This window comes from Mycobacterium sp. IS-3022 (assembly GCF_001500065.1).
Classification (GTDB): domain Bacteria; phylum Actinomycetota; class Actinomycetes; order Mycobacteriales; family Mycobacteriaceae; genus Mycobacterium.
In genome coordinates, this window is record NZ_LQIN01000004.1 from 1 (window position 1) to 57,281 (window position 57,281).

The window sequence follows — 57,281 nt, forward strand, 5'->3', positions numbered from 1 at the left end:
GCGCCGCCACCGCCGATCTTGACGCCGCCGCTTTCACCGGATGAGACCGGGGTGCCGTCGGGCAGGGTGGCTGCGGTGTGGCCGCTGTTCCAGCCGACCACCAACGCACCGGGCTGGGTGCCGTACTGGAATCCACGTTCGAGCAGCTCTTGCTCGATGTTTCCCGTGTTGAACCGGTCGCCGTAGACGGGCCGCCCGGTCGCCGCATTCGTCACCCAGGACACGAGACCGGAGCAGTCCGTACCGGCCGGAGAGTCACCGCCCGAGACGTACGGCGTGCCCGACACCTGGTTCACCAGCGTCAAGAGCGTCGCAAGAGCAAACATGCGCCGGGACGTTACAAGTGGCGTTGCAGTGTCACCAAATTCTGTGACAGCGTTCACAACCTGAGCGTTCTATTGCGTACTTCACGAATGTCATTGCAGATCGAGGCTTTTCGCATCCATTCAGCAACTTCGGTTACGAGACGCGAATCATGCGCTGCAACAGCCGAATTGATTTGCTCCGCGTATCGCTGCTGACGAAAACAATTGGAGTTGAGCGCTTTTCGTGCCCAACTCAACCGTATGCCAGCAGCAACGGAACAGTCTGCTCAGCGAAGGTGAGAGAGCCGTGGTGCCCGATCAGCGACGATTCCAGCGGTTCGACAGCGCGTCGGACCACCGCCGCCGCGCCCCGGGCGGCCGCCACCACGTCGCCGATGCGGGGCCACACCGCGTTGCTGACGCGCTCGCCGAACCACCCCGCCTCGACGGCCTCCTCGCGTGAGAGCACCCATGCCCGCTCACCCAGCGTGGCGCGCCACGTGGCGAGCACGTCGCTTCGTGAGCCGTCCTCTATATAGATGTGTCGAGCCCGCGGCTCTCCGCCGATCGCCTGCACACCGTCGAGCAGGGCGGGGTTGGCGTCGACGTCCACGGTCTCGGCTTCCCGGACTTCGACCATGCCGTGGTCGGCGACCACGGCCAGCAGCCCGCCGGGCGGCAGCGCCTCGACCACCGACTCGACGAGCCGGTCGATCTGGCGCAACTGCATGCGCCACGGTGGTGACCCGGGGCCGTGCAGGTGGCCGAGCAAGTCGAGTTCGCTGTGGTAGCCGTAGCAGAACCCGTTGTCCGCCAGCGTATCCCGCACCGCGGCGGCGAGGTCGCCGAGCGCGTGCACGCCCACGTAACGCCCGCCGCGCAGCACGGCGCGGGTGAGCCCGGAGCCGGTGAATTCGGCGCCCGAGATGACGTTGACCGCGACGCCCACCGACGCGGCGCGCTCGAACGTGGTCGGCCGCGGTTGGACCTGTTCGGGCAGCACCCTGCCGCGAAGGTCCTCGCCCCAGGGGTGTGGCCGCCAGCGCAGGGCATTTACCACGCCGGCCTCCGGCACCCGGAACGAGTAGCCGACGAACCCATGCTCGCCGGATCGGCAACCGGTGCCGATCGCCGCGAGGCCGGCGGCGGTGGTCGAGGGGAACCCGACGGTCAGTCGTCGTCCGCGTAGCCCCGCCAGAACGGGCGCGTCGCCGGCGTAGGTGTCGAGCAGTTCGGCGCCGAGTCCGTCGATCAGCAGGACGCACGCCCCGGCGATGTCGTCGCCTGGGAGGCCGATGCGGTTGTCGAAGCCGTCCGCGCCCATCGCCGACAAGACCGACGGCACCACATCGGCCAGGTGCGCGAGCTCGGGATCCGGCGTCGGCAGGTCCACACCGGCGAGCCTGCCACACGGCCCGCAGCGGACGCCATCAACAGCCCTGCCGCAGGAACGGGCGATGGCTTCACTGCAGCGGCTACCTTTACTCGTTCTTGACCGGGTGTTGATTCCCCATCGAGACGATGGCCGATGTGGCTACGCTTCAACACGTGGAGCTGGGGGTTTTAGGTCCTCTCCAGGTCCGACAGGGTGGTCTGCCGGTCGCCATTCCGGGTGCCAAACCGCGTGCCGTTCTCACGATGCTCGGCCTGCACGGCGATTCGGTCGTATCGGCCGAAACGCTCGTCGAACTCCTGTGGGGTGACGATCCACCGCGCACCGTCGCCAAGGCTCTGCAGACCCACATCTCCTCGCTGCGCCACACCCTTGGCGACGGCTTCGTCTTGACGCAGGGCACGGGTTGGATTCTCAGCACCACCGAAGTCGACGCCACCCGCTACACGGCGGCCACGAAGCTAGGACGCGACGCACTGGCTGTCGGTGACGCCGGCCAGGCGGTCGCCCACTTCGACGAGGCATTGGCGCTCTGGCGTGGTGTCCCCGAGCTGCCGGACGGCGCACGCGGGTCATCGGAGAAGACTCGTTGGATCGAAAGCCACGCCGCTCTGGTGGAGGACCGAGCCGACGCATTGCTTGCGACCGGCCGCGCCGCGGAGATCATCGGTGAGCTCGAAGCCGCGGTCGCCGACGCGCCCCTTCGTGAGAGGCGTTGGGGCCATTTGATGCTCGCCCTTTACCGCGCCGGCAGGCAAGGCGAAGCTCTCGGCGCCTATCAGCGTGCCCGGTCGGTGCTCGCCGAACAGCTGGGTGTTGACCCCGGACCCGACCTTCGTCGACTCCACACCGCTGTCGTCGCCCAAGACCGTGCGCTGGAAATCCCTTCTGCACAACATGTTCAGACCGTGACCCGTGCGGTCACGTTCCTACTCACCGACATCGAGGGATCCACCGCGGCGTGGGAGGCCGATGCCGACGCGATGGCGATCGCCCTGGCCCGACACGACGAGCTCGTAGAGCAGGTTGTGACATCTCGCGGAGGTCGGCTCGTAAAGACGCGCGGCGAGGGCGATGCCACGTTCTCGGTTTTCGACCGGCCATCAGCAGCGTCCGCCGCCGCCATCGAACTTCAAGAGGCGATCCGTCACGAGCCGTGGGCGCTGCAAGCACCCATGCGCGTCCGCGTGGCATTGCACACCGGCGAAGTGGAATTTCGCGACGGCGACTACTTCGGTAGGGCGGTGAATCGCGCCGCCAGGCTTCGGTCTCTGGCCGTCGGCGGGCAGATCCTGTGCTCGGGAGCGACAGCCGAACTCGTCATCGACTCATTGTCCGACGATGTGGTGTTGACCGATCTCGGAATGCGCCAGTTGCGCAATTTGGCGCGGCCCGAGCACGTCTTCGAGCTGCGATTGATGACCGTCGAAGAGGATGCGGCGGCGCCGTCGAGCGTTCCGCCGATGGAACGGCCGCCCATGCCTTCGGTGCTCAGCGGTCCCGGTCCGTTCGTCGGACGCGACCGTGAACTGGAAGGGTTGTTCTCGGCTTGGCAGACCTCCGTCACCGCCGGTACGCGCGCCGTCCTGATCGCCGGTGAACCCGGCGTGGGGAAGACGCGCCTGGCGGCCGAATGGTCGGGGCGGGCGTATGACCAAGGTGCCGTGGTCCTTTACGGCCGCTGCGACGAGGACCTCGGGGCGCCGTACCAGCCGTTCGCCGAAGCACTGCGGTCGCTCGTGCCGTGTCTCGGTACGAGCCGGCTGCGAGGCCTGCGCGGCGTCGAAGCATTGCTTCCGTTGGTTCCGGGCCTGACCGACGTGCTATCCGACCTCGCCGCACCCACCCGCGCCGACCCGGACACCGAACGCTACGCACTTTTCGATGCCGTCGTTGCGCTGCTGGCAATGGCTTCCACGACCGCACCTCTCGTCGTGATTCTCGACGACCTTCATTGGGCGGCCAAGCCCACCCTGTTGCTCCTGCGCCATCTTCTGCGCTTCGGCGAGCACGCTCGTCTGCAGATCATCGGCACATACCGCAGCACCGATCTCGATCGGTCGCACCCGTTGGCGGCGATGCTCGCGGATCTTCACCGCGACGGCTCCGCCAGCCGCCTTCAACTCAGCGGCCTCGAGGAGGTCGACGTGAGTGCGTATGTCGCCGAGGCGGGTTACGACGACGAAGAACTCGCGCGAGCTTTGGCGTCGGTCACAGGTGGCAACCCGTTCTTCCTCATCGAGGCTCTGCGCCATGTCGATGAGAGCGGGGGACGGTGGGATCCGAATACGCTTCCGCAGGGTGTTCGGGAAGCGGTGAGCCGCAGACTTTCTCGGCTCCCCGCGGAGACCAACAAGGCGCTCGCAGCGGCGGCGGTGGTCGGTAGCCGGTTCGCTCTGGATCTGGTCGAGCGGGTGCTCGACCAGGACCTTGTCGACGCGTTCGACGATGCGTGTAAGGCCGGAATCGTCATTGAGGAACAGGGCGGTTGGTACCGCTTCAACCACGCGCTCGTGCGGCAGTCCCTGTTGGCGGAGTTGGCATCTGTGCGTCGCATGCGGCTGCACCAGCGCATCGCCGCGACACTGGAGAGCGATTCTGGCGACGACGACGAACTGTTGGCCGAACTGGCACACCATTATTTCGAATGTGCGTGGGCGGGAAATGCCGCCAAGGCGGTCGACTACTGCCGGCGTGCAGCGAATCAGGCGATGGCGCGGTTGGCCTACGAGGGCGCGGCCGACCTCTACGACAAGGCGCTGCATGCGCTCGAGGAACTCGATGACGAGTTGCCGGACCGCGATGACCTGCAAACCGAACTGCTGATCGCGCGCTGCGAGGCCCTGCTTGCTGCCGGCGAGGTGGTTTCGGCAACGGGCGCGGTGTCGCAATTGCAGCACGCTGCGGGCGATTCCGCGCGTCTGGCCGCCTGGGGTACGTGTTTCGACGGCCAGTTGTCGATGCTCACCGATCCCGAGCGTTTGGACGATGTCGAATCCGCCGTCGCGGCGGCGGCAGAGAGGCTCGCCGAATTGGACGATGCGGCAGGGGAGGCGAAGGCGCACACGGTGCGGGCCGGGTGCCTGGGCCGGCTCGGGCGAGTCGGTGATTGCGAGACCGCCCTGGATCAGGCTCTCACCGCAGCGCGGCGAGCAGGCGAACACCGCCTGGTCAATGCCGTGCTGGCGAACGCCCCCCTTGCGGCGTTGTGGGGCCCCAATCCGGTACCGCGAGCAGGCGGGCGGTGTCTCGATGTCGTTCGCCTGCTTCGCATCACGACCGGTTCACCGGTGGTGGAGGCGACGTCGACGAGGTGCCAGGGGGTGCTGGACGCGTTTCGCGGTCGTGCCGCCGCGGGTCGTCAGTTGATCGATTCTGCGAGGCGGTCGCTGACAGAACTCGGAATGCGGCACGCATTGCTCGAGGTTGACCAGTTCGCGGGAATCGTCGAGTTGGTCGCCGACGACCCTGCGGCCGCCGAAGCGCATTTGCGGCGGGCCTACAACGGTTTTCGTCGGATGGGGCTCGATGCGGACACGGCCGAGACGGCGGCGTTGTTGGCGCGAGCGTATCTGGCGTTGAATCGGGACGCCGATGCCGACGAATTGTGCGTGGAGAGTGAGCGTCTCGCTGGCCATGCGTTAAAGGCCTCTATCACGTGGCGGACGGTGCGGGCGCAGCTGTTGGCGCGCCATGGTGAGCACGATGAGGCTCGGCGGGTGGCCGAGGAGGCGGTCGCTTTGGCGGGGCGGACGGACGCGTTGGTCGATCACGGCGACGCATGTCTCGCACTAGCCATGGTGCTCGACGCGGCGGGCGACGTTGTCAGCGCGAAAGCCGCCGCTGACAAGGCGGTTGACCTGTACGAGCAAAAAGGCGCTGCGGCACTTGCCGAAAAGGCGCGAAAGATGGCAGGCAAGCGCGTCGAGCCGAGTGCCCCTGCAGCGCCTCAGGTTCCCGTTGCCGACCTCGAGAATGCCTGTGCACGAGCGGGTGAGCGCGTGATAGCTGCCATCGACCGCAGGGACTGGGACGAGGTCGAGCGGATGTTTGCGCTCGACGCCTCCATCGAGAGTCGTCGAAAGATTGTCGGTTTCACGCATATCGACCTGGCAACGGAGAACTGGCGACATGAGAATCGGCGCATCCTGGAGACAAGCGCAGCGAAGGTAGAGCAGGCTGTCATCGCCGTGCGAGGCGAGCGCTTGGCTCTCGCCCGATTGATGGTGGGCACCGCCGACTTGACTCCCGGTGCGCCGCGGGACGACTTCCTTCAGTTGTACGGCATCGACGAGCATGGCCGAATAGGGCTGCAGGTGTTCTTCGACCTGGACGACATGGACGCGGCTATGGCGGAACTCGATGCCGCACATGCTCGGCTCCAAGAACCACAGCCTCGAGCGCCCGTCGAAAACACCGCGACTCGAGCCGACGATCGACTGATCGCGCTGTTTGGCGGCGATCGCTTGGACGAGATCAGTGCACTGTTCTCGGAGGACACCAAGGTCGATGACCGCCGTCACGGACTTCGCCGCGAGAGCGATGACCGAGCGACAGCGATCGCCAATATTCGTGCAATCGCGGCCTTGGAGGTTGCTGTCACAAAGAGAACTCTTGCCGTGAGGGGCGATCGCCTCTGCCTTAGCCGCATCCGATTCGAACAGCAATCGACGCAGCCCACAGCGTTCTGCGTTGAGGCGCTGGAGATCACCGAGGTCAATGCTGAGGGGTTGATGACGGCGAAGGTTGGTTTCGACCTCGATGACTTCGACGCGGCCATCACTGAAATCGACGCCCGCTACCTTGTTGGCGAGGCGGCGGCGCACGCGCAGATGTGGTCCAAGGTCGCTCGGGCTTACGCAACGCTCAATCAGCAAGAGCTCCCTGCGACAACACCAGACTGGATCAACATCGATCATCGGCGGCTCGCGCCGGTCGAGGCGGGACATCTGGCCGCGTACGTCCGCGATGCGCAGAGCCAGTGGGGAATCATCTTCATCGAGGCTGTACATCGGCTCAGCGATGTTGGAGCCGTCGTTAGTCGGGCGATTGATTCCACCTCGAGCGATGGCTTCGAAGCAGAATGGCGCGAGATCGACCTTCTGACGTTCGACGGCGACCGAATTAGTCGCCTTGAACTCTTCGATGAGTCCGACCTCGATGTCGCGCTCGCCAGCTTCGACGAGCTTAGTTGCCCAGTACCAATTCTAGAAAACGCGGCAAGCCGTGCGTACCGACGATTCGAAAAGTTCTTCGCGTCGCGTGACTGGGATGCCATGCGGGAGATCGCGACACACGGCGTTTCCGTTGACGATCGTCGTCGAACCGTGAACGCCGGGCTACGACACGGTGTAGGTAGTGACATCGAGGATCTGCGGGCCGCGGCCGGCGCTGGGTTCGCAAGCATCACCGCCTCCATCATCGCAACGCGTGGCGAACACCTCGCCCTCGGTCTGGCCCGTGCCAGCGCTTCGGGTAGTGACCAGCCCGACTCATTTCACGGCGATGCCTTCTGCGTGATTGAGGTCGACGCCGACGAAAGATTCGCAGCTGTCGTCGTGTTCGATGCCGACGACATCGACGCCGCCTTCGTTGAGCTCGACGCCCGCTTCGTCGCCGGCGAGGCCGCAGCCCATGTTCGGACATGGTCGGCTATCACCCGGAATGCCGCGGCTTTCAACCAGCGTGAGCCCTTGTCGACGGCGCAGGACTGGGTAACCATCGACCACCGACGTGCGACAGCGTTCGAACCTGGCGACATGACTCCATACATCCATGCGACGTGGGACGTCGCGCCGGACATCAACCTCTACATCGAGGACGTGCATCGGCTGAATGATCTGGGAGCGGTCTTCACCCAGGTGTTGAAAGGCGCCTCGAAAGAAGGCTTCGATGCGGAGTGGCGGGACGTCATCATTCTCACGGTCGATGGCGAGCAGCTCACACGGTGCGAAATCTTCGACGAGGCAGATCTCGACGCCGCGATTGACCGCTTCGAAGAACTGCAACCGCGGACGCCAAAGCTAGAGAATGCGGCAAGCCGGGTAGGTGAGCGCTTCGACGCGTCCTTCGCGATCCGCGACTGGGACGGGATCGCGGAGATACTGATGAACGACACTTACGTCGACGATCGTCGGCGAGTCGTAAATTCAGGGCCCCATTACGGCCGGGACGCCGAAATCGCGAGTATTAAGGCAATCGCCGAAGTCGGCGCCAAGAACATTACGGCGACCACCATTGCAACTCGTGGAGAGCGCCTCACCCTTCGCGGTGTTCGCTACGTGGGCCGCGACCCGCGTCCTCACGCATTCCACACTGACGTCCTCGACATCGTCGACATCGAGACCAACGGATTGATTGCGGCCCGTATTGTGTTCGACCACGACGATATTGAGGCCGCATTCGAGGAGCTCGAGAGCCGCTACTTCGCCGGCGAGGCCGCCGCACATGCGAACACATGGTCGGCCATAGTTCGTATAACCGCAGAGTTCAATCGGCGTGAAGTGCCCGCGACGACACCGAACTTCGTAAGTCTGGACCGCCGCCACGGAGGCGCATTCGCGCCGGGCGAGCTAACAGCGTATCTGTTTGGGACATGGGATCTTTCCTCGCAGGCCGCCCTTTGTATAGAAGCAGTGCATCGGCTGGACGACCTCGGGGCCGTCGTTACCCACGTTGGACGCGCGACGTCACACAACGACTTCGCCGCCGAATGGCGGGTGATCAATGTGGTGACCGTCGATGGCGAACAGCTCACCCGGTGCGAAATCTTCGACGAATCCGACCTCGACACCGCGCTCGCGAGGTTCGACGAGCTCAACCGTCCGACGCCGCAGCTCGAAAATGCGGCAACCAAAGTGATCGAACGCTTCCTGGCATCTTTCACTGCCCGCGACTGGGACGCTCTGGCGGACCTTCACGCCGACGGCTTTATCTACGACGATCGCCGTCGGCCTATGAACGCTGGCGTGCGACATGGTCGAGAGTTTGCGATTGAAAATCTGAGGGCGAGCCTCGACATCGGAGTATCGGCGTATTCATCGTCGGCCGCTATCGCGACCCGGGGCGGACGGCTCACCCTTATGCAGTTCCGCGCCTCAGGCAACGATCCGGAAGCGATTCAACTCGATATCCTTCTGGTCGTCGAGACCGACGCCGACGAACGGCTCGCAGCGTGCGTCCTCTTCGACCTCGACGACATCGACGCCGCGTTCGAGGAACTCGACGCGCACTACCTCACCGGAGAAGCGGCCGCCTACGCGCACACATGGTCGGTCGTCGCGCGGAACTATGCAGCGTTCAACCGTCACGTCTTCCCTTCGGCGGCGCCCGACTGGGTGACCGTCGACCACCGCCGAGGTGCATCATTCGAGCCCGGAGACCTTGCCGCGTACATCCGTTCCGCCTGGGACATCGTCCCCGACATCACGGTCTACATCGAGGCCGTGCATCGGCTGCGCGATTCGGGAGCGGTATTCACCCAGGTCTCAAAGGGAACTACGCAGCAGGGGTTCGATGTCGAGTGGCGAGAGCTGTGTCTTGTTACGGTCGACGGCGAATTGGTCAACCGCGCCGAACTATTCGATGAGGGCGAAATCGACTCTGCTCTTGCGAGGTTCGGCGAATTGGACTCGCAGACAGCATGTCAGGCAAACACGGCGAGCCGAGCAGATGACCGCTTCTTTGCGTACTTCGCTGCCCGAGACTGGGCGGCGCTAGGTGAGACATTGGCGGACCAGGTCTTCGTCGACGATCGGCGTCGTGTCGTGAATGTCGGGTTCTGGAATGGCCGGGACGCCGTGATCGCGAGCCTTCAAGCTCTCGCCGAGGCTGGCCCGAAAGTATCGTCCGCTGTTGTTGCGACCCGCGGGGAGCGTCTCGCCCTCAGTCGTATTCGTTCCTCGCGGCCCGACCGGCGCGCCTGGGAAGTCGACAACGAAATGCTTCAAGTCGTTGAAATCGACACCGACGAGGCGATCGTCGCGCATATCGAGTTCGAGCCTGCCGACATCGACGCCGCCATCGCCGAACTCGATGCCCGCTACCTGGCCGGCGAAGCGACGCTATATTCGCACACGTGGTCGGTTGTAACTACGGCCTATGCCGCAGTGAACCGGCACGAGTCGCCGCCAACGACACCCGATTTGGTGACCGTCGACCATCGGCAGGGAACTCCATTCGCTCCAGGCCACCTCGCGGCAATCATCAGCAGCCCATGGGATGTAACGCCGAACCTTCACAGCTACGTCGAAACGGTGCATCTCCTCAACAATGACGGAGCAGTCATAACGCAAGTATCCCGCGGAGCCGCAGACGGATTCGATGCTGAGTGGCGGCTGGTCATCGCCTTGACGGTCGACGGCGACCGCTACAACCGATGCGAAATATTCGACGAGTCAGATCTTGACGCCGCACTCGCCAGGTTCGACGAACTCGGTGCGACCACACCGCCACTCGAAAACGCATCAACACGAGCTCTCGCACGCGCGATGGCTGCGTTCAACCGCCGCGACATTGACAGCTATCTTGCCGTTGTCACTACAGACGGACGTTATGAAGACCGGCGTAAAGGGCTGCGTGACGAGGGCGCGATCAAGCCGGACTTCGCGCGCACATTGTTCTTTGAGGCCGCTGCTGGTTGGCAGGTGGAGTTTGAGCCAGTCGCCATAAGGGGTTCGCGCTTGGCGCTGTGCCGCGTGACGTTTCGCGATCACAGCGGGGACGACCGCCCGATCGCTGTGGACACCCTCGTTGTTACCGAAGTCACCGATGACGAATTGATCGCTCGCTTCATAATTGTCGATCCAGATGACATCAACGGCGCGATGACTGAGCTCACCGCGCGCTGGATCGCATCTGGCGAGGTCGCACACCCCGAAATCATCGAGGCACACCGTCGGCTGCTGGTCGACATTGCTAACCGCCATGACTGGGATACATTCGCCACGCTCAGCGCTGGCGCAGCGTATGTCGGCCACGGCCAGCTGGCAGTCGGCCTGGATACGATCGCCGACTACATCTCGTCTATCCGTATGTTGGCGTCACTCGTTCCGGATCTCTGGCTTGAGCCGGCCGAGATCCTCTCGCACTCCGCTTTGGGCGTCGGGTCCTACGTTGTCGTGAAGGGGACATCAACCGAAGGGGCGCCGATTGAGCTTCCGCTCCTCATACTCGTCCTATTCGATGGTGATCGCGTCAGCCGTGTCGAGACCTTCGACGTCGACCAGCGCGCCGCTGCCCTTGCCCGGTTCGAGGAGCTCAGTGCTTCCGGCGGCTCGAAGTGCAGATAGCATTAGCATGCTAATGTATGAGCATGTTCGGTCACCGGCTGCAGATCCTGCTCGACGACGAGCGGCATCGCCGGATCACCGCCCTGGCGCGTGAACGCGGCGTCTCAGTCGCAACCGTGGTTCGTGAAGCCATCGATCGCGGGCTCGCCAGCCCGACCAATCGTCGCAAATCCGCGGGCCAACGCATCCTCGACGCATCCGACATGGCACTTCCTGACCCGGAGGAGCTAAAGGAGGAACTCGACGCGTTGCGTGGACGCCACGGATGATCGTCCTCGACACGACGGTTCTCGTGTACGCGAAGGGCGCCGAACATCCACTACGCGACCCTTGCCGTGAGCTGATCGCGGCAATCGCCGAGGGGCGCATCGAAGCGACAACAACAGTCGAAGTGATCCAAGAGTTCGTCCACGTCCGAGCTCGCCGACGCGAGCGCACCGACGCGGCAGCGCTCGGCCGGGACTATGCAGAACTGCTATCACCGTTGCTCAGCGTGACTTTCGAAGCGCTCCAGCGTGGCATGGCGTTGTTCGAGACGACGCCGCGAGTCGGAGCTTTTGACGCAGTGCTGGCCGCGGCGTCAAACGCAGCGGATGCCGCCGCCCTTGTGTCCGCGGACACTGCGTTCGCCGACCTACCTGGTATACGGCACGTTGTCCCCGACGCCGTCGGCGTCGCGAGCCTCCTCGGCGGCTGACGCCCACGCATTGACACGCAGCCGTCTGGCTGCCTATGGTCGAACATGCAGCCATCCGGCTGCGTATTGGAGATGGCATGGATGGACGACGTTTTCCGGGCGCTTGCCGATCCGAACCGACGGTTGCTGCTCGACAGCCTGAACACCCGCAACGGGCAGAGCCTGCGCGACTTGTGCGCAGGCCTGGAGATGGCACGCCAATCGGTCAGCAAGCACCTCGCGGTGCTCGAAGACGCCAACCTCATCACCACCGCGTGGCGGGGGCGGGAAAAGCTGCACTACCTCAACGCCGAACCGATCAACGCAATCGCCGACCGCTGGATCAACCAGTACGAACGCACGCGGGTGCAGACGCTCGCGGACCTCAAGACAGCATTGGAGACCCACCCGATGAGCAGCAGCGAATTTGTCTACGTCACCTACATCCGCACCACGCCCGAACGCTTATGGCAGGCGATCACCGACCCGGCCTTTTCGAGTCGCTACATGGGCCATGCCATCGTCTCCGACTTCGAGAAGGGCTCGACCTACGTCTGGGCCGACCGCAGCGGGCTGGAGATCGAACATCCAGAGCAGGTCATCCTGGAGTCCGACCCGTACCGCCGGCTCGCATTCACCTTCCACACGTTCGTACCTGAACTCACCGAGCTTGGACTCGACGCGGAGACGATCGAGAAAGCCGCGACCGAACGGCGGTCGAAAGTGACCTTCGAAATCGAGCCGGTCGACGAGAGTCAGGTCAAGCTGACCGTCGTGCACGACGACTTCCCGCCGGAAAGCACTGTCCGCGAACTCATCTCCGGAGGCTGGTCGTGGAAGCTCGCCAACCTCAAATCAGAACTCGAGCAGTCATGACGGGCATGCCTGCCATCACCGACCGGGCGACGTGGCAAGCGGAAATCGACGCGCTCCGAATCCGGGAGAAGGAACACACCCGGAAAGGCGACGCGATCGCGGCGGCCCGCCGGCGTCTACCGATGGTCGAAATCGATGCCACGACACCCTTGATCGGTCCCCAAGGACAGGTCACCGTGCTCGACGCATTCGAGGGGCGCAGCCAACTGATCGCGTACTACTTCATGTGGTATCCAGGCCATCCGGCATCCGAGCAATGCGAGGGCTGCACCTGGTGCACCACGCACGTTGCGGAGTTGTCCTATCTCCATTCCCGCGACATCACCTACGCGGTTTTCTGTCAGGGTCCCTACGACGAAAGCCGCCGCTACCGCGACTTCATGGGCTGGGACATGCCGTGGTATTCGGCGCAAGACTCGCTGGACACCTTGCTCGTCGGGCGGCAACAAGGCCTGATGCACCTCGTGTGTTATCTCCGCGTGGGCGAACGTGTCTTCGAGACATATTGGACGAACTACCGCGGCGTAGAAGCCATGGACTACAGCCTCGCACTCATGGATCTCACCGTGTACGGACGGCAGGAGGCGTGGGAGGACTCGCCACCGGGCTGGCCACTATTCCCGCTCGCCGAGGATGGCCAACCAATGCGCAGTAACGGACGTCCGATCGCCCAATGGTCACGACTGGAAGCCGGTCGTTCCGATGATCTAACGCCGAAATAGGAAGGAAGACAGGAAGAATGAAAACACCACCGATCGTCTCGGCGCCGGAATGGGACGCTGCTCTGAAGGAAATGCTCGTCAAGGAAAAGGCGTTGACCCGCGCCCACGACGCGCTGGCCGCACAGCGCCGGCGGATGCCCTGGATGCCTGTCGAGAAGGAGTACGTCTTCGAGGGGCCCGATGGCAAAGCGAGTCTCCTAGATCTGTTCCAAGGCCGCCGACAGCTGATCGTCTACCGGGCGTTCTTCGGGCCCGAAGTTTTCCACGGGCCCGCCGATCAAGGGTGGCCCGATCACGCCTGCTGCGGCTGCTCCTTGATGGCCGACCACGTCCCCAACCTCGCCCATCTCAACGCCCGCGACACCACGCTCGTCTACGCCTCACCGGCGCCGCAGGCAGACATCGCACGACTGAAGGCACGGATGGGCTGGGAGCACATCCCGTGGTACACCTTCCTCCCCGGAAAGGACGGAGCTTTCGACAAGGACTTCGGCGTAGACGAGTGGCACGGTCACAACGCGTTCATTCGTGACGGCGATCGCATCTTCCGCACGTACTTCATCAACGACCGTGGCGACGAGGCGTTTGTCACGACTTGGAGCTACCTCGACATGACCGCATTGGGGCGCCAAGAGGATTGGGAGGACTCGCCGGAGGACTATCCGCAGACCCCACCCTACGAATGGTGGGACTGGCACGACGAATACGGCACACACAAGCCGTCGCGGTGGTTCGAGGACGCTTAGCCGGTTGATCGCACGCAACTGCTGGTGGGTGTAATCAAACGGTTAAGCGTGTTCCTGGTGCACTACCTAATTCAGCAGGCTCTTAGGACGGCACGCTCGCCAGCGCCTGGTCAATGATCTCCGACCAGCGTCGGGCGTCCACGACTTCGAATCCGGCGTCTCCGCCGAAGGCGCTGGAGATCACGATGTCAGGCTGCACAGTGCCCAACAGCGTCACGCTTTCCCGGAGCTGGCCGGCGTCGCCGCGACCGGGAACCAGGAACGTGCCCCAAGTGCCGTCCGCGGTGGGAAACATGGTGTCGCCGGTGAACAAATACTTCTCCCCGCCGACGCCCGTCACTAGGTAGCAGGTGCTGCCGGGCGAATGACCTGGCGTGGGAAGCACCTCGACGCTGTTGTCGTCGACGTGGCGCGTGGTACCGATGGGCACGTCGACGCGGCCGTGTTTTGCGATGGCGTCGATCTCAGCTTCCGGTGCGTGCAGTCGGCGGCCGAACCGCTTCTCGATCCGCGCCAGGTTGGGGCCCGCCTCGTCCAGGTGCGAAAGGTACTGTGCACCGACACCACCGAGCGCGTCGATCGCGTCGAAGTCCGCTTCCGTGGCGGGGCTGTAGAACAGCACGTTGCCGCGCGGACCACGCCACAGGTAGGCGTGCGTGGTGAGTCCCGGAAGAGGCGTGTCCGTCCGGGTCTGCCATAGGTCTTCGCGTAGTTGAAGCATTTCCTGCGTCGTTGAAGTAGCCATGACAAGATCCTGCGACCTCAACTAACGTTGAGGTCAAGTCATTTCTCCCCGAACTTCGAAGCCAGGTGCCACCATCAACAGATGGCGCGCTCACACACCGCTGGCACGGCGATCTTGGCGGCATCAGCGGCTGTCGCCGCGTCGATCATGTTCGCGCCCAATGCCTCCGCGGTCTGCTATTCCGCTGACTGCGTGCCCAATGTAGAGCGCAACGTCGTAGAGGGAGCGCCTTGTGCGCCCGGCAAGTACTTCAATTACGGGCTCGGACCCACCGGCTCGACGTTCGTCTGCAACAGGATCGGAGTCTGGACGCCCGCGGGTCCACTGGTCGGGATACACAACGTCGCGATGGACTGCCCGGAGCGCAATCTCTCCGCTCAAGGCTCCGATGGCGTGGCGTTCGTGTGCGCCGACATGGGCGGCGGCCACCTGCGATGGGCGCATCGCATCGACACCGCGGAGTGATCAGAGCGTGGCGGCGATCCGGACCGCCACGTCGGCCGCAACCTCGAGCGTCGTCGGATCGGAAGCCGGGTGATAACGGTCTGCCGCCGGGGCATAGGTCGCGCCCGCGATCGAGCCGTGATCCGCCGCTACCACCGCATAGTCCACCGGCCAGCCGTTCCGCGAGAGCGTCTCGGCGAACTCGCGACTCACCTCGGGAGGTATGACGTCGTCGTGCTCGCCGTGCAACAGCGTGAACGGCACCGGGTCCCCGCTCAACTGCTTCGGCAGCCGGACACCGGAAATCGGGTCGGTAACCATGAATGCCCCTGCGAGACAGACGGTGTGGGTCACACCGAACTGTCGAGCATGGATCGCCAGCCCGGCCGCCGCCAGCCCACCCATCGACCAGCCGACAAGTACCAACGGATCGCCGCCGGCGCGTTCCCGCGCATAGCCGGCCGACGCCAGCAGGTCCGCCCGGCCGCGGTCGTCGGCGTGCGAGTCCCAGTCGGCGAGCACGACGGCCGGGCCATGCTCGTGCAAGCGTTCGGCCAGCGGTCGCATCGCGGCGCGCGAATCGGTCTGTGCGCCGTGCCACATCAGGACTGTCGGTTGGGACGCGTCGCCGAAGACGTCGGCGGACCGGCCGGGGGAGTACTCGACGGTGTGCACGGACTACGGAGTGCCCCGATAACCCCGAGGGCAATCGTGCCTGTCACCGCCGACGCGCATACCTGTCGACGAATCGTTTGAGGATGGTGCGCGGATATCGGACATCCCACTGGCGGGCAGCCGTTTTCAGCGATTCGGCAGACTCGGGCGGAAAGTAGCCGTGGTTCTTGTAGACGTCGATGCGAGTGAGCATGCCGTCGAGATCCAGTTCGGGGTGAAACTGCGTGGCGTACACGTGCCGCCCGACCCGGAACGCCTGCACCGGGCAGTCCCGCGACGAGGCGAGCCGCACCGCGTCCGGCGGAAGCGTGGTCGCACCCTCCCGGTGCCCGCCGAAAGCGTCGAAGACGTCGGGCACCTCGGCGAACAACTCGTCATCGCGGCCCGCGGGCGTCACGGTCACGGTGAGCCCACCGACGGGTTCCGGGTGTGTCCGGTCCACCGTCGCGCCGATGACAGTGCCGAGAGTGCCGACGCCGTAACAGCAGCCGAGGAAGGGGAAATCACGGTCCACGATGCGGCCGATGAGCTCCAGCAACTCGGACTCGACCCGCCGCTGCGTCGCCGACTTCGACTCGGCCGTGTCGCTGACGTTGTACGGGCCGCCGCCGAGGATGATGCCGGACCAGTCGGCTAGGTCGATTTGGCCCAACGACTCGTGGGTCAACCGGATGCGCCGCATCCCGCAAGTGTCGAGGCCGGCGAAGCGCATCATCGCCCGGTATTCCTCGTCGGCGGCTTCGTCCTCGCCGCGGATCGACAGCAGCAGGAACGGCTTAGACAGCACGGCAGCCCCGCGAACTCGGTGAGCCCGCGGGGTGCCGCGCGTCGTCGATTGCGATCAGTCCAGTTCGAACCGATCGTTGTTCATGACCTTTACCCAGGCGGCGACGAAGTCCTCGACGAACTTCTCCTTGCTGTCGTCCTGCGCGTAGACCTCGGCGATGCCACGAAGCACCGAGTTCGAACCGAACACCAGGTCGTTGGCCGTGGCGGTCCACTTTGCCGCCCCGGAGGAACGGTCCCGGCCCTCGTAGACGTTCTCGGCCGTCTCCGACGGCTTCCACTCCGTGCTCATATCGACCAGGTTCACGAAGAAGTCGTTGCTCAGCACGCCCGGCCTGTCGGTGAACACGCCGTGCTTGCTGCCGCCGTGGTTGACGTTGAGCACCCGCAGTCCGCCGATGAGCACCGCCAACTCGGGAGCCGTCAGGTCGAGCATGTACGCCCGCTCGACCAGCAGCTGCTCCAACGGATTCTTCTCGCCCGGCCGCACGAAGTTACGGAACCCATCCGCCCGCGGTTCGAGCACCGCGAACGACTCCACGTCGGTGTCCTCCTGCGAGGCGTCGGTCCGACCCGGCGCGAAGTGCACATCGATCTCGAAACCGCCGTCGCGCGCGGCCTTTTCGATCGCCGCCGAACCACCCAGCACGATCACGTCGGCCAGCGAGATCTTCTTGCCGCCGCTGGCCGAGGAGTTGAACTCCTGTTGGATGCGCTCGAGCACCGGCAGCACCTGAGCCAGTTCGGCCGGCTCGTTGGCCTCCCAGTTCTTCTGCGGCTCCAGCCGAATCCGTGCGCCGTTGGCGCCGCCCCGCTTGTCGGTGCCGCGGAAGCTCGATGCCGACGACCATGCCGTCTTCACCAACTGCTGCACCGTCAGGCCGGAGTCGAGCAGCTTCGACTTGAGCTGGGCGATGTCCTGCTCGTCGACCAGTTCGTGATCCACCGGCGGAACCGGGTCCTGCCAGAGCTGCGGCTCGGGAATCCACGGCCCGAGGTAGCGGCTGATCGGGCCCATGTCGCGATGCATCAGCTTGAACCACGCCTTGGCGAAGGCCTCGTCCATCTCCTCGGGATGGTCGAGCCAGCGGCGGGTGATCTCGCCGTAGATCGGGTCCTCCCGCATCGAGAGGTCGGTGACCAACATGGTCGGCTTGCGCGGCGGGCCGCCGAACGGATCGGGAATGATCGCCTCGGCATCCTTGGCCTCGAACTGCCAGGCGCCGGCGGGGCTCTTGGTCAGCTCGTACTCGTAGCCGTACAGGGTCTGCAGGTAACTGTTGTCCCACTTGGTCGGAGTCGGGGTCCAGACCACCTCGAGGCCGCTGGTGACGGTGTCGCCTGCCTTGCCGGAGCCGAACGGGCACTTCCAGCCCAATCCCATCTGTTCGATCGGGGCACCCTCGGGCTCGGGCCCCATGCCTTCGTCCGAACCTGCGCCGTGGGTCTTGCCCAGCGTGTGACCACCGACGATCAGCGCGGCGGTCTCCTCGTCGTTCATCGCCATCCGGCCGAACGTCTCGCGGATGTCGTGCGCAGCGGCCAGCGGATCCGGCTTGCCTTCCGGGCCTTCCGGGTTGACGTAGATCAGGCCCATCGTGGTCGCGCCATAGGGCTCGGCCAACTGGCGGTCACTTTCGTTGGTCCCGCCGTAGCGCTTGTCGGTGCCCAGCCAGGTGTCCTCCTGGCCCCACAGCATCTCCTCGGGCTCCCAGATGTCCTCGCGGCCGAACGCGAAACCCATCGTCTTGAAGCCCGACTGCTCCAGTGCGGCGTTTCCGGCGTACGCGATCAGGTCCGCCCAGGAGATCTTGTTGCCGTACTTCTGCTTGATCGGCCACAGCAACCGGCGGGCCTTGTCCAGGCTCGCGTTGTCCGGCCAGCTGTTGAGCGGGGCGAAACGCTGGGCACCCTGTCCGGCGCCGCCGCGACCGTCGAAGATGCGGTACGTGCCCGCGGCGTGCCAGCTCATGCGAACGAACAACCCGGCATAGCTGCCGTAGTCGGCCGGCCACCAATCCTGCGAAGTGTTGATCAACTCGACGACGTCCCGCTTGAACGCCTCGAGGTCGAGTTTCTTGAACTCCTCGGCGTAGTCGAAGTCCTGGCCGAGCGGGTTGCCCTTCTCGTTCTGCTTGTGCAGCACCGACACGTCGACCTGTTCGGGCCACCAGTCTCGGTTCGTCAACGGAGCGTGCGTCTTCGGCTTCGGCGAATCGATAACCGGGTTCTCGCTCTCACTGTGGCTGGCCGTCTTGGAGTCGGCGTGAGGCGGGCGAGCGTCAGAGGTATCAGACACAGCGTTCCTTCCGATCGGTTGTTTGGGCTGCGATCACGGTCGTGATCCGGAAACTTGCGATGCCGAGCAGTCCGGGCACAGGCCCCAGTAGATGACCTCGGCCTCATCGAGCACGAAGCCGTCCAGCGCGCCGTCGGGGTCCGACGGGGTCAAGCAGGGCGCTTCGCCGACGGCACAGTCGATGTCGGCGATGACACCGCACGACCGGCACACGACGTGGTGATGGTTGTCGCCGACGCGTGACTCATACCGGGCGAGCGAACCGGAGGGCTGAATCCGACGCACCAACCCGGCGCTGGTCAGCGCCGCGAGCACGTCATAAACGGCCTGCCGCGAGACGTCCGGGAGAGCGAGGCGCACCGCGCCGAAGATCGTTTCGGTGTCGGCGTGGGGATTGCCGTAGACCGCCTCCAGCACCGCGAGTCGCGGGCGGGTAACGCGAAGGTCGGCCGCGCGCAGCCGTTCCGCGTAGTCGGGCGTCGAAGGCACGCTGCCAATATGCCGCGTTATCTGGAATGAGTCAAGACTTGATTAGGCGCGGGACTCTGCGGCGTGTCGCAAATTCGGACAGGACCGTTGCTGCAGCGACCGAAGTGCCTCGTCGACAACGTTTTTCGATGTCGCAGAGGCCGTGTCCCGGGGTTTCCGCGCTTGTTCCGGATACCGGCGCGGCTGGTACTGTTCCGAAGCTGCCGGGTCGGGACCCGTCTGTGGTCAGGGGGAGGTGGACCACCCGGCGACTGACATCAGCCCAGACCCGAACGAGAAGCTACGGACTTCCGCGAAGAGAGTGTTGTGCGCACCGGCGAAATCAGAGCCCTTTCCGGCCTGCGCATCGTCGCCGCCATTTGGGTGGTGCTGTTCCACTTCCGGCCTCTTTTAGAGGAGTCGGTGCCGGGCTTCCGGTCGGCGCTCGCGCCGTTGCTCAACTGCGGTGCGCAGGGCGTGGACCTGTTCTTCATGCTCAGCGGGTTCGTGCTCACGTGGAACTATCTCGATCGCATGGGGCCGTCGTTTTCGTGGCGGGTCACCGCGCGTTTTCTCTGGTTGCGGCTGGCCCGCGTGTGGCCGGTCTACCTGGTGACGATGCATCTGGCCGCCCTGTGGATCATCTTCACCCTGCACATCGGCCACGTGCCGTCGCCGGCGGCCGACACTCTGACCGCCACCAACTACATCCGCCAGGCGCTGATGATCCAGCTGTGGTTCGTGCCGTTCTTCGACGGTTCCAGCTGGGACGGGCCGGCCTGGTCGATCAGCGCCGAATGGCTCGCCTATCTGCTGTTCGGCGCGCTGATCCTGGTGATCTTCCGGATCGCGCGAGCGACGCGGGCCCGGGGCTTGATCGCGCTGGCCTTCGTCGCCACCATGCCGCCGATCCTGCTGCTGCTGGCGACCGGGCTGTTCTACACACCGTGGAGTTGGCTGCCGCGGATCGTCATGCAGTTCACCGCCGGTGCGCTGGTGTGTGCCGCGGTCCGCAAGCTGCAGCCCAGCGACCGGACCCGGCGTGCGGCGGGGTACGCCGCAGTTCTGCTGGGCGGTGCGATCGTCGCCATCCTCTACCTGCTCGACGCCCACCCGCTGCCCAAGGTCCCCGACAGCGCGGGCCTGGTCGATGTGCTGTTCGTGCCCTTGCTGTTCACGCTCGCCATCGGGTCGGGAACCCTGCCCTGGTTGCTGTCGCTGCGGCCGCTCGTGTACCTGGGACACGTGTCGTTCAGCCTCTACATGGTCCATGAACTGGTGCACACCACCTGGAACTGGATGGTCGCGCAATTCGAGCTACAACTGTCGCCGGACCTCACGGGCAAGTTGATAATGGTTGCCTTGCTCGGCACCGCGCTGATCGGCGCGGTCATGCTGTACCACTTCGTCGAGGAGCCTGCCCGGAAATGGATGCGCGGCATGATGAGCGCCCCCACGCGTTCGGATACCCCTGGCAAGTTGCACACCGTGTCGCACCCACGCGAACGAGCAGAGGTGTTTTCGGCCCGCGCCGGATGACCACGCGAGTCGCTGCGGTGTTGTCCTCGTCGCAGCCCTACGCTGGAGCGGTGAGGCGCGTGGTGACGATCGTGCTGTCGATCGCACTCTTGGTCGTCGCGGGATGCCAGCATCGGGAACCGCTGCGCGACAAAGAGATCGTCGAGCTCAACTTCACGGTCAACCGCATCGCGGTGATCGGCGACTCGTACACCACGGGCAGCGACGAAGGCGGGCTCGACGCGAAAGGATGGCCGACGCAGGCGTGGCAGATCCTGGCTCGACAAGGGGTCGCCACCACGGCCGACGTCGGCGCCGAAGGCGGAGCCGGCTACGGCACCCGCGGTAACCGCGGCAGCCTGTTCGAGGATCTGACCGCCGCCACGGTGAAGCCCGACGACACGCTCGTGGTGTTCTTCGGTTCGCGCAACGATCAACGTGTCGATCCCACCCAGCTGTCGATCCTCATCTACGGCACATTCCAATTGGCGCGACGGATCGCGCCGGCGGCGCGGCTTCTGGTGATCGGGCCGCCGTGGCCGACAGCAGACGTCCCCGCTGAGGTGACGCGCATCCGCGACACCCTCGCCTACCAGGCCGACCTGGCGGGTGCGACGTTCATCGACCCGATCGCCGCGCGCTGGTTCGTCGACAGGCCCGAGCTGATCGGCTCCGACGGCGTCCACCCCACCGACGCGGGCCACACCTATATGGCCGAGAAGATCGCGCCGCTCATCGGTGCGCAACTGCCGCGCGGCATCTGATGCGCCCCGGCGGACGCCTGTACCAGCTGCTGACGCGGGTGTTGTCGCTGCGGATCATCGTCATCGTGGCGGCGCTGTCGGTGGTGGCGCTGGTGATCACCCTTGGCGCATGGGTGTGGTTCGGCGTCACCAACGACCAGTACAGCCAACTGGACCGCCGCCTCGACTCGGTCAGCAGCCTGGGCGACATCAGCACGCTGCTACGCACCGCCCAGCAGGCCGACATCGACCCGCCCATCCCGGACGGCGGGCTGGTGCGCACCGCGCGGGTTGACGGCGTCACCGTCTCCATACCCGAGGACATCGTGTTGCCGAAGTTCGACATCGGCTACGCCGACACGACCATCGACGGCGTCGAATACCGGGTGCGGACATTCGCCGCCGGTGACGCATTGATCGCAATCGGCGCGCCGCTGGCCGAGACCCAGCGCCGCATCGACGAGTTGCACCGCCGGGTGCTGCTGATCTGCGGCGGCGTGATCGTGGGCACCGTACTCGTCGGCTGGGTGATGTGGTCGATCATGATCAACCCGTTCCGCCTGCTCGCCCAGCAGGCGCGCGCGATCAACGCGCAGTCGAAACCTGAGGAGGTTCAGGTGCGCGGCGTGCAGGAGGCCGTCGAGATCGCCGAGGCGGTCGAAGGGATGCTCGCTCGTATCGGCGATGAACAGCAACGCACCAGGGCCGCGCTGGAATCGGCGCGCGACTTCGCCGCGGTGGCGTCGCATGAACTTCGCACCCCGCTGACCGCGATGCGCACCAATCTCGAGGTGCTGTCCACGTTGCAGATGCGCGACGAGCAGCGCCAGGAGGTGATCGCCGACGTGATGCGCACGCAGAGCCGCATCGAGGCGACGCTTACCGCGCTCGAGCGCCTGGCCCAAGGCGAGCTGACCACCATCGACGACTTCGTCCCCGTCGACATCACCGAGCTGCTGGACCGGGCCGCGCACGACGCGATGCGCAACTATCCCGGTCTGCGGGTGTCGCTGGCTTCGTCGACGACGGTGCTCATGTTGGGCTTGCCGGCCGGGCTGCGGCTCGTCGTCGACAATGCGATAACCAATGCGATCAAGCACGGCAGTGCCACCGAGATCCAGCTCGGCGCGGACAGTTCCGGGGAAGGGGTGAGAATCACCATCGACGACAACGGCTCGGGGATACCGGAGGGCGAACGGGCAGCGGTATTCGAACGGTTCTCGCGCGGCTCGACCGCGGCGCGCTCCGGTTCGGGGCTGGGCTTGGCGCTGGTGGCCCAGCAGGCCGAGCTACACGGCGGAACCGCGACGATGGAAACCAGCCCGCTGGGCGGCGCGCGGCTGGTGCTGAGCCTGCCCGCGCCGAGCTGAGCTGGATAGCATCCCAAGATGGCGAAACTCGAGTTGTCGCGCGAATTGGCGTTGAGCCCACAGGACGCGTGGGAACACGTCTCCGACCTCAACTCGCTGGGTGACTGGCTGGTGATGCACGAGGGCTGGCGAAGCGAGTTGCCCGACGAACTGTCGGTAGGCACCACGATCGTCGGGGTGGCCGGCGCGAAGGGCCTGCGCAACAGGGTCACCTGGACCATCAAGAAGTTCGACCCGCCCCAGCTCATCGAGGTGACCGGAAACGGCGTGGGCGGCACCAGGTATGGGCTGACGATGACCGTGGCTCCGACGAAGAAGGGCAGCGCCTTCACTCTCAGCCTCAACCTCGGCGGAGCGCCGCTGTTCGGGCCGATCGGCTCGGCGGCCGCGCGGGCGGTCAAGGGCGATATCGACCGATCCATCCGCAAGTTCGAGGAGCTCTACGCGTGAGAGGGTGAGCCAAGGGCTTGGGCCGCACGGCGGTTGACCGTGTGGGAAGCGGGTAACACCCTTCGGTGTCTGAAACCATGGATTTGACTGTTCTGGACCCGCGTACCGGCGACATGGTGACCCGGATTCCGATCACCGACCCCGCAGCCTGTGCCGAAGCCGTAGCGCGAGCCCGCAAGGCGGCGCCGGCGTGGGCGCGCACCCCCGCGGCAGAACGGGCCGGGGCGCTGACGAAGGCGGCCGCTGTGGTCCGCGAAGCGGCAGCCGAACTGGCCGAGCTCAACGAACGCGAGACCGGCAAGCTGCGAGACGACGCGTTGGGCGGAGTCGACGCCGGCGCGGGCACGTTGGTGCAGTACGCCGAACTCGGTCCGGTGCACCGTGGACGCAGCTTGCACGGGTCGTGGGCCGCGACCGACCTGATGGTTCCCGAGCCACGCGGTGTCGTGGCGGTGCTGACCCCGTGGAACGATCCGGTAGCCGTGGCGGCCGGCCTGCTCGGCGCGGCGCTGGTGACCGGAAACACGGTGGTGCACAAGCCAAGTGATCGGTGCCCGGCAACCGGCCGACGGTTCGCCGAGCTGCTGGCCGAACACCTTCCCGCCGGTGTGCTGGAAATCCTCGACGGCGACGGAGCCGTCGGTGCCCAGCTTTCCTCGGCGCAGGACGTCGACGTGGTGGCACATGTGGGCAGCAGTGCGGTCGGCCGGGCGATCGCGCGGGCGTGCGCGGAGCGCGGCGCAAAGACGGTGCTCGAGAACGGAGGCAACGACGCGTTGATCGTCGACGCCGGAGTGGATCCGCGGTGGGCGGCCGAGCAGACCGCGCTGGGCGCGTACGCGAACGCCGGGCAGATCTGCGTATCGGTCGAACGGGTTTTCGTGGTCGGCTCGATGGCCGACGCCTTCCTCGACGCTTTGGTCGACGAAGCGCGCGGATGGGAGGACCGGATCGGGCCGATGGTCGATCGGCAGCAGCGTGCGGTGGTCCAGGATCACGTCGACGACGCCGTCGCCAACGGCGCGCGCGCTTTGATCGGCGGCGAACCACGACCGGGCCCGGGCGCGTTCTACCCTCCCACGGTGCTGACCGACTGCACACCGGACATGCGGGTGTTTCGGGAGGAGACGTTCGGCCCAGTGGCGCCGGTGCGGGTCGTACCCGACTTCGAGACCGCGCTACGCGAAGCCGCCGACGATCGCTACGGGTTGGCTGCCACCGTGCTGACCCCCGACATGGCCCACGCGCAGGAGGCGTGGCGGGCGTTGCCGGTCGGCACCGTCAAGATCAACGACGTCTTCGGGGGCGCACCCGGCGGGGCGTCGCAACCGCGCCGCGCGAGTGGCAACGGGTTCGGCTTCGGACCCGAACTGCTCGACGAGATGACCGTGATGAAGGTCGTGCACTGGTCACCGCCGGGCAGCTGAGCCGCCACCCACCGGTTGCCCCGGAAACTTTCCGCTCCTGGCTGGGCCCTTCGGGAAAACGCCTTCACTGCGTTCAGCAAAGCCTACTTGTACGCCGGCGACAGATTGGCGCAGGTGCCAGCCCGTATCACCGGGCGAGACTTTCGTTGGAGTTAATTAGGCTGTCGTCTATCTAGCTGCGTAAACGGAACTTTTCTAAGCATTTTCTGAGGAATTTTGTTGATCATGGCTCCGGCTGGGTACGCCACCCCACATCAATGTTGGCCAGATCACTCGTCGCCAGCAACGTCGGGTGGCGCACACGGGAGAGCATCATGAGTAGCCAGGGACTGACGCCAGAAGAACTCGAAGCCGAGGTGGCCACCGTGCTTCCCGACAAAGAGGTCGTCTCGATTCTCGACCTCAACGTCGACGTGGACGTGTTCCTCGACGTAGCTTCGCCGATCGACCTTGCCGTCGCAGCGCAACTCAACGTGGCGGCCCCGATCGACGCCGCGGCGGGCGCGAACGTCATGTCGGAGAACTCCACCGCCGGCGCCCTCGTCGATCAGCAGGTTTCCGTGAACCAGATCATCGACGCCAATGCGACGGCGATCTCGACTCAGGACAGCGGGATCGACCAGGCCGATGTGGCCGACGGCGATCCGGTCCCGCCGCCTCCGGATGACGGTGGCACGGTGGAAGTCGGAGATCTGGCGACGCTGGAGGGCCCGCTGCTCAACGTCAACGTCAACGTCGACCTCGACACCGACCTGGCGGCGCCGATCGCCGGCGCGGTGGCGGCGAACGCGAACGTGGCCGCGCCGATCAGCGCCGCGGTGTCGGCGAATGTGCTGTCGGTCGACTCCGAGGCGGATGCGATTTCGTATCAGGACGCGGTCATCAGCCAGGAGTTGACCGGCGAAACCTATGCGGGAGCGGAGCAGATCTCTGAGATCTCGCAGGGCACGACGCAACCCGATACCGGTGGCACGGCGACTGGTGAGACGAGCACGGCGGCCCCGTCGCCGGGCGGCGACAGCGCCGCGACGGGCGGTGCCAGCAGTGGTTCGAGCGGGTCGACCAGCAGCGGCGGTTCCGCCAGCGCCGGTGGCACCAGCAGCGGCGGAAGCACGGGTGGCGGAGGTACGTCCGGCGCCAGCGGCGGAAGCACGGGTGGCGGAGGTACGTCCGGCGGCAGCGGCGGTTCCGCGGACTGACGGACCTGCCGAAGCCACTGATTTCGGGTTGCCGCGATGACGGTCACAGCCGAGCGGGCGGGTACCGGCGAAGCCGCCATCCTGCATCGCGCGGACGGTGTGGAGTTGATCGGCGCGATGGCGGGATCCGGGTACCGGGTGCCGCCGGCGTTGGTCCGCCGGGGCGACGGCCAGACGATCCAGCTGACACCGCTGCTCTATGGAGTGCTGCGCCAGATCGACGGCGCCCGTACCACTTCCGAGGTGGCGGCCGCCGTGACGAAGTCGAGCGGGCGCACCGTCACCGAGGACAACGTCCGCAACCTGGTCGACCGCAGGCTGCGGCCCCTCGGTCTGTTGCGCCATATCGACGGCACCGAACCCCGACTGAAGAAACGCGATCCATTGCTCGGTCTGCGGCTGAAGCGCGCCGTGACCGAGCCCGACCAGACCCGGCGCTTCACCGACCCGTTCCGCTTCCTGTTCCGCCCGTGGGTGGTCGTGCCCGTTCTGACGGCGTTTCTGGTCGTGTGCTGGTGGGTGTCGTTCCGCAAGGGTCTGGCCGCCGCTGCCTACGACGCCTTCGAACGCCCGGGACTACTCATCCTGGTGTTCGTGGTGACCGTCTTGTCGGCGGGTTTCCACGAGTTCGGGCACGCGGCGGCGGCGCGATATGGCGGCGCGACTCCCGGCGTCATGGGCTTCGGCCTCTATCTGGTATGGCCGGCCTTCTACACCGATGTCACCGACTCCTACCGTCTCGGTCGGGCTGGGCGGTTGCGCACCGACCTCGGTGGGCTCTATTTCAATGCCATTGTCGCCGTTGGCATCACGTCTCTTTGGCTGTGGCTCGGGTATGACGCGCTGCTCCTCGTGGTGGCAACACAGATCATCCAGATGATCCGCCAGCTCACCCCACTTGTCCGATTCGACGGCTATCACGTGCTGGCTGACCTCACCGGCGTGCCCGATCTCTACGGCCGGATGAAGCCGACACTGCTCGGGATGCTGCCGTGGCGCTGGGGCGATCCGCAAGCGCGCGAGTTGAAGTGGTGGGCCCGCATCGTGGTGACCGGATGGGTCATCGTTGTGGTCCCGCTGTTGCTCGGCATGATCACGTTGGCCGTCCTCGCGCTGCCCCGGTTGATCGGTTCGGCGTGGGCCGGACTGAACAAGCAGCAGGACGTGTTGGCCACCGCGTGGACCGATGGTGACCCGGTGCAGGCGGTCGCGCGCGTGCTGGCGATCATCGCGATCGTCATCCCGATGGCGGGGCTGATCTGTCTACTGGCCCGGATGGCTCGGCGAATCGTCGTCACCGCGTGGCAGGGCACAGCGGGTAGACCGCTGCGGCGGCTGCTCGCCGGCCTCGTCGGGGCGGTCGCGTTGGCCGGCATCGCGTATGCGTGGTGGCCGCAGGCCGACAACTACCGGCCGATCGACGCGTCCGAGCGTGGCACGCTGAGCGACATCTTCTACGCCTTGCACGTTGAGCCGTTGGGGGATTCGCCGTCGCGAACCGTCCAGGAAACGCCGCAACCGGTGGCGGCAACACGCGCGTTGACGCCGGGTCAACGTGGAGTCATGCCAGCGCTGTGGGACACCCGCACACCAACGCCAACCGTCAGGTCACCGCAACTCGCGGTGATCTTGGTGCCCCGACAACCGGTATCGGCGGCCAACGGCGGCGGGTACGGCGGGTACTTCGTCGCCGCGCCGGCACCGCAACCCGATCAGGGATGGGTGTTCCCGTTCGACAAGCCCGTCGCACCTGAGCCTGGTGACGCCAACAACCAAGCGCTCGCGGTGAACACCACCGACGGCACCGTGGTGTATGACGCCGCGTTCGCTCTCGTCTGGGCGACCGACGAGGAATACGCGATGAACGTGAACGAGGCGCACGCCTACGCTTCGTGTGAGAACTGCGCGGCGATAGCGGTCGCTTATCAGGTGGTGTTCGTCATCGATCAGGACGAGACCAATGACAACGTGGCCGTTCCACAGAATCTTGCCGGTGCACTCAACTACGAGTGCGTCAACTGCATGACGTACGCCCTCGCGCGCCAGTTGTTCGTCACCCTCGACGAGGATCTGTCGCCGGAGGCCAAGGCCGAGCTCGATGAACTGTGGCAGGACATCGCCGCTTACGGTGACCAGATTGCGGCCGGCAACGTGGATCCGAACAAGATCGATGGCGAGCTCGCCGAGTACACCGAACAGATCATGTGGATCGTCGAGCGGGACCAGCCCGGCACATTCCCGTCGCTGACCCAAACCACCCCTGAACCGACCACCGCCCCCAGCACGACGGCGGCACTGTCGCCGTCACCGTCTGCACCCACTGCGCCCCCGAGCACACCGGCCACGGAATCGAGCGAAATCGCTGAAGCGATAGCGCCGACGGACACCGCAACCGAGGAGCCGACATCGTCGGCATCCGCGACGAGCGGTGCTGCAACACCGACGAGTTCGCCGACGCCCGAGCCTGTTACGGAAACCACAACCGGGACCGATGCGACCACGGCCGGTACCCCCACGGGCGGGATGACGGCCGGAACAGCTACCAGCGGAACGACCGCAGGAACAACAGGCGGAACGACGGACGGAGCGACCGGCGGAAGCGATTCGGACGCGTCTTCCTCGGACGGCACCGGGTCCTCGTGAGCGTCAGTCCTCCTTGCGGATCAACCGGCCCAGTGCCTCCCGGTCGGGGGCCAGCAGTTCCTCGATTCTCGGTTGGTTGACGTCGGCCACGATGATCTCGCCGACCTCCTGGTAGACGTCGCTGAAGATGCCGTGCGATTTCATCTTCTCGGTTTGATAGATGTTGTCCTCGGTCGGCGTGACGTAGTAGACGATCTCGGCCTTGAACCGGTGAATCAGCCATAGGTGCACGACGCTCATCAGCCGCTTCTGGCGCAGCTTCTCGGCGAAGGTGTTCTGGTCACGCACCGTCAGGATGCTGCGGCCGTGCCGGTCCTTGATCGGGTCGACAATCACGTTGGCGAGCTTCTCGTCCTCGCCGTCACGTTCGCCGTAGATCCCGAGTTCGAGCACGTCCGATCCGGGCCGCGTCGGCCGTAGCTGGACGCGCAGCTTCTCATCGAGTTTGTAGTGCTCGCCCCATAGCGCCAGCCACTCCTCGAGCAGCTTCTTCGGCACCTCGGTCTGCACCAGATGCTGATGCTGGGTCGAGCCTTTGCCCATCGCCTTGGTGGTCGCCAGGCGGCCCGACGACGCGGCCAGTGCAGCATCGCTTCGCGGGCCGCCGACGAGCGTTTGCGGTGTGCGGTACGGAGATTCGACCAGTCGCATCTTGCGCTGCAGGCGCGCCAGCGCGAGCATGCCGTCCTGTCGCAGCGCGGTGGCGAACTCCTCGGATGCAACGCCGTCGACCTGGTGTCCGCCGTAGGTGATGAAGTTGAAGACGAAACCCATCTTCCCGAGTTCCACTGGGAACGCTCGCATCTCGTCGTCGGTCATGCCGGTGGTGTCCCAGTTGAAGGAGGGGGACAGGTTGTAGGCCAACATCTGGTCGGGGAACACGGCGTGGACTGCCTCGGCGAACTCGCGTGCGTCGGCGAGGTCGGCGGTCTTGGTTTCCATCCACAGGATGTCGGCGAACGGCGCCGCGGCGAGCGACTTGGCGATCGCGTACGGAATGCCGCCGCGGACCTGGTAGTAGCCCTCCGGGGTCTTGGCGAGTTCGCAATCCCAACCGACCGCCGCGCCGAGCTCCCGGGCCTTCTCGCGCGCGGTGTACAACGGCGCGAGCCGGGCGAAATCGCGCCACTCGGTCACACTCATATCGAGTTGTTCGCCTTCACTCTCGCGGAACTCGAGTAGCTCGGCCACGGCCTCCCCGTAGGTCATCAGCCCGGCATCGACCTGCCAGGCGTCGACGCACTTCGACTCGACCTCGTCGAAGATCTCGTCGATCGCGCCGTCCGGGCGGTCGTGGTACGCCGAGGCCGCCTCGGTAACCGCGTCGCCGATGCCGTGGCGGTCCAGCCACGCGTTGGCGGTCGCGTACTCACCCTCGGGCATCGCATAGAGCAGATGGCCGTTGAGCTCGCTGACCCCCGCCTCGTAGAAGCGACGCATCATCGCCAGATAGCAGGACTTGTACGACGGCACCTTCAGATTCGTCACGCCAAGCAGGAACGGCTGGTCGCGCTCGTCGGCGCGGCTGTCGATGAGGTTGGCCGCCTCGGCATCCGTGCGGGCCACGATGATGCCCGGCACCTTCATGATGTCGAGTTGGAAACGCGCGGTGTTGAGCCGTTTGATCTGCTCGTCGGACGGCACGAGCACCTTGCCACCCTGGTGGCCACACTTCTTCGTGCCCGGGCGCTGGTCCTCGATGTGGTAGCCGGGCACCCCGGCCTCCACAAAGCGGCGAATCAAGTTGCGCACGTGCGGATCCCCGCCGTGGCCGGTGTCGGCGTCGGCGATGATGAACGGGCGGAAGTCGACGGCAGGCGTCGCCTCGCGCTGCTTGTCCGACATCTGCAGCCGCAGGTACTGCTGGTTGCGGTCGGCGGTGAGCAGCGCACGGACCAGACCGGCGGCCTCCTCGGGCACCTGGCTGAGGGGGTAGCTCGCCAGGTCGGGCCCAGGGTCCTCGGTCGTGGACCCTTTGGCCGACGTCGCCCAGCCACCGAGGTAGATACCCTCGATGCCCATGCGTTTCATCGTGACGGCCTGCCCGGGTGAGTAGGGGCCGAACGTGGTGATGCTCTTCTTCTGCGCGAACAGTTCGCGAAGGCGCGCGTAGAACGCGGTGGCGGCTTCACGGGCGACGATGTAGTCGGAGGGGATCGTGCCGCGTTGTTCAGCGACTTGGCGGGCCGAGTACAGGCGGGTGATCCCGTCGAATCTCGGGCTGTCGAAGTACCGCTGCGTGGCAGCGACCTCCTGCTCGAACGGGGTCTGAGGCGCGGCGTCCGTTTCGATGATGGCCATGAATTCACCCTACGGCGACCGCTTGGCTGACGCTGCCGTTATCAGCCGGGCCGACCGCGCCAGATGCGCGGTGAGGTGCCGTGTACCCGGCGGAACTGCCTGGAGAAGTAGCCGGGATCCGCTATCCCGACCCGACGCGCCACCTCCTGGATCGACAGGTCGGTATCGGCCAGCAGCCGGCGGCTCTCGGCCATGCGCCGTTCGATGATCCACTCCTGCACGGTGCGCCCGGTGCGCCGGCGCACCAACGTGGTCAGGTGGCCGGGCGTCATCCCGATCTCGGCGGCCACGTCGCGCAGCGACAGCGGCGTGTTGTGCCGCCGCTCGATCACCGCGAACACCTCGGCGAGTACGGGTTCGCCGCTGTGACGCAAGTCGCCGACGACGTCGACGGCGAGGCGGGCGAGGTCGATCAGCAGCAGCGTCAGGTGGGCAAGTGCGGCCTGCCGGTAGCCGTCCTTCCGCTCCGTCAGCTCGGCTTCGATCGACCCGATCGCGGCGTCCCAGGCGGGTCGGCGGGCGCCAGGCAGCCGTAGTTCGAGCAGGCCGCCGGACTCACTGTGCAGGAACGGAAAGAGCAGCGGATGCGCCCGCCACGCCGGCCACGGCGACTCGCCGTCCTCGCCCAGCGCCACGGGGTCGAAGAAGATTCCGACACCGCCGCCGGCGCGGTCCAGCCTGCTCGGATCGAGCACCGCACCGGCCGCCGCGACATAGACGAGCCCGGCCGAGGCGACGTACCACAAGGCGGGAAAGTCGTGGATGTGGCGGCCCCGTTCGAGCACCTCATCCCGGCCGGCGCGGACCACCGAGACCGGGGGTGCGTCCGGACCCGTCGGATACTGGTACATCGGTACGCCACTTCGATGCCTGACCAACCGGGATGCCAGCGCCATATGACGAAAGATAGTCCTGGTTTCTACAAAAATCACCTAACTTACTTAGGCTGCAGGCGTTCACGATGGAAGCATGACCGAAAATCATCCAAACTTCATCACCGGTGCCATGGGTAACCGACACGACTATCTACCCGCCGCGGGCCACGATGCATTCCTGCCCGGCTACGACCTGCTGACCCGATTACTGGGCATGAACAGGGTCTACGACGCCCTGATCAGCCGGTCCGAACTCGCGGACGCGCGGTCTGTGCTCGAAGTCGGTTGCGGGACCGGAAATGTCAGTGTCCGCGCGAAGCGCCGCTATCCGGCACTGACGGCCGTCGGCTGCGATCCCGACCCGCGAGCGCTTAGCCGTGCTCAACGAAAGGCCCGCGGCTTGACGGGAATTCGGTTCGAGCCCGGCTACGTCCAGAAGCTCCCGTATGCCGAGGGCGAGTTCGACCGGGTGTTGTCGTCGATGATGTGGCACCATCTCGATGAGGATGTGAAAAGTGAAGCCGCACGGGAGATCCTCCGCGTCTTGCGGCCCGGCGGCAGACTGTACCTCGTCGACGTCGGAGGCGACATGACCGCCGACGACGGGCTGGCGGCACGACGCATGCTCCGTAGCGCACATGTCGCGGGCAATCTCGGCGACGCGATTCCGCGGCTGTTGCGCAGTGTCGGCTTCGATTGCGACGAGGTCGACACTCAACGGCATCGCTTCGTCGGCAGGCTTACCTACTACCGGGCTGTTCGCCCGGGGTGAGCGTGGCGACGACGTGCTCGGCGATCGCCAGCGCCGACGTGGCCGCGGGCGATGGTGCATTGCGTAGCACCACGACGCGGTCGCGGACGCTGATCCGGAAATCGTCGACGAGTCCGCCGTCGGAGTCGAGGGCCTGGGCCCGCACACCTGCGGTGCCGGGCACCACGTCGTCGTCACGCAATGCGGGTACATAGGCCCTGGCGGCCGTGATGAACCGCCGCCTGGACAACGAACCGGCCACCTCGCGGATCCCCGTGCGCCAATGCCGCCGGGCGAACCGCCAGAACGCAGGCGTTCGCACGATTTCAGCCGCATCCCGCATCGACACCGTGCCCCACGAGTAGCCCTCACGCGCCAGTGCCAGCACGGCGTTGGGTCCGATCAGCACCTCACCGTCCACCCGCGGGGTGATGTGGACACCGAGGAATGGATAGCGCTGGTCGGGCACGGGATACACCAATCCGTTGACGAGATCGCGCCGGTGTGGTTTCAACGCGTAGTACTCGCCGCGGAACGGCATGATCACCGGATCCGAGCCGTCACCGGCCATCTGGGCCAGCCGGTCACTCTGCAGACCGCCACACACGACGACCCGGTCGAACGCGGCCTCCTCGTGGCCGACGGCTGTCCGTGCGCTGACAATCACTTCGGCACTGCCCGGCCGCATCGCCGTTATCTCTTGTCGCAGGCGTACTTTCGCGCCTGCATCGATCGCATCGGCGGCAAGTGCCCTTGTCATCTCGGCGTAGTCGACGATGGAGGTCGACGGTGAGTGCAGGGCGGCGAGTCCGCGCACATTGGGCTCGAGCTCGTGCAGCTCCTCGGCGCCGATGATCCGCACTCCCGGAACGCCGTTGGCCAGTGCGCGCCGCTCGATGTCGGCAAGCCGCAGCCGTTCTTCGTCGGTGAGCGCCACCAACACCTTGCCGCAAGCGATCCGGCGGATCCCGCGTTCGGCGCAGAACGCCTCGAGTAGCTTCACCCCCCGACGACAGAGCACCGCCTTCTGCGAACCGGGTGGGTAGTACAGACCCGCGTGCACCACCCCGCTGTTGCGTCCGGTTTGGTGTGTCGCGAGGCGGTCCTCCTTCTCGAACAGCGTCACCCCACAGTCCGGGCTGCGCCGCAGGATCTCGCGGGCCACCGCCACGCCGAGGATGCCGCCGCCGACCACCGCGACGCGTTCACTCATCGCCGGTCCAGTGCGGGCATCGGAAGGGAGTAATCACTGTTCGGTTACGGTACTGCATCTCATTGACTTTGAGCCAGGCGCGAATTGGCATCTTCGGTGGTCCAGACGGTACAAGTGATACAGCGCCACCGGTGTGCGCGCAGTCGAGAAAGAGCTAGGAACCATGAGACGCATCTACGCCTTGGTGCTCGGTGTCGCCCTGTTGGCGACCATCCCCGGGGTGGCCGCCGCTGCACCGTCCCCACGGTCCGCGGTCAACCAGCAAGCGGTTGACTCGGTCATCGCCCGCGGCCTGGCTCAGCGCGGGGTTCCGTTCTCCTACGGCGGGGGAGATGCGAACGGACCGACCAAGGGTAGTGGCACGGCCGAAAACGTCGCCGGGCTCGACCGCGAGGGTCACGTCGTCGGCCTCAACCCGGCGGTCAGCACCGTCGGTTTCGACGCATCCGGTCTGATGGTCTATTCGTTTGCCGGTATCGGTGTGAAGCTGCCGCGGTCATCGGGCGCGCAGTACACCGTCGGCCAGAAGGTGTTGCCGTCAGAAGCACTGCCCGGTGATCTGATCTTCTACGGCCCCAACGGGAATCAGAGCGTCGCACTGTACCTCGGCAACGGACAGATGCTGGAGGCCACCGAGCCCGCTGTCACCGTCTCGGCGGTGCGCACCAACAACATGGCGCCGTACCTGGTTCGCATCATCAAGTGACTGGCGCACCGCGGCCTTGGGTCATTACGCAAGTGCCAGGCGTGCCCACCCGGAAGCATGGAAGTCCGCACTACACGGCCGCGTGCCCCGCGCAGTCTCCAAAGATGACGGCATCGGACCGAATCAGCCGAATTCACTTGTCTGCCAGGCATTGACGGTTTCGCCGATTTCGTTGCGGTGTTGCACCGCGCGGAGGAGCATCGATACCAGCAAGACCGGCCACTGCACAGCGGCTGCTGACCGCCGACGTCCGAGGGAATGGCGGAACGATGCCCACATACGAGAAGGTCGTTGTCGGCGTACACGACAGCGCTAGCGGCCGCCGCACCGTTGAGCTCGCGGCGTCACTGAGTACCGAGACGGCGGCTCGGCTCGTCCTCGTCGCTGCTTACGGCGCCGGAGAGCGTCGGCCGCACGAAAGCGGTTCCTACCTGGAAGCCGGTCCCGGTCCGGCCGAATTGGCCCTCAAGCGCGCCCTGGAGATATGCGAGGCGTTCGGAGTTGACAACGCCGAGACGCATGCGGTCGCGGGCGATCCGGTGACAGTGCTGGTCAACGCCGTGCGGGAGCACCAGGCACCCGTGCTCATGGTGGGTAGCCATGGGCTGGCAACGCTGAGTGGCCGATTGCTGGGCTCTGTCCCGGGCGGGGTCGTCCGGGAGGCGGAGTGCGACGTCTTCGTCGTGCAGACCACCACCCAGCGCTGGCGCGTCCGCCTGCGGAGGCGGCCGTCAAGTTACCGCCGCACGGTCCTCGTCGGCGTGCATGACACCCCGTGATCGAGGGTCGCGCTGGTCAGGGCGGCCAAGCTCTCCGTCGACTTTGACGCCGATCTGATCCTCTTCGGAGCCTACGAGCAGCTGTTTCGACCCACGTTGGAGAACGCCATCAATGCCCTCGATGACGAGAGCTACTTGGTGCAGGGCACTTTCCCGATCGAGTCCGTGCTGAACGACGCGGAGCGCCACGCCCGGGCGCTCGGTGCTCGGGTGGCCGAGCGCGTAATCGTGGCGGGCGACCCGATGAAGGGTCTGCTGAAAATCGCCGACAAGACGGGTGCCGACCTCATAGTGATGGGCAACCACCAGCTCACGGGCCGGATGTCGCAACTCATCGGGTCCATCAGCGAGCAGGTGACTCGCAGGACCCCGACTCACGTTCTGCTGGTGCACTGACCGCGCGCGGCGGTAGGGCCGGCCGCTACCGTCGCGATCACTGCGGCGGCCTTCATCTGCATGCGGGGTGTACATCGTGCACCCGCCGATACCGATCCCAATATCGGCACGACGGTCTTCTGATAAAGAGGACGGGTGACGTCGACACTGGGATCCGCCGAGAGCATCGCGGGGCGGGTCCGCACCATGCGCGAGACCGTACAGGGCGAAGCCGGGGAGTCGGAGCGGCTGCGCACGCTGAGCCCGGCGATCGTCGAGGCGATGTGGGATTCCGGTCTGATGACCGCATTCAATCCGACGCCCGCAGGCGGGGTGGAACCGTCATTCGCCGAGATGATCGAGACCTGGATCGAAATGGCATGGCAGGACGGATCGTTCGGGTGGATCGGCATCGCCAACCTGCCGTCGTCGTTCGCCGCGGCCGCCTACCTGCCCGACGCCGGGTTCGCCGAGGTGTTCACCGCGCATGACAATCGCGTGACCATGGGCGGCCAGTTCTTCCCCAATGGTCAGGGCACCGCCGAAGCGGGCGGTTACCGGCTGACCGGGTCGTGGAGCTTCGGGTCGGGGATCGGGCATTCGCAGTATGTCGCCGCGGGCTTCCTGCCGATGGACGGCACCGAGATGCGCTGGGTCAGTGAAGGTGTGCCGGACATGCAGGTCGCGGTGCTCCCGCGCGATCAGGTGAGCTTCAACGACGGCTGGCATGTGCAGGGACTCAAGGGGACGGGCTCCTACGACTACAGCGTCGAGGACGTGTTCGTGCCGGCCGAACGGACTTTCGCGTTGTTCACCCGCGAGCCGCTGCGCGGATCGTCGCCCGCGACGCGGATGGGGATGATGCCGGTCACCGCCGCCGGTCATGCGTCGTGGGCGCTCGGGGTGGCCAAGAGCATGCTCGACGACGTCCAAGAGCTTGCCGCGACGAAGTTCCGGATGAGCGACATGGCGTCGCTGGCCAGTCGGCCGACCTTCCAGAAGGGGCTGGCCCACCACGTCGCGGCCTGGCGGGCGGCACGGCTGCTGGTGCTCGACGCGTTCGAGACGGCCGAAAGCGCTGTGGGGGCGGGCGAAGAGCTGACCCCGGCCCTTCGCGCGGATATGCGGGTGGCCGCCGTGTACGCCACCGATGTGGCCCGCCAGTGCGCGGAGTGGGCGCATCTCGTCGCGGGCACCAGCTCGATTCGCGAAGGCACCCGCCTGGAACGAGCGTTTCGCGACATGTACACCGGCACCCAGCACGCGTTCATCAGCGAGAAGGTGGCCATCGACGCCGCCCAGGTCTGGCTCGGCGTCATCGACGACCAATTCGGCCTGTAGTCAGCCGGTGCGCGCGACAAACTCGGCGATGATGCGACCGAGTTCCTCACCCCGTTGCTCCTGCACGAAATGGCCGGCACCTGTCACTGTTATATGAGGTTGACCCTTCGCACCGGGAACGTGGTCGGTGAACACCTTGTCCCAACCGCGCGTTGCCGGATCCCCGTCGGAATACGCGGTCAGGAACGGCCGCCGCCAATCACCCAGCGCGGCCATGGTGGCGCGTCCGATGGCAGCCCCACGATCGTTGCGCGTCAACGGAATCAACGCGATCATCTGGCGTAGCCCGGCCGTGAACCGACGGTCGGGGAACGGTGCGTCGTAGGCAGCGCGGACATCTGGGCTCAACGGCCCGGCCACCGCGTCGAGGAAGAAACTCGGGACCAGTTCCGGCAAGCGCTGGTAGTACGAAACATAGTCGAGCAGAGTCTCTTGGTGGATGACCTGTCCGTCACCGACCGCGTGGTGCGGCCACTCCAGCTTTCCCGCGAGGTCGGGGTCGCACGTGTGCAGGATGGTGTTCGTCGCGACGACGCGCGCGAACCGGTCGGGATCGCGGGCCAGCACGCTGAGCCCGATGGGACCGCCCCAGTCCTGCACGACCAACGTGACATCCGAGAGATCCAGTCGGGTGATCGCGCTGTGCAACCAGTCGATGTGCCGGTCGAACGTATAGTCCGTCGGGTCGGTCAGTTTGTCGGACCGGCCGTAGCCGATGTGGTCCGGCGCGATCACCCGCAGTCCAGCCGCGAGCAGCACGCCGATGACGTGCCGGTAGAGATACGACCAGGTGGGCTGCCCGTGGAGCAGGACGACAACGGGCGCGTCGGCAGGCCCCTCATCGACGTAATGCATTCGCAGTGGGCTGACTCCGCGCGTTTCGACATCGACGTAGCGGGGTTCGAACGGATAGTCGGGCAGCACCGCGAAGCGCTCGTCCGGAGTTCTGATCACGCTCATCGGATCACCGTGGAGTCGAGGACACCGTCGACGACCATGGCGCGCAGTGTCTTTCGGTCGAACTTTCCGCTGGGCAGCGTCGGAATCTGGTCACTGGTCGCCAAAACCCAGCGCGTCGGCACCTTGTAGGCCGACAGGTGCGCGCGGGTGCGGGTGGCCAGCGAATCGACATCGATACCGGCGCCGACCGGCACGACGACCGCACAAACTTCCTCGCCACGCGTGGGATCGTCGATCCCGAGCACCAGACACTGCGCCACGTCGGGGAATTCGCCGATGACGGCCTCGACCTCCAGTGGCGACACGTTGGCGCCCGCGGCCTTGATCAGCTCGGTTGTCCGTCCCACGTAGAACAGCCGCGGATCCCCGTCGCGGCGGTAGACGCGGTCACCGGTGTGGTACCAACCGTTTTCGTCGAACGTCTCCCACCGCTCTCGCTTGTTGTAGCCCGCCATCACGCCGATGCCGCGGACGAGCAGTTCACCGACCGCCCCGTCGGCGACGTCGCTACCGTCCTCGTCGACGATGCGCATGTCGGTGAACGCGAAGCCGCCCGCCGTCTCGGACATGGTGCGGTGCACGGGGAATCCGTCGGGCACGTCGACCATCGCGATGTCGAGCGGCCCATCGCGCAGCATCGGCGCACTGCTCAGGTCGCGGTCGCCGAAGCTCGGGTGCTCGCGCAACCGCTGGGTGAAGGCTGGCCACCCGACGACCCCGGCGGCCCGCTCCCGCTCGATCATGTCCAGCGCGGTCTCGGCGTCCAGGCGTGGCATCGCCAGCACGGTGAGGGGTTCGTGCAACGCCCCGGTTGCGGCGAGCAGCCCGCCGACCCAGAAGAACGGCATCGCACACAGGATCCGTGTCGGCCCTTCGCTTTTCGTCACGGCGCGGATGGCGTTCGGCCACGTCGACGTCTGGCGCACCAGCGTGCCGTGGGTGTGCATGACGCCTTTCGGGTCCGCGGTGGAGCCCGAGGTGTGGATCACGACGGCGAGATCGGCGGGGGAGACCTCGGCCTCGGCGGCGCACAGCACATCTGCGGTCACCCCGTCGGCACCGTCGACCCAAGGGGTGGCCCAGTCGGGAACCGGATCGTCGACGAACACGATGCGGCGCAGGTACGGCGCGGCGGCCAGGGCCAGCCGGCCGGCCGGCTGGGCTGCCAACTCCGGCCAGGCCGCCTCGAAACGCTCGGCGACGTCGATGGTCAGCACCCGGCTGGGAGCGATGAGCATCGCGATGTCGGCCAGCCGTGCCACTTTGGCGATCTCCGCCGGGGTGTAGAGGGTGCTGAGGGGGACGGCCAGCGCGCCGATACGCGACACCGCCAGCCACCAGATGACCCAGTCGACCCCGTTCGGGAAGAACAGGCCGACGCGGGTGCCCTTGCCGACGCCTTCGCGCAGCAGCCCTTGCGCAAGCCGCGCCGAGCGCTGCTGCGCCTCGCGGTAGGTGAGCCGATCCGCCGAGGTGATCAGGTAGAGGTGCTCGCCGAACTCGTCGCAGGCGCGCTCGAGGAGCGCGGGAACGGTCGGGCGTGGCTGCTGCGTCACGCAGCGATTGTCTCTGACGACGCTGGGCGACCGCACGAGGCGGCCGCCCAGCGACGTCTGCGGACCTCAGGCGCCCAGCGTGGCCTGGATGTCGCCCTTCATCGCGTTCAGCTGCGAACCCCAGTAGCCCCATCCGTGGGTGCCGTTGGCCGGGAAGTTGAACGTGCCGTTGCTTCCGCCCGCGGCCTCGTAGGCCTGCTGGAAATTCTTGTTGCTGTCCAGCGTGATGGTCTCGAGGAACTGGCCGGCGATGTCCCCGCCGCCGCCGAGTTCTGAGGGAACGCCGTTGCCGCAGTACACCCAGATGCGGGTGCCGTTGCTCACCAACCGGCCGACGTTGACTGTCGGGTCGTTGCGCTGCCACGCCGGTCCGCCGGGCGCGCCCCACATCGCGGTGGCGCTGAACCCGCCCGCGTCGCGCATCGCGACGCCGACCAGCAGCGGCCACACGCCGTCGGAGAGGTTCAGAAAGCCCGACAGCGATGCCGCGTAGCGGAACTGGCCCGGATGGTAGGCGGCCAGGATCAGCGCCGCACTACCCGACATCGACAGACCCACCACGGCGTTGCCGGTAGCCGAGATGCCCTTGTTGGCGGCGAGATACGCCGGCAACTCGGAGGTGAGGAACGTCTCCCACTGATAGGTGTAGGTGCCGCCGTTGCCCACCGCCGGGCTCTGCCAGTTGGTGTAGAAACTGGACATGCCGCCGACCGGCATCACCACCGACAGCCCCGACTCGAAATAGTTCTCGAACGCCGCGGTCTCGATGTCCCAGCCGCTGTTGTCGTCACGGGCACGCAACCCGTCGAGCAGATACACCGCGTGGGTGCCGCCGCCCTGGAATTTGACCGGGATGTCGCGGCCCATCGCGGCCGACGGCACCATGAGCGTCTCCACCGGCAGGCCCGGTCGCGAGTACGCCGCGGCAGTGGACGATCCGCCCGCCACCGCGACCAGAGCCGGAATCATCAGGGCCACCATGGCGCCGGCCATCAACCGGCGGGCCCAACTGTGTAGCAATGTCATCGCCTGGACTTTCCTGTTGAGGGATACCGCTGAGCGGTGGCGCGAATGTGGCGGACCGGCGCCGGTGGCCGGACGCTGAACAGATGCCGCTGCTTCACATCTGCGTACGGCGAGAACCGCCGCGCAACCGCTGCTGCCTGTTTGTCGGCGCCTGACACCACCGCGTTACGGGAACCGTCGATCGCAGCGCAGTGAGCGTCACCATTCGGTAATCGCCGACTTTTTGCGGTGCGCCGACGCAGCGAATAGCGTCGGTGCCGAGAAGGACGATGGCGAGGCGAGACGGATGACACAGGGCTACGACCTGGTGATCGTGGGCGGCGGACCGGCCGGGGCGGCGGCGGCCTGGCAGGCGGTCCGCACTGGTGCGCGCGTCGTTGTGCTCGACAAGTCGACGTTTCCGCGCGACAAACCGTGCGGCGACGGGCTGACACCGCGCGCCGTGAGCTTTCTGCAGAAGATGGGGTTGGCCGAAGAAGTCGCGCGGTTCCACCGGGTGAACGGTGCCAAGGTCTTCAGCCCGAGCGAATGGAATCTTGCGTTTCCGCGCCGCCCGGGGATGCCCGACCACGGCTACGTGGCTCGCCGGACCGAACTCGACACGCTGCTGCTCGAACGGGCTCAGACCGCCGGTGCCGAGGTGCGGCAGGGCGCAGAGGTCGTCGCTCCGATCGTCGATGACGCCGGCCGCGTCGCCGGTGTCACGCTTCGAAGCGGCGAACACGTGCGGGCCGACGCGGTGATCGCCGCCGACGGCGCCTATTCACCGGTCAAGCGTGCGCTGAACCTCGACTCGAGGTATCACGGATACTCGGCGATCGCGATTCGCGCCGAGATGCCCGTCGACCGGCCCGACACCGACACGCTCGACATCTACTTGAAGCTGACCTTCGACGGCGACCAACTGCCCGGCTATGGCTGGCTGTTCCCCTTGGGCGGCGGGCGAGCCAACGTCGGCCTGGGCTACTGCACCAGTTACAAGGACTGGCACCGGATCAACGCCACGGCCCTCTTCGACGAGTTCTTGGCCGGACTTCCGCGCGACTGGAAGCTGCCACCGATCGACGACCTGAAGAAGTCCAAGGCGCTTCAGGCGTGGCGACTGCCGATGGGTTTCACCGCCTGGCCGCCATGGCGGCCGGGTGTGCTGTTCGCCGGTGACGCGCTCGGCGCCGCCAGACCCGTTTCGGGTGCTGGCATTTCGAAGGCGCTGCAGTCCGGGATGGCCGCGGGGGAGTGCGCGATTGCGGCGTTGACCAATGGTGGGCCCGACGATTTCACGAATTACGCGCAGCGCGTCGAGGCGGACTGGGGTAGGCAGTACCGCCTGGGCCGGTTCTTCCACCGGGTGGTCGGCGTCCCGGCCATCGCGAATGCCGGGATCAAGGTCCTTGACACAGTGAGTCATCCGGGTGTGCGGTCACACCTGCTGTTCTGGGAGGGATGGGGCGATCCGGACGCCGCGGCTAGCCGTGACGCCTACGCACATACGCCTTGAGTTCGGCCGACAGGGCTTCGGCGGTGAGCAATTGTGGAAGCAGCGACGGGTCGGACATCCGTGCGCGGAAGGCCATCTCGATGGTGACGTCGTGTCCGGGACGGTCCTCGACGACGATCTCGTCGCCCGCGCGCACCGTGCCGGGCGAGATAACCCGAAGATACGCACCGGGTTTCGCGGCTTCAGTGAAGGTCTTGATCCAACGGTCCAGTTGCAGAAAGGCCGAGAACGTGCGACACGGCGTGCGCGGCGCCGACACTTCGAGCAGCAGCCCATCGGTGCCGACGCGCCACCGTTCGCCGATCCGCGCCTGCGTGACGTCGACCCCTGTCGTGGTGAGGTTCTCGCCGAACATGCCGTTGGTGAGGGGGCGATCCAGCCGAGTTTCCCAGTCGTCGAGGTCTTCTCGGGCGTACGCGTATACCGCTTGGTCGTCTCCGCCGTGCAGCTTCGGATTACCGATGGTGTCGCCGACGAGCCCGCTGCCCAAACCGTCCCTCATCGGGCCCGGCGCACGCACCATCACCTCGTTGTCGGCGGCTACCTTGTCGATGCCCGTCGATCTCGACGGCGCGTCCGGATTCACCCGTACTCGAGCGACATTCACCGACAGCACTTTCGTCACCCGCACAGGGTAATGGCCGCCGGCGCGGCGAATCGGACCGCAGAAAGTTACTTCACCATCCCTACTACGTAGCGTAGTATTCATGACGAAGCTGCCGACACCAACGGAGGTGCGCCGTGAAGTGGAGTTTCGCCCAGGTCGGTCTACTGATCATTGCCGCCTTTCACGTCATCCAGGCGGTGATCGGGTTCATCGTCGAACCGAGTTTTGCGACCGGCCCGGATGCGCCCACCGCGCAGATCTTCGGGATGGACTACAACGGCTGGCATGCGGTCGCCGGGTTGGCACTGTTCGGGCCGGGATTGGTTTTCGCGATGCGCAAGTCGTGGTCGGTGCTGTATCTGCTCGTCGCCGCGGTGGCCGGCGCACTGCCCGGGATCTGGGCGTTCTTCTCGAACCAGGTCGCCTACGTGTTCACGTTTCCCAACAACATCACCGACGCGGTCGTGCACCTGGTGACCTCCGCGGTGATGGTCGCGGTGGCCGGTATTCAGATCCGTATGGATGGAGGCTTGCGCAACTCGCTTGCCGATCTGCGTCAAGGCCCGTAATCGGTGTCTGGACTTGACCTTCGCTGAAGACTCAGCCGGAAGCGTCCTGGTCGTCGGCTGAGGGCACGCCTTGCGGCGGAGGCGTGGAATATGCCGGAGCGGTCGGCGGCACCGCCTGTCCGACGTCGTCGCCCTGTGGCGCTTCCTCCGCGGGCTGTTCCGGTGAGCTCATCGCTTCTCTCCTGGTCCTGGGTTTCCTGCACTGCGATACCCAGTGACCGGCTGAGGAAACCGCTCATAGTTGGGATCGGTAGCCGACCACACTTCGTGTAATTGCTCCGACGGCGCCTTGCGCGGACGACAATGAGCACGAGGGATCGACATGACCACGACTTCCAACCCGAAGCGAACCCTCGGCGCTGCGCTGATGTCGGTAGGCGTCGCGATCGCCGGTGTCGGACTGATGGCGGGCACTGCTCAGGCATTTCCAGGCCCGCCTGTGCCGATGCAGGCCTGGCCCGGGTGCCCGGATGAAAGCCCCGCGGGTCCATGTCGCTGGTGTCCGGGGGACCCTCCGGTGCAGACCGGAAATCTGCGGGTGAACCCGGTGGTATGGGACGAAACCGTTTGTCACACTTACTGGTACGTCTACCACGGGCAGGGCAACGTCGCCCAGAACATCTTCGAAGGAGAGGCACCACCGCCTCCGCCTCCGCCGCCTCCCAACCTCACTCCGCCGCTTCCGCCCGGATGGTGCTGGTCGCTTTTCCTTCCCTGGCCCTGCCCTTGAGGGTGCTCGAGAGCCGAATAGCTTTGCGTGGCAACGCAATACGGTTACGCACGGGGTGCCGGTATCGTTGACCGACATGCGGCACCCGACCTTCGGTCACTCGGACTGCGAGCGCATCGCAGATGGAGTGTTGGCACAACCTGTCCTGGCCCTCACCAGCCTGGCGTACGTGGCCGCCGGGCTGGCCGTTCTGTGCTGGGCCGTGCGGGGTAGGGGAGTCCTGGCGGCAGCGGCAGGAGGCGCGCTTGTCGCAGTGGGTTTCGGCAGCATCGTCTACCACGGTCCTCAGCCGTCGTGGGCGGGGCTGGTCCACGACTGGCCCATCGTCGCCGCGGGGGCGTTGTACATGGTCGGCTTGGCCCGCGGCGTTCGCGGAAAGCAGCAGTCGGCATGGATCACAGCGGCAGGTGTCTTCATGCTCGGCGTGGCGGCCTACGTCGCAGGCCGATCCGGCTCGCCGCTGTGTCGACCCGAGAGCCTGTGGCAATACCACGGCGCGTGGCATGTCCTGTCGGCCGCCGCAGGGGGACTGGCCGCCTGGGCGATGGCGCCCGCCCGACAGCCGGCGCAGGTGACAATCGTCGACGACTAGCGGCCCCGCTGGATGCGGCGCTGTCACGCGGCGTCAGTATCCTGCACGTCAATGGCGCTTGATCGAACGCCCGGCACTGGTCGCGTCCGCCGAGGTTTGCGAAATGCACTGCGGGGGCGCCGCGATCCGGCGCCGATCGCCGGGCAGCGGCGGCGGTCTGCGGACGGAATGGGTGACGTGCACACCCGTAAGGTTATCGACCTCACGATCCGGCTCGCGGAGGTGATGCTGTCATCGGGGTCAGGAACCGCCGACGTCGTGGCCACCGCGCAGGACGTGGCTCAGGCGTACCGACTGACCGACTGTGTCGTCGACATCTTCGTCACCACCGTGATCGTGTCGGCGTTGCCGACCGCCGACAGCCCGCCCGTCACCATCGTGCGAGCCGTGCACACCCGGTCGACCGACTACACCCGGCTCGGCGAACTCGACCGACTCATTCAGCGGATCACTTCCGGCGGTGTGACTGTCGACCAGGCCCACGAAGCCATGGACGAGCTCACCGAACGGCCGCACCCGTACCCCCGCTGGCTGGCGACAGCGGGATGGGCCGGCTTCGCCCTCGGCATCGCCATGCTCCTCGGTGGCGGCTGGTTGACCTGCTTGCTGGCGGCCTTGACGTCGGCGGTCATCGACCAGGTGGGTCGGCAACTCAACCGCATCGGTACGCCGTTCTTCTTCCAGCACGTCACTGGTGCGGCGATCGCCACCTCGGTCGCGGTGGCGGCCTACCTCTATGCGGATCTGGGGCCCACCGCGCTGGTGGCCACCGGCATCGTGATGCTGTTGTCGGGGTTGACGTTGGTCGGTGCGATGCAGGACGCGGTAACGGGCTACATGCTGACCTCGCTCGCCCGGCTCGGCGAAGCGGTGTTGCTGACGTCCGGAATCGTCGTGGGCATCATCGCGGGCCTGCAGGTCGCCGAAATCGCAGGGATCTCGATATCGCTGCACGTCGATGCGACCGAATCCTTCATCGCGCCGAGCGGAGCGTTGCCGATCTTTCTTGCGGTATTCGGCGCGGCGCTGGCGGGCGCATGCCTGACCGTGGCGAGCTACGCGCCGCTGCGAGCCATCGCCACCGCCGCACTCGCGGCCGGCTTGGCCGAGGCCGTGCTGATCGCACTAAGCAATGCCGGATTCGGTCAGATTTTCGCCAGCGGAGTCGCCGCGGTCGGTGTGGGTCTGGTCGCCACGCTGATCTCGATTCGGCGGCAAGCACCCGCCTTGGTGACGGCCACCGCGGGCATCATGCCGATGCTGCCGGGCCTCGCGGTTTTCCGCGCGGTGTTCTCGTTCGCCGTCGACGGTGACGTCGACAACGGCCTGCGCCAGATGATGTCGGCGATCGCGATAGCGCTCGCCCTCGGCAGCGGTGTGGTGCTGGGGGAGTTCCTCGGCTCACCACTGCGCTATCGCGCCGGCCGGATCGGCGACTTTGTCCGCAAGGAAGGACCGCCCGGGCTCCGCCGGGCCGTTGGCCGCGTTGTTCGGCTACGGCCCGCCGAAAGACATCCGACGACCGCGGTGGCGAGGACGCGAAGCGTGGCGCTGGAACCGGCGCCGACCGAGGACCCCGAGGACGACAGCGACGACGCGCCCGACACGGACAACGACGAAGCCGACAAGCAGTGAGCTTAAGGTGGCGTTTGGTCACCGCGGAAGAAGGTTATAAATTCTAAGTATCCGATTCGGTTTCAACGCTGGAGGCGTGCTCATGAGCTTTCTCAAGACCGCTCTGCCTGCGGTAGCAGTCGCAGGCGGGTTGGCCGCAGGGGTTCTCGCCCTGGGTGCTCCGGCAAGCGCCCAGCCGCCGCCACCGCCCCCACCCGCGCCGCCAGCGCTGGCGGCAGAGGCGCCCCAGCCGGGGGCTCCGCGCCCGGCGCCGGTGCTCGGCGAACCGGTTCCGCCGTGGGCGCCGAAGAAACCCGCCGAGTTCTGGCTCGGGGAGCCCGTCGTGTGGTTCTCGGGCTGGGGCGGCCGTTGGGGTGTGTGGAAGAACGGTGCTTTCATCCACCTGTCGAAGAACGTCGTCACCGGTGGCGGCTGACAGTCTCGGATCAGCGTGAGGCGTCGAGGATCTTGATCGCGAAGATCAGTGAGTCGCCGGGCTGGATCCCAGCGGCAGGCTGACCTTCTGGGTAGCCATCGGCAGACGTCATCGCGACGGCGACCGTCGACCCGACCTTCTGTCCGGCGATAGCCTTCTGGAATCCCGGTACGACTCCGTCGAGCGGGAAGTCGACCGGCATGCCGCGTTCGTAGCTGTCGTCGAACACGGACCCGTCGCGTCCGTTGACGCCCATGTAGCAGACGAAGACCGTGGCCGTGTCTGCGACGACCGGTCCGTCACCGGCCTGCAGCGTGTGCACCTGGGTCTCACTCACGCTGAACGGTGGCTCGACCTTGATGAGCGGTGCCGCCGTCGCGGTGGAACCGGTGACGGCGACGCTGCCGGTGTCGCCGTTGAACGTCCACTCGGGCGTGCCGCCGTCTTGCGGCGGAGCCGTCGGGCACGTTGCAGCGGCCGGGTCCGCCGTTTCGGTAACCGAGGGGATGAACTCGTCGGCGAGCGAGGAGGTGCTTGTCGATGATGTGGTGGTTGTCGATGAAGCTTCCGTGTCAGAGCCGCAGGCGGCGAGCGTCATGGTCATGGACGCGGCACAGGCCGCGAGCGCCACGGAAGAAGACATACGAGAAAGGTTCACGGCCGTCACGCTACCGACAGCCGCAACCGCGGCGCCGCTAGGTGCGCTTGAGCGCGAGTACCGGAATGGTGCGGATACCCGCGGTCTTCTTTTCGTAGTCGGCGAAACCGGGGTAGCGACGGGCTTGTTCACTGAAGATGCGATCGCGGTCGGCGCCGAGGACCTCGGTGACGCTGACGGTATGGGTGTCGCTACCCAGTTCGACCTGTGCGGTGCCGGCCGCGGTGAGGTTGTAGTACCACGCAGGGTTCGTTGGTGCTCCTGCCTTGGAGGCGAAGACATAGATGGTGTCAGGGTCGTCCTCGTCCGGCAGGTACATCATCGGCGTGACGCTCTGCTTGCCGGTTTTGCGGCCGGTGTGGTGGACGAGCACCATCGGAGCGCCCTCGAAGTTGCCGCCCACGCGACCGCCGTTGGCGCGGAACTCGTTGATTATCTGGGTATTCCAATCGTCAGGTGCGCTCATCGTGGTGTTCTCCCATGCTCGGTGCTCAGATGATCGTGATGGGTGAGGTGGACCTCTGCCGACCCTACGACGACATGTACTGCGGCTGAAGGAATTGGGAGCATCGAGCGACGGGAGAAGGATCAGTTCAGCCGCTCGGTGAGGTGGACCTCGACCTCGTCACCGTCGTCCTTGTGGATTGCCCTGCGGGTGGCAGCAGTCACCGGAAGTTTGTGGGTTCCGTCACCCAGGGCCATGAACGCTCCGGTGAACGGCTGTCCGTCGACGGTGCCTGCGACTTTGACCAGACCTCGAGTACCGAAGATCTGCGCCGAGTCGGCAAGCTGCACACAGGTCCAGGTATCACCGGGGCGTGCCTTGCCCAGGCGAGCGGTGAATGTGATGTCCAATGGCCGTGCGTCCGCCATGATCGTTGTCCTCCTTGCTGATACGCCGAGCCGGTTGGTCAGCGCGAGTCGAGCTCATCGGTGTCCTCCAGGTAGACCAAGCCGTTGCCATCGGGGTCGGCGAAGGAGAACATCGCCGGTATTCCCTCCATCAGGACCAGCGTTTCGTTGTGCAGGGTGACCCCCGACTTGCGGATCGTGTCGTGGGCTCGTTGCGCATCAGTGGTGCCCAACCGGATCGCGACCGGGATCTCGCTGTCGGGCGGAAGAAGAACCAGCGAAACGCCCGAGCCCGGCGGCGCGACCTCGATCAGTCGCGCCCCCGGCCAGACTTCCACGTCGGTGCGGAGTTCGAGCCCGAGCACCTCCGTGTAGAACTTCAGCGCTGCGTCCTGGTCTGACACCGGAACCGACACGCTCAGCACTCTCGTTGTCATCGTCATACTCAGTAAGACTCCGCCACAGGACGAAAATCATCGCCTTGCCGGCAAGTCGCCCGCAGGCCGGCACGCGATACGCCGTCGTGGTCCAATCGATGAACACTCCATGATCGCAATTGCTCGCGGCCCAGGCGCGTGTTGCGAGAGACAGATGATCTGAGAAGTGTTGCTTCGCAGCCCGGTTGTTAGCGTTGCGCTTATGGGAGGAGAGCAGCTCCAGCGCTGGAATCACAACATTCACTACCACCAGCTCGTACTCGATGCAGTGCCTGTTGACGCTCGTTCCGCGCTCGACGTGGGGACGGGGAACGGTTTGCTCGCCGCCGATCTACGTCAGAGAGTCCCCGAGGTCGTGGCGATCGACGTGGATGATGACGTGTTGGAAGCCGCGCGCGGGGAAGTCGACGGTGTCGACTGGATTCTCGGTGATGTGGTGACTTACCGATTTCAGCGGACTTTCGACGTGGTCGCATCCGTCGCAGCGTTGCATCACCTGCCTGATCTCAGGGCCGCTCTTCGGCGTTTCGCGGAATTGACCTCACCGGGCGGTGTTCTGGTTGTGGTCGGCCTGGCACGGTCGACACGTCCGCGGGAGTTCGCCGTCGACGTGCTCGGCGTGGTCCAGCACCGGTGGCTGTCGTTGCGTCGAGGCCATTGGGAGCACACCGCCCCGACCGTATGGCCGCCGGCACACTCGTATTCGGAGGTTCGTCAGTGCGCGGAAGAGGAGCTTCCCGGTGTGCAATGGCGACGGCTGCCGATGTTCCGCTATGCGTTGACCTGGCGAAAGCTCCCGATCGGCCGGACCGTAGCGCCGGGATAGTCGCGAAGTGGCGCTCCCGAGCACTTCATGCAGCGTCGGGGGATTGGTGTGCTCGAAGAAAAGCGGAAGGAATCATCTCGTTAGACGTGTTTCGCCCCGTAGCGCAGCAGGACGGTGCCACACGGGAAGGTACGGTTTTCCAACAGCCGCAGCGAGATCCATGACGGCAGGGTCGGGAAGAACCGGATGCCGCCGCCCACGGCGGTTGGCGCAACCACGATCCGGTACTCGTCCACCAGCCCGGCCTGCACGATCGGTGCGGCCAGCGTCGCGCCGGCCACCTCCAGCTGGCCACCGGTTTCGGCTTTCAGCTTCGTCACCACCTCGACCGGGTCACCGCGTTCCAGGCGGGAGTTCCAGTCGACGGACTCCAGGGTGCGCGAGAACACGACCTTGGGCATGTCGCGCCAAATGCGGGCGAAGTCGACGATCAGAGGAGTGGCGTCCGGGTCCTGGTCGGCGGTCGGCCAGTACGCGGACATCAGGTCGTAGAGCCGCCGGCCATAGAGCGCCAGGGCGGTCTCGCGTTCGAAGTCGTTCCAGTACTGGTGCAGTTCTTCGCTCGGATCACTCCAGTCGATGTTGCCTTGTGCGTCCGCGATATACCCGTCCACCGACACGTTGAAGCCATAAATGAGTCTGCCCATGCAGATAAGACTGCACCGGGGCGCAGGACTCATCGCGCCGCGGGGTGACACGAGGAATTGACGAATCCCGTGAATGGGCGAGCCTCAGGCGGTGTCCTTCGTAGTTTGCCTTCGCCCCAAATTGGTGCACTGAGGGACTGTGCCTGCGACTTAGCCTTGGGATCATGGGGGAGAGCACAGCCGACGAATCATTGCAGCGGGCTTACGAAGCGATGATTTCCGCCGATGTCGGCCCATTCCTGCGAGCGCGCGGCTTCGACGTATCCGGCTCCAGCTTCGAGCGGGAACGAGGACCGCTGTATGACATGATCAACTTTCAGCCCGACTGGCATAACGGCACCATGACCTGGCATGGATTCTTCATCAATGTGGGCATCGGGTCGGCTGAGGTCGACGCCGCCTGTCCCGGATACGAGCGGGTGCGGCATCCCCTCAAAGGTTCACTACTGCAACGTCGTTGGGAACATCTGGTACCCGATCTGCCGTACGAGGTGCGGTTCGACAATCACACCGACATGCGGCAGTTCGCCGCCGCGCTGTGCGATGGCCTCGATCTGGTGCTCGCTGAGATGGAACGGATAAGCACGACTGAGCAGTTGGTGCGGTATGCAGTGGACAACAACTTGCTGATCGAATACGACAAGACCTGCCGATACCTGGCCGCAATCGACGATATCGACACGCTGATGGAGTACGTCACGACGTTGCACAATTGCTTCGGGCGTCAAGACCGTTGGTCGATCTTCGACCGGAGCATCAGCACGGCTGTTGGGCGCTGGGCGCAGGTGTTACGGGAGCGAGGAGTGCTTGACCCGAACTGAATACTCTTGTTCCACAAGACGAGATGATTCGCTGTTACCGGCCATGTTCGATTTCGCCGCACTCCTGGCCATTCGAGCTGGAACAGAAGCGCGTCGAGGAAGGGCCGTGCCTTGAGCTTCATAGTGGAGACGGGTGACCTATGGCTGGGACGATCCCGATGGACGTGTTTGTTCGCTGCATGACTACTCGGGCTGTCGCTGGTTAGACGCTACCCGCGGGGCGCCGCTGCTCTGGGAGACGCCGCTCATGCCGCTGTAGGAAATGTCTTACAAAACGTCGTACAATGCTTGGTATGGCTGACACGATTACCTTCCGGCCGGACGAAGACACTGCGAAGGCGCTCGAAGTTTTGACCAAAGATGGCGCGGCTGTGTCCGCAGTCGTCCGATCTGCTCTTATCGATGCCGCACGGCGGAAGGCCAGTGCGGCGATCCGCGCTGAGGCGGAAAGGCTGGCCGCCGACGAGTCGGACCGCGCCGAGGCCATGCAGGTGCTGCGCGATATGGAAACGCTGCGTGCGTGGTGAGGTCTTCCAGCTGCATGCCCCGCGGGGGAGCCGCGGTCACGAGCAGTCCGGTTCCCGCTACGCCGTCGTTGTCCAGTCAGACCAACTGCCTCTGTCGACCTGGTTGGTTGCGCCAACGTCTATGTCGGCTCGTGCCGCTAGCTTTCGTCCCGAGGTTGAAATCGGCGGCGTGAAGACTCGAGTGCTTGCCGAGCAGGCCGCGGCGGTCCACCCGGGCCGTCTCGGCAAGAGCGTCGGGTTCCTGAGCTTCGACGAGATGCGCCGCGTTGACGCGGCACTGCGCATCGTTCTGGATCTGTAAGCGCTGCACCGTCACATCATCATCAGGTGAAGACAATTGGGGTGCAGTGCAATACGGCGCACTTTATCGGTAATCCGCCATACTCGATTCCGTCGTATTCCGCCAGGTCGCATGTGGTGCGTCAGGTCCGAACCCCTTCACCAGGCTCATGCCGACGACCATCTTCAGGTAGCTCAGGCGAACCGACGACCCGCAGCCATGGCTTTGGAATGTCTGTTTGCTGACCCGGTCGATCTGTTATCCGGCTGCACAGATTCTTCGTTACATGGAACATGGCGGCATGGCAGTGAGAGAAAGAGTCGCAGAATACCGACGGCGAATGCGGGAGCGGGGCCTGCGACCGCTGCAGGTCTGGGCGCCTGACATGCGCACTGAGAGTTTCGCCGCCGAGGCGCACCGCCAGGCTTCGTTGGTCGCGCGAGCGGACGAAAGCACCGACGACCAGGACTTCATCGAGGCCATCTCGACGCCATGGGATGAGGAGTGAACAGAGGGGAGATCTGGTCCGTAGCCGGAGGCGCCTACGGGACCAAACCGAGTCCCGCGGTGATTGTTCAGGACGATCTCTTCGACGCCACGAGTTCAGTAACTGTTGCTCCCATGTCCAGCACGCTGTTAGATGCGCCGTTGATGCGCATTCGGATAGCCGGCGGAGACGGGCGCTTATCCGGACTTGATCACGACAGTGACGTGATGATCGACAAGCTCACTACCGTCAAAAGGTCGAACGTCCACACCCGAGTCGGTCGGCTGACAGCGGAGCAAGTCATCGAGGTCGAGCGAGCGATGATGGCATTCCTTGGCCTTGCTCGATAGGTGAGAACCGTTGGGCGGCATCGCAATATGCGCTTTCCTACTTGACATAATGTGGCTTATCGGCATAAAAGGGAAGTGAGTTGCGCCTAATGAAAGTAATCACGCGCCGCGACGATTGGCCGATCTAGGCATGTCGCGACCGTAATTCTGCATCCTGACTTCCCGACGAGTTGGTCGTACCGCTGGCGCAAAGGCATTACACGTTTCAGGTGGTAGGTGAAACCATCCGGATGCCCAGGCGACCGGTCCTTGTAATCGGTGGTCGATCGACCACCCACCTTCTCGGCCCTCCCCGTACGTCACCCGTAATACGTCACTGTGACGAATTACCCTGTGCTGCAAGGCTACTGGTGGGTACAACAGATTGGTGCGGCTGAGGTCGCCGTTGGGAGCACACGACCTACTTCAACAGGAGGCTCGTGAGATTGGCGCCCTGGGTCGTCCGGTGTGCACGGCTACGAGATCAGTGCCGCCACAATCGATGTTGCCTCGTCGAGGGCGACTGCTCCGACGGTACCGATCGGTTCGCCGAGCGCCGAACCCGGTAACCAATGAACGAGTTCGGGGAGAAGCGTGCCTTCGGGCTGATCGATGGGGACAACCATGGCTATGGCGTCGGCTGGGATGGGGCCGGGGATGAAGGGGCACGTGATGAGACGGCCGGTACCAGCAGCGAGGTGGATCGAGTTGGAGAGCACCACCACGTATAGATCGCGGCTGCTGTCCTCGCGTGGTGCGATGTCGCCGGGAGCGATCACAAGCCCGCGGCCCGGTTCGCCTCATACACCTGCTCGGCATAGGAGTCGATGTTCAGCGCCGGCGCCGTGCGGGTTGTGTAGGTCTGCAGCGCACGACGAAGGTGTTCGTTTCGCAACGCTCGCTCGATCATCTCCGACCGATTCAGCCCGGCCGCCTTGGCATCGGCGTCAGCGTCGGCGAGCACGGTCGCATCGACAGTCACAGAGATCTTCTCTTTGGCCATATAGACATACTACTAATGATCCTACTGTCCGCGGGCTCGCTCTTCTCGGAAGCCGCTGCACTCCCCTCCGTCCACAAGCAACTCCTCCCTGTCCCCTGCGCCTCCGCCAATACGTCACTGTGACGAATTAGCTTGTTTCGCAAGGGTATTCAACGTCACGTCAGGCTGACGTTCGACCCGATCTCCAATTGGTCCATGACATGGTCGAGAGCTGCCGGGCAGCGGCCAAACGATCGACCGGCATTCGCAGCTGCCAGGCAACGACGACGTGCCGCCCAGCCTCATCGACTACCGGCAGCTGCAGCGACGGACGATGCCGACACCGGCGTGTGAATCAGCCGGCCTGATCGGAAAAATAAGACGAGAGTGACACCAGATGGACCCGCTGACAGCCACAACAATCGAACCTCTGATGTTTGCCGTGAACTAGTCCACGCAGCCGATCTGCAGAACAGTAGCAAAGCACCTGACGGCTGTGTAATCATGAACTAGCTGCGAAACACCCCAACGATGGGACTTACCGGCGAACGGAGGAAACAACAAATGTGGCATTATCGGACCGTCGCCGGCGTCCTTGTAGCGGAAGGCTTGGCCGTCGGCTTCGCCGTGCTCTCCACGGGCGTGGCCGCTGCAGACTCGGTGGGTGCAGCCGGTGCGGCAGCTGAGGCGGAGTACGTCAGGCTGATACAACAAACTGGTTGGCAACCGCCGCCCTCAAATGACCCGATGAGAATGACTGTGCTCGAAGGCTATCTCGTCTGTGAGGTTGCACGAGCCGGGGCGGTTCCTAACCCGCTACTTTTCCCAGCTGCCCAAGCGACCCTGTGCCCTGACGTCGTCGATCCGGTGATTCCGGCAGCTCCCCCGCCGCCGCCCGCCGTTCCGCCGAGACCACTCACACCGCAAGAAGAGGCAATCATGAACAACCCGGAGTGGAACTCTACTTGGGTCAACTGACAGCTCCGGCTATGGATGACGGCTGAGAAGGAGCACCGACCGCTATGGAGCAGTGCGTCGCTTGAGTCCCTGCCTCGGCGGACGGACCCATACCGAGCTCGTTACCTCACAGTGACGAATCCCGCTGTGCCGCAAGGGCGACACGGCTGCGCTCGTCGGTACAGTTGCCCAACCAGCATTCAGCGCAGTGCAATCTGGCGACCAAGCGACCGAATCTGGCGCCGCGACGAAATGTTGGCTGGCATCCTGTCAACCATGGGCGACTTTGGAGTGATCGGCGCTTGGCTACTGCTTGCCGCCGTAATCGTCGGCGGGGTGGCGTTAGCGATCGGCAGCGTGCTGCTCGCCAGCCGCATCGTTGCCCGGAACTCGCGCCCGGAGCACAACTCGATACTGTCGCCGTTCCTCACGGTGGTCGGCCTGATTTACGGTGCTCTCCTTGGGTTCACCGTGGTTGTCGGGTGGCAGCAGTACCTCTCGGCTGAGACGAATGTCGCCCAAGAGGCGTCTCTACTCAAGACGATGTACCGTCAGACCGTCGCAATGCCGCAGCCCGAACAATCGCAGGTGCGCGAGCAGCTCCGCAAGTACGCCGCCGCCATGCAAGGTCCGGAATGGGGCAAGAACGAGTTCGGCAACATCAGCAACGACGGCCGAGCGGCGATCACAGCCATGTACCGGATCGTCGGTGCTGACAAGCCAGGTGCTGCGGCCAGCCCGGTCGACCAGCAGTTCCTCAGCCAATTGACGGAAATGTCGTCCGTCCGCAGCGCACGGATCCTGGACGCCAAACCGCGCATCCCGACGCTGTTGTGGTGCGCATTGATCTTCGGCGGCCTTGTCCTGATCATGCTCACCAGCAACATGCGACTCGCTGATAGCCGTGCTCATATCGTCTTGGTCAGTGCCGTCACCGTGCTGCTTGTCCTGCTGCTGTACCTCATCTTTGTCCTGGACCACCCGTTTGGACCGATGGGCGTTACCCCAGAACCTTTTTCAGAGGCTTTCATGGTGTTCGATCTGGTCGACAGGGGAACGTGAGCGTCACGTTGCGAAACTCGGCCCAACCGGTGCAAGCGGCTTGTGCCAATCAACGGACAACGCGATCACAGTGCGGCATCGTTGTCACATGAGCCCCAAGGTTCCGACTCCCAAGGAGATCAAGGAAGCCGCACAGTCGGCGGCCGATACCGCACAGTCGCTCGCGAGCGAAGCCATGCGCATTCCGCCGGCATCGATACAGCTGGCTAGTCAATTGCCGGATCTCATCGAGAATCTGGCCACTGCTACCGAGCGCCTCAACACGGCGATCGACCGCGCGGAACGCTATCTCGCACTGGCCGATCCGATGATCCGGACCATGGACTCGATCCTGCCCCAACTCGAGGCGCTTGTGGCGACCGGCAACGAGGTGTACAACTCCGTGTCGCGTATCCCAGGCGTTTCCACCGTCGGCCGGTTCGCGAGTCGAGGTTCGAGCCAGCCGCCGAGCAAGAAGTCCTCGGGCGGCCGGACAACGCGGAAGAAGCCCTGACCGCCTGGTGGAGCCGTGATCACTCGTAGTTGATCTCGCCCCTCGGGAATGGTCGATTCCTGAAGTCGATCTGCGCGGCCGGGTTCGCCACCGCCGTCACCATGCCGGACCCGAACGCGCCCTGGCGGTCGAACAACGTCGCGGTCCCCACTGCGATGCCGTCGGCCGCCCAGTGCGAGTCGCCCTGCACGAGGATCCAGTCGTCGACCGGTAGTCGCGACATCGCGACGGTCAGATCCCCGTTGATATAGCCGATTCCGTCGGTGCCGAGGTTGGTCACCAGGCTGGTCGACTCCGCGACCGTGACGGCTCTGGCGAACGGCGAAACCTTCTCGCCCGCAACGATGTTCGCACTCGAAAAGTAGAAGCGCTTGCGTGAGGTGTTCTGGTGCGCGGCGGGTGAACGTGTCCATCCGCCGTCGTCGCTGCCGATGTACGGCGCCAGCGTGTCGTCTCGCTCAGGAAGCTCGGGAGCAGAATCCGGTGTGGCCCATTCCTGCCCGGGTGGCGGCGACGACCGCCGGTACTGCACGAGGGTGGCATGTGCGACCGGGCGGCCGTCCTGCACCACATCGCATTCCGCGTTACGCACTCGGCGTCCGTCCCGTATCAGCCGTACCTCGACGGTGGTGGGGACGTTTCGCGCGGCCCGAAACAGATCCACCGTGAGCCGTGTCGGCATGAACTCGGCTGAGCCGTAGTGGTTCTCCAGCGTCTGCGCAGCCAACCCGACGATGGATGGACCGTTGAGGTGGTCATCGCCCCAATGGCTTTGGGCGAACACGGTCGGCATGAATTTACCGTCCGTGGTCGGGGTGAAATACGCAGGCTCGGTGGTCATTGGCGGATCTTCGCACAAGGTGTCGGCGGGCCGGCGGTCAGGTGTTGCGACCGCCGTTGACGCCGAGGATCTGCCCGGTGATGTAGCCGGCCTCTTCCGAGATCAGGAATGCGCATGCCGCCGCGATGTCTTCGGGCTTTCCCATGCGGCGCACGGGCGTCGCATCGATGGTGGCCTGGATGTTCCCGAGGTTGCCCCGCGCCTCGGCCGCCCGCAGCATCGGGGTGTCGATGAAGCCGGGCGGCACGGCGTTCACCGTGATACCGGCTGGGCCGTACTCCAGTGCCAACGTTTTCGTCAGGCCGTTGACCGCCGACTTCGCCGCAACATAGTGCGCCATGTACGGCGCGCCGGAGTGGGTGCTCGACGAGGAGGTGT

At 65.4% G+C, this 57,281-nt stretch carries 56 protein-coding genes (1 of these 56 running past the window's edge); 32 read left to right on the forward strand and 24 right to left on the reverse strand.

The features are described 5' to 3' along the window. A partial coding sequence (locus AU188_RS05040; protein ID WP_172799400.1) for an NlpC/P60 family protein occupies positions 1-326 on the reverse strand: 326 nt, incomplete at its 3' end. 232 nt (positions 327-558) lie between these two features. After that, positions 559-1,698 (reverse strand): alkaline phosphatase family protein, encoded by a 1,140-nt coding sequence (locus AU188_RS05045; RefSeq protein ID WP_059162648.1) that lies wholly within the window; start codon positions 1,696-1,698, stop codon positions 559-561. Positions 1,699-1,853: 155 nt separating this feature from the next. Here AU188_RS05045 and AU188_RS05050 point away from each other — a divergent pair, with 155 nt between their 5' ends. From AU188_RS05050 to AU188_RS05075, 6 genes are all read left to right on the forward strand, one after another. Further along, complete coding sequence (locus tag AU188_RS05050) at positions 1,854-10,988, forward strand: BTAD domain-containing putative transcriptional regulator (protein WP_059162649.1); 9,135 nt, start codon at positions 1,854-1,856, stop codon at positions 10,986-10,988. Positions 10,989-11,005: 17 nt separating this feature from the next. Next, the gene (locus AU188_RS05055; RefSeq protein WP_059162650.1) at positions 11,006-11,257 is read left to right on the forward strand and encodes a ribbon-helix-helix domain-containing protein; all 252 of its coding nucleotides are present in this window, start codon (positions 11,006-11,008) and stop codon (positions 11,255-11,257) included. After that, positions 11,254-11,685: a type II toxin-antitoxin system VapC family toxin gene (locus AU188_RS05060; protein WP_059162651.1), complete on the forward strand. Its 432-nt coding sequence runs from the start codon at positions 11,254-11,256 to the stop codon at positions 11,683-11,685. Before AU188_RS05055 ends, AU188_RS05060 begins: the two co-directional genes overlap by 4 nt. Before the next feature lie 81 nt (positions 11,686-11,766). Beyond that, positions 11,767-12,540, forward strand: a complete 774-nt coding sequence (locus AU188_RS05065; protein WP_059162781.1) for an ArsR/SmtB family transcription factor — start codon at positions 11,767-11,769, stop codon at positions 12,538-12,540. Positions 12,541-12,545: 5 nt separating this feature from the next. Continuing rightward, the gene (locus tag AU188_RS05070; RefSeq protein ID WP_353612109.1) at positions 12,546-13,262 is read left to right on the forward strand and encodes a DUF899 family protein; all 717 of its coding nucleotides are present in this window, start codon (positions 12,546-12,548) and stop codon (positions 13,260-13,262) included. Between the two features lie 17 nt (positions 13,263-13,279). Continuing rightward, complete coding sequence (locus AU188_RS05075) at positions 13,280-14,008, forward strand: DUF899 domain-containing protein (protein ID WP_059162653.1); 729 nt, start codon at positions 13,280-13,282, stop codon at positions 14,006-14,008. A gap of 82 nt (positions 14,009-14,090) precedes the next feature. Here AU188_RS05075 and AU188_RS05080 read toward each other — a convergent pair whose 3' ends face one another. Further along, positions 14,091-14,753 carry an MBL fold metallo-hydrolase gene (locus AU188_RS05080; protein ID WP_082686495.1) on the reverse strand — a complete coding sequence of 221 codons (663 nt, stop codon included), beginning with the start codon at positions 14,751-14,753 and terminating at the stop codon, positions 14,091-14,093. Between the two features lie 81 nt (positions 14,754-14,834). Here AU188_RS05080 and AU188_RS05085 point away from each other — a divergent pair, with 81 nt between their 5' ends. Then, positions 14,835-15,218, forward strand: a complete 384-nt coding sequence (locus AU188_RS05085; RefSeq protein WP_059162655.1) for a hypothetical protein — start codon at positions 14,835-14,837, stop codon at positions 15,216-15,218. On the opposite strand, the gene AU188_RS05090 is transcribed toward AU188_RS05085, so the two are convergent. From AU188_RS05090 to AU188_RS05105, 4 genes are read right to left on the reverse strand one after another with little or no spacing between them, the layout of a single operon-like run. Then, positions 15,219-15,872, reverse strand: a complete 654-nt coding sequence (locus tag AU188_RS05090) for an alpha/beta hydrolase family protein (RefSeq protein WP_059162656.1) — start codon at positions 15,870-15,872, stop codon at positions 15,219-15,221. A 43-nt stretch (positions 15,873-15,915) separates the two neighbouring features. Further along, the gene (locus tag AU188_RS05095) at positions 15,916-16,659 is read right to left on the reverse strand and encodes a glutamine amidotransferase (protein ID WP_059162657.1); all 744 of its coding nucleotides are present in this window, start codon (positions 16,657-16,659) and stop codon (positions 15,916-15,918) included. 54 nt (positions 16,660-16,713) lie between these two features. Next, the gene (katG, locus tag AU188_RS05100; protein WP_059162658.1) at positions 16,714-18,957 is read right to left on the reverse strand and encodes a catalase/peroxidase HPI; all 2,244 of its coding nucleotides are present in this window, start codon (positions 18,955-18,957) and stop codon (positions 16,714-16,716) included. Positions 18,958-18,990: 33 nt separating this feature from the next. After that, positions 18,991-19,446 (reverse strand): Fur family transcriptional regulator, encoded by a 456-nt coding sequence (locus tag AU188_RS05105; RefSeq protein WP_059162659.1) that lies wholly within the window; start codon positions 19,444-19,446, stop codon positions 18,991-18,993. A gap of 306 nt (positions 19,447-19,752) precedes the next feature. Here AU188_RS05105 and AU188_RS05110 point away from each other — a divergent pair, with 306 nt between their 5' ends. The 7 genes from AU188_RS05110 to AU188_RS05140 all read left to right on the forward strand — a co-directional run bounded on the left by AU188_RS05110 (position 19,753) and on the right by AU188_RS05140 (position 28,775). Further along, on the forward strand, positions 19,753-20,964 hold the full coding sequence (locus tag AU188_RS05110) for an acyltransferase family protein (RefSeq protein WP_059162660.1): 1,212 nt from the start codon (positions 19,753-19,755) through the stop codon (positions 20,962-20,964). 50 nt (positions 20,965-21,014) lie between these two features. After that, on the forward strand, positions 21,015-21,707 hold the full coding sequence (locus AU188_RS05115) for an Rv0518 family GDSL lipase (RefSeq protein ID WP_059162782.1): 693 nt from the start codon (positions 21,015-21,017) through the stop codon (positions 21,705-21,707). Further along, positions 21,707-23,056: a sensor histidine kinase gene (locus tag AU188_RS05120; RefSeq protein WP_059162661.1), complete on the forward strand. Its 1,350-nt coding sequence runs from the start codon at positions 21,707-21,709 to the stop codon at positions 23,054-23,056. The genes AU188_RS05115 and AU188_RS05120 overlap by 1 nt, the downstream gene beginning before the upstream one ends. Before the next feature lie 18 nt (positions 23,057-23,074). Beyond that, the gene (locus AU188_RS05125; protein WP_059162662.1) at positions 23,075-23,506 is read left to right on the forward strand and encodes a type II toxin-antitoxin system Rv0910 family toxin; all 432 of its coding nucleotides are present in this window, start codon (positions 23,075-23,077) and stop codon (positions 23,504-23,506) included. Between the two features lie 77 nt (positions 23,507-23,583). Next, positions 23,584-24,933, forward strand: a complete 1,350-nt coding sequence (locus AU188_RS05130; protein WP_172799401.1) for an aldehyde dehydrogenase family protein — start codon at positions 23,584-23,586, stop codon at positions 24,931-24,933. A gap of 314 nt (positions 24,934-25,247) precedes the next feature. After that, a complete protein-coding gene (locus AU188_RS05135; protein WP_059162784.1) occupies positions 25,248-26,132 on the forward strand; it encodes a hypothetical protein in 885 nt (294 codons plus the stop codon). Between the two features lie 36 nt (positions 26,133-26,168). Further along, a complete protein-coding gene (locus tag AU188_RS05140) occupies positions 26,169-28,775 on the forward strand; it encodes a zinc metalloprotease (RefSeq protein WP_059162663.1) in 2,607 nt (868 codons plus the stop codon). Positions 28,776-28,778: 3 nt separating this feature from the next. Here AU188_RS05140 and aceA read toward each other — a convergent pair whose 3' ends face one another. Both aceA and AU188_RS05150 read right to left on the reverse strand, forming a co-directional pair. Next, a complete protein-coding gene (aceA, locus tag AU188_RS05145; RefSeq protein WP_059162664.1) occupies positions 28,779-31,076 on the reverse strand; it encodes an isocitrate lyase ICL2 in 2,298 nt (765 codons plus the stop codon). A 41-nt stretch (positions 31,077-31,117) separates the two neighbouring features. Beyond that, complete coding sequence (locus tag AU188_RS05150) at positions 31,118-31,972, reverse strand: helix-turn-helix transcriptional regulator (protein ID WP_059162665.1); 855 nt, start codon at positions 31,970-31,972, stop codon at positions 31,118-31,120. A gap of 73 nt (positions 31,973-32,045) precedes the next feature. Here AU188_RS05150 and AU188_RS05155 point away from each other — a divergent pair, with 73 nt between their 5' ends. Then, positions 32,046-32,723, forward strand: coding sequence for a class I SAM-dependent methyltransferase (locus AU188_RS05155; protein ID WP_059162666.1), 678 nt, complete (start codon positions 32,046-32,048; stop codon positions 32,721-32,723). Here the strand turns inward: AU188_RS05155 and lhgD are convergent. Beyond that, positions 32,692-33,915, reverse strand: a complete 1,224-nt coding sequence (gene lhgD, locus AU188_RS05160; protein ID WP_059162667.1) for an L-2-hydroxyglutarate dehydrogenase — start codon at positions 33,913-33,915, stop codon at positions 32,692-32,694. The genes AU188_RS05155 and lhgD overlap by 32 nt on opposite strands. Positions 33,916-34,078: 163 nt before the next feature. On the opposite strand from lhgD, the gene ripD reads away from it, so the two are divergent. The 4 genes from ripD (at position 34,079) to AU188_RS05180 (ending at position 37,116) form a co-directional block, all read left to right on the forward strand. Continuing rightward, positions 34,079-34,621, forward strand: coding sequence for an NlpC/P60 family peptidoglycan-binding protein RipD (gene ripD / locus AU188_RS05165; protein WP_059162668.1), 543 nt, complete (start codon positions 34,079-34,081; stop codon positions 34,619-34,621). A 269-nt stretch (positions 34,622-34,890) separates the two neighbouring features. Beyond that, entirely contained in the window at positions 34,891-35,400 is a 510-nt protein-coding gene (locus tag AU188_RS05170; RefSeq protein WP_059162669.1) for a universal stress protein, read from the forward strand. A 12-nt stretch (positions 35,401-35,412) separates the two neighbouring features. Then, positions 35,413-35,796, forward strand: a complete 384-nt coding sequence (locus tag AU188_RS05175) for a universal stress protein (RefSeq protein WP_082686497.1) — start codon at positions 35,413-35,415, stop codon at positions 35,794-35,796. A gap of 186 nt (positions 35,797-35,982) precedes the next feature. Next, entirely contained in the window at positions 35,983-37,116 is a 1,134-nt protein-coding gene (locus tag AU188_RS05180; protein WP_156426590.1) for an acyl-CoA dehydrogenase family protein, read from the forward strand. Here AU188_RS05180 and AU188_RS05185 read toward each other — a convergent pair whose 3' ends face one another. The 3 genes from AU188_RS05185 to AU188_RS05195 all read right to left on the reverse strand — a co-directional run bounded on the left by AU188_RS05185 (position 37,117) and on the right by AU188_RS05195 (position 40,658). After that, complete coding sequence (locus AU188_RS05185) at positions 37,117-38,076, reverse strand: haloalkane dehalogenase (protein WP_059162672.1); 960 nt, start codon at positions 38,074-38,076, stop codon at positions 37,117-37,119. Continuing rightward, the gene (locus tag AU188_RS05190; RefSeq protein ID WP_059162673.1) at positions 38,073-39,632 is read right to left on the reverse strand and encodes a class I adenylate-forming enzyme family protein; all 1,560 of its coding nucleotides are present in this window, start codon (positions 39,630-39,632) and stop codon (positions 38,073-38,075) included. Before AU188_RS05190 ends, AU188_RS05185 begins: the two co-directional genes overlap by 4 nt. A 66-nt stretch (positions 39,633-39,698) precedes the next feature. Beyond that, positions 39,699-40,658: an esterase family protein gene (locus AU188_RS05195; protein WP_059162674.1), complete on the reverse strand. Its 960-nt coding sequence runs from the start codon at positions 40,656-40,658 to the stop codon at positions 39,699-39,701. Positions 40,659-40,944: 286 nt separating this feature from the next. Here AU188_RS05195 and AU188_RS05200 point away from each other — a divergent pair, with 286 nt between their 5' ends. Further along, complete coding sequence (locus AU188_RS05200; protein ID WP_059162675.1) at positions 40,945-42,156, forward strand: NAD(P)/FAD-dependent oxidoreductase; 1,212 nt, start codon at positions 40,945-40,947, stop codon at positions 42,154-42,156. On the opposite strand, the gene AU188_RS05205 is transcribed toward AU188_RS05200, so the two are convergent. Further along, positions 42,125-42,772: an MOSC domain-containing protein gene (locus AU188_RS05205; protein WP_216636167.1), complete on the reverse strand. Its 648-nt coding sequence runs from the start codon at positions 42,770-42,772 to the stop codon at positions 42,125-42,127. The two genes, AU188_RS05200 and AU188_RS05205, sit on opposite strands and share 32 nt — an antisense overlap. Before the next feature lie 125 nt (positions 42,773-42,897). On the opposite strand from AU188_RS05205, the gene AU188_RS05210 reads away from it, so the two are divergent. Continuing rightward, entirely contained in the window at positions 42,898-43,332 is a 435-nt protein-coding gene (locus AU188_RS05210; RefSeq protein WP_059162676.1) for a DUF4383 domain-containing protein, read from the forward strand. A 31-nt stretch (positions 43,333-43,363) separates the two neighbouring features. On the opposite strand, the gene AU188_RS25225 is transcribed toward AU188_RS05210, so the two are convergent. After that, positions 43,364-43,504, reverse strand: coding sequence for a hypothetical protein (locus tag AU188_RS25225; protein WP_156426585.1), 141 nt, complete (start codon positions 43,502-43,504; stop codon positions 43,364-43,366). Between the two features lie 634 nt (positions 43,505-44,138). Here AU188_RS25225 and AU188_RS05215 point away from each other — a divergent pair. From AU188_RS05215 to AU188_RS05225, 3 genes are all read left to right on the forward strand, one after another. Then, positions 44,139-44,654, forward strand: coding sequence for a hypothetical protein (locus AU188_RS05215; RefSeq protein WP_059162677.1), 516 nt, complete (start codon positions 44,139-44,141; stop codon positions 44,652-44,654). A 51-nt stretch (positions 44,655-44,705) separates the two neighbouring features. Next, positions 44,706-46,289: a threonine/serine exporter family protein gene (locus AU188_RS05220; RefSeq protein WP_059162678.1), complete on the forward strand. Its 1,584-nt coding sequence runs from the start codon at positions 44,706-44,708 to the stop codon at positions 46,287-46,289. Positions 46,290-46,371: 82 nt separating this feature from the next. Continuing rightward, complete coding sequence (locus AU188_RS05225; RefSeq protein WP_059162679.1) at positions 46,372-46,704, forward strand: hypothetical protein; 333 nt, start codon at positions 46,372-46,374, stop codon at positions 46,702-46,704. Positions 46,705-46,714: 10 nt separating this feature from the next. Here the strand turns inward: AU188_RS05225 and AU188_RS05230 are convergent, their stop codons facing one another. The 4 genes from AU188_RS05230 to AU188_RS05245 all read right to left on the reverse strand — a co-directional run bounded on the left by AU188_RS05230 (position 46,715) and on the right by AU188_RS05245 (position 48,651). Continuing rightward, positions 46,715-47,362 carry an FKBP-type peptidyl-prolyl cis-trans isomerase gene (locus AU188_RS05230; RefSeq protein ID WP_502687588.1) on the reverse strand — a complete coding sequence of 216 codons (648 nt, stop codon included), beginning with the start codon at positions 47,360-47,362 and terminating at the stop codon, positions 46,715-46,717. 37 nt (positions 47,363-47,399) lie between these two features. After that, positions 47,400-47,828, reverse strand: coding sequence for a nitroreductase family deazaflavin-dependent oxidoreductase (locus AU188_RS05235; protein WP_059162681.1), 429 nt, complete (start codon positions 47,826-47,828; stop codon positions 47,400-47,402). Between the two features lie 122 nt (positions 47,829-47,950). Further along, on the reverse strand, positions 47,951-48,235 hold the full coding sequence (locus AU188_RS05240; RefSeq protein WP_059162682.1) for a DUF1905 domain-containing protein: 285 nt from the start codon (positions 48,233-48,235) through the stop codon (positions 47,951-47,953). A gap of 38 nt (positions 48,236-48,273) precedes the next feature. Then, positions 48,274-48,651, reverse strand: a complete 378-nt coding sequence (locus AU188_RS05245; RefSeq protein ID WP_286137305.1) for a VOC family protein — start codon at positions 48,649-48,651, stop codon at positions 48,274-48,276. Positions 48,652-48,853: 202 nt separating this feature from the next. Here AU188_RS05245 and AU188_RS05250 point away from each other — a divergent pair, with 202 nt between their 5' ends. Further along, positions 48,854-49,477 (forward strand): class I SAM-dependent methyltransferase, encoded by a 624-nt coding sequence (locus AU188_RS05250; RefSeq protein WP_059162684.1) that lies wholly within the window; start codon positions 48,854-48,856, stop codon positions 49,475-49,477. A gap of 80 nt (positions 49,478-49,557) precedes the next feature. Here the strand turns inward: AU188_RS05250 and AU188_RS05255 are convergent, their stop codons facing one another. Next, positions 49,558-50,124 (reverse strand): dihydrofolate reductase family protein, encoded by a 567-nt coding sequence (locus AU188_RS05255; RefSeq protein ID WP_059162685.1) that lies wholly within the window; start codon positions 50,122-50,124, stop codon positions 49,558-49,560. Positions 50,125-50,288: 164 nt separating this feature from the next. Here AU188_RS05255 and AU188_RS05260 point away from each other — a divergent pair, with 164 nt between their 5' ends. From AU188_RS05260 to AU188_RS05280, 5 genes are all read left to right on the forward strand, one after another. Further along, complete coding sequence (locus tag AU188_RS05260) at positions 50,289-50,945, forward strand: DUF4304 domain-containing protein (RefSeq protein WP_059162686.1); 657 nt, start codon at positions 50,289-50,291, stop codon at positions 50,943-50,945. Positions 50,946-51,238: 293 nt separating this feature from the next. Beyond that, on the forward strand, positions 51,239-51,472 hold the full coding sequence (locus AU188_RS05265; RefSeq protein ID WP_039379689.1) for a hypothetical protein: 234 nt from the start codon (positions 51,239-51,241) through the stop codon (positions 51,470-51,472). After that, positions 51,462-51,773: a type II toxin-antitoxin system PemK/MazF family toxin gene (locus tag AU188_RS05270; protein WP_059162687.1), complete on the forward strand. Its 312-nt coding sequence runs from the start codon at positions 51,462-51,464 to the stop codon at positions 51,771-51,773. The genes AU188_RS05265 and AU188_RS05270 overlap by 11 nt, the downstream gene beginning before the upstream one ends. A gap of 280 nt (positions 51,774-52,053) precedes the next feature. Continuing rightward, positions 52,054-52,260 carry an antitoxin MazE-like protein gene (locus AU188_RS05275; RefSeq protein WP_059162786.1) on the forward strand — a complete coding sequence of 69 codons (207 nt, stop codon included), beginning with the start codon at positions 52,054-52,056 and terminating at the stop codon, positions 52,258-52,260. Beyond that, positions 52,257-52,589, forward strand: coding sequence for a type II toxin-antitoxin system PemK/MazF family toxin (locus AU188_RS05280; protein WP_059162688.1), 333 nt, complete (start codon positions 52,257-52,259; stop codon positions 52,587-52,589). The genes AU188_RS05275 and AU188_RS05280 overlap by 4 nt, the downstream gene beginning before the upstream one ends. Before the next feature lie 455 nt (positions 52,590-53,044). On the opposite strand, the gene AU188_RS05285 is transcribed toward AU188_RS05280, so the two are convergent. Next, a complete protein-coding gene (locus AU188_RS05285) occupies positions 53,045-53,347 on the reverse strand; it encodes a hypothetical protein (protein ID WP_059162689.1) in 303 nt (100 codons plus the stop codon). Further along, positions 53,344-53,571, reverse strand: a complete 228-nt coding sequence (locus AU188_RS05290) for a ribbon-helix-helix protein, CopG family (RefSeq protein ID WP_059162690.1) — start codon at positions 53,569-53,571, stop codon at positions 53,344-53,346. Before AU188_RS05290 ends, AU188_RS05285 begins: the two co-directional genes overlap by 4 nt. 1,212 nt (positions 53,572-54,783) lie before the next feature. Between AU188_RS05290 and AU188_RS05295 the strand changes: the two genes are divergently transcribed. Together AU188_RS05295 and AU188_RS05300 are read left to right on the forward strand one after the other, a co-directional pair. Beyond that, on the forward strand, positions 54,784-55,569 hold the full coding sequence (locus tag AU188_RS05295; protein WP_059162787.1) for a bestrophin-like domain: 786 nt from the start codon (positions 54,784-54,786) through the stop codon (positions 55,567-55,569). Between the two features lie 88 nt (positions 55,570-55,657). After that, the gene (locus AU188_RS05300) at positions 55,658-56,062 is read left to right on the forward strand and encodes a hypothetical protein (protein WP_059162691.1); all 405 of its coding nucleotides are present in this window, start codon (positions 55,658-55,660) and stop codon (positions 56,060-56,062) included. Positions 56,063-56,081: 19 nt separating this feature from the next. Here AU188_RS05300 and AU188_RS05305 read toward each other — a convergent pair whose 3' ends face one another. Both AU188_RS05305 and AU188_RS05310 read right to left on the reverse strand, forming a co-directional pair. Beyond that, positions 56,082-56,903, reverse strand: coding sequence for a thioesterase family protein (locus AU188_RS05305; protein WP_059162692.1), 822 nt, complete (start codon positions 56,901-56,903; stop codon positions 56,082-56,084). Between the two features lie 37 nt (positions 56,904-56,940). Continuing rightward, positions 56,941-57,281, reverse strand: the end of a protein-coding gene (locus AU188_RS05310) for an SDR family NAD(P)-dependent oxidoreductase (protein WP_059162693.1). 361 nt of this gene lie beyond the right edge of the window; only the last 341 of its 702 coding nucleotides appear in the window; the start codon falls outside the window, past its right edge; the stop codon is at positions 56,941-56,943.

Coding starts and splice junctions, on each gene's coding strand:
- AU188_RS05055 (WP_059162650.1), top strand. CDS start 11,006: ATGAGCATGTTCGGTCACCGGCTGCAGATCCTGCTCGACGACGAGCGG.
- AU188_RS05060 (WP_059162651.1), top strand. CDS start 11,254: ATGATCGTCCTCGACACGACGGTTCTCGTGTACGCGAAGGGCGCCGAA.
- AU188_RS05065 (WP_059162781.1), top strand. CDS start 11,767: ATGGACGACGTTTTCCGGGCGCTTGCCGATCCGAACCGACGGTTGCTG.
- AU188_RS05070 (WP_353612109.1), top strand. CDS start 12,546: ATGCCTGCCATCACCGACCGGGCGACGTGGCAAGCGGAAATCGACGCG.
- AU188_RS05075 (WP_059162653.1), top strand. CDS start 13,280: ATGAAAACACCACCGATCGTCTCGGCGCCGGAATGGGACGCTGCTCTG.
- AU188_RS05080 (WP_082686495.1), bottom strand. CDS start 14,753: ATGGCTACTTCAACGACGCAGGAAATGCTTCAACTACGCGAAGACCTA.
- AU188_RS05085 (WP_059162655.1), top strand. CDS start 14,835: ATGGCGCGCTCACACACCGCTGGCACGGCGATCTTGGCGGCATCAGCG.
- AU188_RS05120 (WP_059162661.1), top strand. CDS start 21,707: ATGCGCCCCGGCGGACGCCTGTACCAGCTGCTGACGCGGGTGTTGTCG.
- AU188_RS05125 (WP_059162662.1), top strand. CDS start 23,075: ATGGCGAAACTCGAGTTGTCGCGCGAATTGGCGTTGAGCCCACAGGAC.
- AU188_RS05130 (WP_172799401.1), top strand. CDS start 23,584: ATGGATTTGACTGTTCTGGACCCGCGTACCGGCGACATGGTGACCCGG.
- AU188_RS05135 (WP_059162784.1), top strand. CDS start 25,248: ATGAGTAGCCAGGGACTGACGCCAGAAGAACTCGAAGCCGAGGTGGCC.
- AU188_RS05140 (WP_059162663.1), top strand. CDS start 26,169: ATGACGGTCACAGCCGAGCGGGCGGGTACCGGCGAAGCCGCCATCCTG.
- aceA (WP_059162664.1), bottom strand. CDS start 31,076: ATGGCCATCATCGAAACGGACGCCGCGCCTCAGACCCCGTTCGAGCAG.
- AU188_RS05150 (WP_059162665.1), bottom strand. CDS start 31,972: ATGGCGCTGGCATCCCGGTTGGTCAGGCATCGAAGTGGCGTACCGATG.
- AU188_RS05155 (WP_059162666.1), top strand. CDS start 32,046: ATGACCGAAAATCATCCAAACTTCATCACCGGTGCCATGGGTAACCGA.
- lhgD (WP_059162667.1), bottom strand. CDS start 33,915: ATGAGTGAACGCGTCGCGGTGGTCGGCGGCGGCATCCTCGGCGTGGCG.
- ripD (WP_059162668.1), top strand. CDS start 34,079: ATGAGACGCATCTACGCCTTGGTGCTCGGTGTCGCCCTGTTGGCGACC.
- AU188_RS05170 (WP_059162669.1), top strand. CDS start 34,891: ATGCCCACATACGAGAAGGTCGTTGTCGGCGTACACGACAGCGCTAGC.
- AU188_RS05180 (WP_156426590.1), top strand. CDS start 35,983: ATGCGCGAGACCGTACAGGGCGAAGCCGGGGAGTCGGAGCGGCTGCGC.
- AU188_RS05185 (WP_059162672.1), bottom strand. CDS start 38,076: ATGAGCGTGATCAGAACTCCGGACGAGCGCTTCGCGGTGCTGCCCGAC.
- AU188_RS05195 (WP_059162674.1), bottom strand. CDS start 40,658: ATGACATTGCTACACAGTTGGGCCCGCCGGTTGATGGCCGGCGCCATG.
- AU188_RS05200 (WP_059162675.1), top strand. CDS start 40,945: ATGACACAGGGCTACGACCTGGTGATCGTGGGCGGCGGACCGGCCGGG.
- AU188_RS25225 (WP_156426585.1), bottom strand. CDS start 43,504: ATGAGCTCACCGGAACAGCCCGCGGAGGAAGCGCCACAGGGCGACGAC.
- AU188_RS05215 (WP_059162677.1), top strand. CDS start 44,139: ATGCGGCACCCGACCTTCGGTCACTCGGACTGCGAGCGCATCGCAGAT.
- AU188_RS05220 (WP_059162678.1), top strand. CDS start 44,706: ATGGCGCTTGATCGAACGCCCGGCACTGGTCGCGTCCGCCGAGGTTTG.
- AU188_RS05225 (WP_059162679.1), top strand. CDS start 46,372: ATGAGCTTTCTCAAGACCGCTCTGCCTGCGGTAGCAGTCGCAGGCGGG.
- AU188_RS05235 (WP_059162681.1), bottom strand. CDS start 47,828: ATGAGCGCACCTGACGATTGGAATACCCAGATAATCAACGAGTTCCGC.
- AU188_RS05240 (WP_059162682.1), bottom strand. CDS start 48,235: ATGGCGGACGCACGGCCATTGGACATCACATTCACCGCTCGCCTGGGC.
- AU188_RS05245 (WP_286137305.1), bottom strand. CDS start 48,651: ATGACAACGAGAGTGCTGAGCGTGTCGGTTCCGGTGTCAGACCAGGAC.
- AU188_RS05250 (WP_059162684.1), top strand. CDS start 48,854: ATGGGAGGAGAGCAGCTCCAGCGCTGGAATCACAACATTCACTACCAC.
- AU188_RS05255 (WP_059162685.1), bottom strand. CDS start 50,124: ATGGGCAGACTCATTTATGGCTTCAACGTGTCGGTGGACGGGTATATC.
- AU188_RS05260 (WP_059162686.1), top strand. CDS start 50,289: ATGGGGGAGAGCACAGCCGACGAATCATTGCAGCGGGCTTACGAAGCG.
- AU188_RS05265 (WP_039379689.1), top strand. CDS start 51,239: ATGGCTGACACGATTACCTTCCGGCCGGACGAAGACACTGCGAAGGCG.
- AU188_RS05275 (WP_059162786.1), top strand. CDS start 52,054: ATGGCAGTGAGAGAAAGAGTCGCAGAATACCGACGGCGAATGCGGGAG.
- AU188_RS05290 (WP_059162690.1), bottom strand. CDS start 53,571: ATGGCCAAAGAGAAGATCTCTGTGACTGTCGATGCGACCGTGCTCGCC.
- AU188_RS05295 (WP_059162787.1), top strand. CDS start 54,784: ATGGGCGACTTTGGAGTGATCGGCGCTTGGCTACTGCTTGCCGCCGTA.
- AU188_RS05300 (WP_059162691.1), top strand. CDS start 55,658: ATGAGCCCCAAGGTTCCGACTCCCAAGGAGATCAAGGAAGCCGCACAG.
- AU188_RS05305 (WP_059162692.1), bottom strand. CDS start 56,903: ATGACCACCGAGCCTGCGTATTTCACCCCGACCACGGACGGTAAATTC.